General features: G+C 43.5%; 58 protein-coding genes and 1 tRNA gene (1 of these 59 running past the window's edge). 39 read left to right on the forward strand and 20 right to left on the reverse strand.

Annotated elements, in window-relative coordinates; genetic code table 11:
- Positions 1–137: 137 nt before the first annotated feature.
- A tRNA-Arg gene (locus tag ABWV45_RS11030) sits at positions 138–214 on the reverse strand.
- 215 nt (positions 215–429) lie between these two features.
- Between ABWV45_RS11030 and ABWV45_RS11035 the strand changes: the two genes are divergently transcribed.
- Together ABWV45_RS11035 and ABWV45_RS11040 are read left to right on the forward strand one after the other, a co-directional pair.
- A complete protein-coding gene (locus ABWV45_RS11035) occupies positions 430–831 on the forward strand; it encodes a c-type cytochrome (RefSeq protein WP_353351601.1) in 402 nt (133 codons plus the stop codon).
- Between the two features lie 121 nt (positions 832–952).
- Positions 953–2290 carry a hypothetical protein gene (locus tag ABWV45_RS11040; protein ID WP_353351603.1) on the forward strand — a complete coding sequence of 446 codons (1338 nt, stop codon included), beginning with the start codon at positions 953–955 and terminating at the stop codon, positions 2288–2290.
- Positions 2291–2310: 20 nt separating this feature from the next.
- On the opposite strand, the gene ABWV45_RS11045 is transcribed toward ABWV45_RS11040, so the two are convergent.
- The 4 genes from ABWV45_RS11045 to ABWV45_RS11060 form a co-directional block, all read right to left on the reverse strand.
- Entirely contained in the window at positions 2311–2985 is a 675-nt protein-coding gene (locus ABWV45_RS11045; protein WP_353351605.1) for a hypothetical protein, read from the reverse strand.
- 128 nt (positions 2986–3113) lie between these two features.
- Entirely contained in the window at positions 3114–5129 is a 2016-nt protein-coding gene (gene rep, locus ABWV45_RS11050) for a DNA helicase Rep (protein ID WP_353351607.1), read from the reverse strand.
- A 98-nt stretch (positions 5130–5227) separates the two neighbouring features.
- Complete coding sequence (locus ABWV45_RS11055) at positions 5228–6838, reverse strand: YifB family Mg chelatase-like AAA ATPase (RefSeq protein WP_353351947.1); 1611 nt, start codon at positions 6836–6838, stop codon at positions 5228–5230.
- A 16-nt stretch (positions 6839–6854) separates the two neighbouring features.
- Entirely contained in the window at positions 6855–7094 is a 240-nt protein-coding gene (locus ABWV45_RS11060) for an accessory factor UbiK family protein (RefSeq protein WP_353351609.1), read from the reverse strand.
- Between the two features lie 450 nt (positions 7095–7544).
- On the opposite strand from ABWV45_RS11060, the gene ABWV45_RS11065 reads away from it, so the two are divergent.
- The 25 genes from ABWV45_RS11065 to ABWV45_RS11185 all read left to right on the forward strand — a co-directional run bounded on the left by ABWV45_RS11065 (position 7545) and on the right by ABWV45_RS11185 (position 32295).
- Positions 7545–8183 (forward strand): TorF family putative porin, encoded by a 639-nt coding sequence (locus ABWV45_RS11065; protein ID WP_353351610.1) that lies wholly within the window; start codon positions 7545–7547, stop codon positions 8181–8183.
- 61 nt (positions 8184–8244) lie between these two features.
- Complete coding sequence (gene glnK, locus ABWV45_RS11070) at positions 8245–8583, forward strand: P-II family nitrogen regulator (RefSeq protein WP_353351612.1); 339 nt, start codon at positions 8245–8247, stop codon at positions 8581–8583.
- 85 nt (positions 8584–8668) lie between these two features.
- Complete coding sequence (locus ABWV45_RS11075) at positions 8669–9937, forward strand: ammonium transporter AmtB (RefSeq protein WP_353351614.1); 1269 nt, start codon at positions 8669–8671, stop codon at positions 9935–9937.
- Positions 9938–10415: 478 nt separating this feature from the next.
- Complete coding sequence (gene urtA, locus ABWV45_RS11080; protein WP_353351615.1) at positions 10416–11699, forward strand: urea ABC transporter substrate-binding protein; 1284 nt, start codon at positions 10416–10418, stop codon at positions 11697–11699.
- A 111-nt stretch (positions 11700–11810) separates the two neighbouring features.
- Entirely contained in the window at positions 11811–13496 is a 1686-nt protein-coding gene (urtB, locus tag ABWV45_RS11085; RefSeq protein ID WP_353351617.1) for an urea ABC transporter permease subunit UrtB, read from the forward strand.
- A 3-nt stretch (positions 13497–13499) separates the two neighbouring features.
- Positions 13500–14681, forward strand: coding sequence for an urea ABC transporter permease subunit UrtC (gene urtC / locus ABWV45_RS11090; RefSeq protein WP_353351619.1), 1182 nt, complete (start codon positions 13500–13502; stop codon positions 14679–14681).
- Positions 14682–14683: 2 nt separating this feature from the next.
- Entirely contained in the window at positions 14684–15451 is a 768-nt protein-coding gene (urtD, locus tag ABWV45_RS11095; RefSeq protein WP_353351621.1) for an urea ABC transporter ATP-binding protein UrtD, read from the forward strand.
- 151 nt (positions 15452–15602) lie between these two features.
- Complete coding sequence (urtE, locus tag ABWV45_RS11100; protein ID WP_353351948.1) at positions 15603–16301, forward strand: urea ABC transporter ATP-binding subunit UrtE; 699 nt, start codon at positions 15603–15605, stop codon at positions 16299–16301.
- Between the two features lie 18 nt (positions 16302–16319).
- The gene (locus ABWV45_RS11105) at positions 16320–17219 is read left to right on the forward strand and encodes an urease accessory protein UreD (protein WP_353351623.1); all 900 of its coding nucleotides are present in this window, start codon (positions 16320–16322) and stop codon (positions 17217–17219) included.
- Between the two features lie 34 nt (positions 17220–17253).
- Entirely contained in the window at positions 17254–17556 is a 303-nt protein-coding gene (ureA, locus tag ABWV45_RS11110; RefSeq protein ID WP_353351625.1) for an urease subunit gamma, read from the forward strand.
- Between the two features lie 249 nt (positions 17557–17805).
- A complete protein-coding gene (locus ABWV45_RS11115) occupies positions 17806–18111 on the forward strand; it encodes an urease subunit beta (RefSeq protein ID WP_353351627.1) in 306 nt (101 codons plus the stop codon).
- 206 nt (positions 18112–18317) lie between these two features.
- On the forward strand, positions 18318–20030 hold the full coding sequence (ureC, locus tag ABWV45_RS11120) for an urease subunit alpha (RefSeq protein WP_353351629.1): 1713 nt from the start codon (positions 18318–18320) through the stop codon (positions 20028–20030).
- A 350-nt stretch (positions 20031–20380) separates the two neighbouring features.
- Positions 20381–20878 carry an urease accessory protein UreE gene (ureE, locus tag ABWV45_RS11125; RefSeq protein WP_353351631.1) on the forward strand — a complete coding sequence of 166 codons (498 nt, stop codon included), beginning with the start codon at positions 20381–20383 and terminating at the stop codon, positions 20876–20878.
- Positions 20878–21555 (forward strand): urease accessory protein UreF, encoded by a 678-nt coding sequence (locus ABWV45_RS11130; protein ID WP_353351633.1) that lies wholly within the window; start codon positions 20878–20880, stop codon positions 21553–21555. The genes ureE and ABWV45_RS11130 overlap by 1 nt, the downstream gene beginning before the upstream one ends.
- A 372-nt stretch (positions 21556–21927) precedes the next feature.
- A complete protein-coding gene (gene ureG / locus ABWV45_RS11135; RefSeq protein ID WP_353351635.1) occupies positions 21928–22623 on the forward strand; it encodes an urease accessory protein UreG in 696 nt (231 codons plus the stop codon).
- Positions 22624–22639: 16 nt separating this feature from the next.
- A complete protein-coding gene (locus ABWV45_RS11140) occupies positions 22640–23182 on the forward strand; it encodes a HupE/UreJ family protein (protein WP_353351637.1) in 543 nt (180 codons plus the stop codon).
- Positions 23183–23723: 541 nt separating this feature from the next.
- Entirely contained in the window at positions 23724–24386 is a 663-nt protein-coding gene (locus ABWV45_RS11145; protein WP_353351638.1) for a TorF family putative porin, read from the forward strand.
- 73 nt (positions 24387–24459) lie between these two features.
- Positions 24460–24798: a P-II family nitrogen regulator gene (gene glnK / locus ABWV45_RS11150; protein WP_353351612.1), complete on the forward strand. Its 339-nt coding sequence runs from the start codon at positions 24460–24462 to the stop codon at positions 24796–24798.
- 85 nt (positions 24799–24883) lie between these two features.
- On the forward strand, positions 24884–26149 hold the full coding sequence (locus ABWV45_RS11155) for an ammonium transporter AmtB (RefSeq protein ID WP_353351640.1): 1266 nt from the start codon (positions 24884–24886) through the stop codon (positions 26147–26149).
- A 234-nt stretch (positions 26150–26383) separates the two neighbouring features.
- The gene (locus tag ABWV45_RS11160) at positions 26384–26998 is read left to right on the forward strand and encodes a TorF family putative porin (protein ID WP_353351642.1); all 615 of its coding nucleotides are present in this window, start codon (positions 26384–26386) and stop codon (positions 26996–26998) included.
- Positions 26999–27368: 370 nt separating this feature from the next.
- Complete coding sequence (gene speA / locus ABWV45_RS11165; RefSeq protein WP_353351643.1) at positions 27369–29255, forward strand: biosynthetic arginine decarboxylase; 1887 nt, start codon at positions 27369–27371, stop codon at positions 29253–29255.
- Positions 29256–29388: 133 nt separating this feature from the next.
- Complete coding sequence (locus ABWV45_RS11170) at positions 29389–29649, forward strand: hypothetical protein (protein WP_353351645.1); 261 nt, start codon at positions 29389–29391, stop codon at positions 29647–29649.
- A 517-nt stretch (positions 29650–30166) separates the two neighbouring features.
- Complete coding sequence (locus ABWV45_RS11175) at positions 30167–30625, forward strand: MaoC family dehydratase (RefSeq protein ID WP_353351646.1); 459 nt, start codon at positions 30167–30169, stop codon at positions 30623–30625.
- Between the two features lie 38 nt (positions 30626–30663).
- Positions 30664–31464, forward strand: a complete 801-nt coding sequence (locus tag ABWV45_RS11180; RefSeq protein WP_353351648.1) for an enoyl-CoA hydratase — start codon at positions 30664–30666, stop codon at positions 31462–31464.
- Between the two features lie 75 nt (positions 31465–31539).
- Positions 31540–32295, forward strand: coding sequence for a VOC family protein (locus tag ABWV45_RS11185; RefSeq protein ID WP_353351650.1), 756 nt, complete (start codon positions 31540–31542; stop codon positions 32293–32295).
- A gap of 153 nt (positions 32296–32448) precedes the next feature.
- On the opposite strand, the gene ABWV45_RS11190 is transcribed toward ABWV45_RS11185, so the two are convergent.
- Positions 32449–33216: an exodeoxyribonuclease III gene (locus tag ABWV45_RS11190; protein WP_353351652.1), complete on the reverse strand. Its 768-nt coding sequence runs from the start codon at positions 33214–33216 to the stop codon at positions 32449–32451.
- A gap of 315 nt (positions 33217–33531) precedes the next feature.
- On the opposite strand from ABWV45_RS11190, the gene pyrE reads away from it, so the two are divergent.
- Entirely contained in the window at positions 33532–34176 is a 645-nt protein-coding gene (gene pyrE / locus ABWV45_RS11195) for an orotate phosphoribosyltransferase (protein WP_353351654.1), read from the forward strand.
- Positions 34177–34264: 88 nt separating this feature from the next.
- On the opposite strand, the gene slmA is transcribed toward pyrE, so the two are convergent.
- The 5 genes from slmA to coaBC all read right to left on the reverse strand — a co-directional run bounded on the left by slmA (position 34265) and on the right by coaBC (position 39112).
- Positions 34265–34882, reverse strand: coding sequence for a nucleoid occlusion factor SlmA (gene slmA / locus ABWV45_RS11200; RefSeq protein ID WP_353351656.1), 618 nt, complete (start codon positions 34880–34882; stop codon positions 34265–34267).
- A gap of 141 nt (positions 34883–35023) precedes the next feature.
- Complete coding sequence (gene argB / locus ABWV45_RS11205; protein WP_353351949.1) at positions 35024–35920, reverse strand: acetylglutamate kinase; 897 nt, start codon at positions 35918–35920, stop codon at positions 35024–35026.
- Between the two features lie 112 nt (positions 35921–36032).
- Positions 36033–37424 (reverse strand): phosphomannomutase/phosphoglucomutase, encoded by a 1392-nt coding sequence (locus ABWV45_RS11210; protein ID WP_353351658.1) that lies wholly within the window; start codon positions 37422–37424, stop codon positions 36033–36035.
- A 20-nt stretch (positions 37425–37444) separates the two neighbouring features.
- A complete protein-coding gene (gene dut / locus ABWV45_RS11215) occupies positions 37445–37903 on the reverse strand; it encodes a dUTP diphosphatase (protein ID WP_353351660.1) in 459 nt (152 codons plus the stop codon).
- 12 nt (positions 37904–37915) lie between these two features.
- A complete protein-coding gene (coaBC, locus tag ABWV45_RS11220; RefSeq protein ID WP_353351662.1) occupies positions 37916–39112 on the reverse strand; it encodes a bifunctional phosphopantothenoylcysteine decarboxylase/phosphopantothenate--cysteine ligase CoaBC in 1197 nt (398 codons plus the stop codon).
- A 65-nt stretch (positions 39113–39177) separates the two neighbouring features.
- Between coaBC and radC the strand changes: the two genes are divergently transcribed.
- Both radC and ABWV45_RS11230 read left to right on the forward strand, forming a co-directional pair.
- Entirely contained in the window at positions 39178–39855 is a 678-nt protein-coding gene (radC, locus tag ABWV45_RS11225) for a RadC family protein (RefSeq protein ID WP_353351664.1), read from the forward strand.
- Positions 39856–39911: 56 nt separating this feature from the next.
- Entirely contained in the window at positions 39912–42206 is a 2295-nt protein-coding gene (locus tag ABWV45_RS11230) for a 7TM diverse intracellular signaling domain-containing protein (protein WP_353351666.1), read from the forward strand.
- 32 nt (positions 42207–42238) lie between these two features.
- Here ABWV45_RS11230 and proC read toward each other — a convergent pair whose 3' ends face one another.
- Positions 42239–43057 (reverse strand): pyrroline-5-carboxylate reductase, encoded by an 819-nt coding sequence (proC, locus tag ABWV45_RS11235; RefSeq protein WP_353351668.1) that lies wholly within the window; start codon positions 43055–43057, stop codon positions 42239–42241.
- Between the two features lie 22 nt (positions 43058–43079).
- Positions 43080–43769, reverse strand: a complete 690-nt coding sequence (locus ABWV45_RS11240) for a YggS family pyridoxal phosphate-dependent enzyme (RefSeq protein WP_353351670.1) — start codon at positions 43767–43769, stop codon at positions 43080–43082.
- A 162-nt stretch (positions 43770–43931) separates the two neighbouring features.
- On the opposite strand from ABWV45_RS11240, the gene ABWV45_RS11245 reads away from it, so the two are divergent.
- From ABWV45_RS11245 to ABWV45_RS11260, 4 genes are read left to right on the forward strand one after another with little or no spacing between them, the layout of a single operon-like run.
- Positions 43932–44966 (forward strand): type IV pilus twitching motility protein PilT, encoded by a 1035-nt coding sequence (locus ABWV45_RS11245; protein ID WP_353351672.1) that lies wholly within the window; start codon positions 43932–43934, stop codon positions 44964–44966.
- Positions 44967–45011: 45 nt separating this feature from the next.
- Positions 45012–46127, forward strand: coding sequence for a PilT/PilU family type 4a pilus ATPase (locus ABWV45_RS11250; RefSeq protein WP_353351950.1), 1116 nt, complete (start codon positions 45012–45014; stop codon positions 46125–46127).
- Between the two features lie 29 nt (positions 46128–46156).
- Positions 46157–46522 carry a hypothetical protein gene (locus ABWV45_RS11255; protein WP_353351674.1) on the forward strand — a complete coding sequence of 122 codons (366 nt, stop codon included), beginning with the start codon at positions 46157–46159 and terminating at the stop codon, positions 46520–46522.
- A 13-nt stretch (positions 46523–46535) separates the two neighbouring features.
- Positions 46536–47138 (forward strand): GNAT family N-acetyltransferase, encoded by a 603-nt coding sequence (locus tag ABWV45_RS11260; RefSeq protein WP_353351676.1) that lies wholly within the window; start codon positions 46536–46538, stop codon positions 47136–47138.
- A 102-nt stretch (positions 47139–47240) separates the two neighbouring features.
- On the opposite strand, the gene ABWV45_RS11265 is transcribed toward ABWV45_RS11260, so the two are convergent.
- The 7 genes from ABWV45_RS11265 to gshB all read right to left on the reverse strand — a co-directional run bounded on the left by ABWV45_RS11265 (position 47241) and on the right by gshB (position 53184).
- Positions 47241–48530, reverse strand: coding sequence for a dihydroorotase (locus ABWV45_RS11265; RefSeq protein ID WP_353351678.1), 1290 nt, complete (start codon positions 48528–48530; stop codon positions 47241–47243).
- Entirely contained in the window at positions 48530–49525 is a 996-nt protein-coding gene (locus ABWV45_RS11270; RefSeq protein WP_502914679.1) for an aspartate carbamoyltransferase catalytic subunit, read from the reverse strand. The genes ABWV45_RS11265 and ABWV45_RS11270 overlap by 1 nt, the downstream gene beginning before the upstream one ends.
- A gap of 26 nt (positions 49526–49551) precedes the next feature.
- Positions 49552–50043 carry a bifunctional pyr operon transcriptional regulator/uracil phosphoribosyltransferase PyrR gene (pyrR, locus tag ABWV45_RS11275; RefSeq protein WP_353351682.1) on the reverse strand — a complete coding sequence of 164 codons (492 nt, stop codon included), beginning with the start codon at positions 50041–50043 and terminating at the stop codon, positions 49552–49554.
- A gap of 78 nt (positions 50044–50121) precedes the next feature.
- The gene (ruvX, locus tag ABWV45_RS11280; protein WP_353351684.1) at positions 50122–50571 is read right to left on the reverse strand and encodes a Holliday junction resolvase RuvX; all 450 of its coding nucleotides are present in this window, start codon (positions 50569–50571) and stop codon (positions 50122–50124) included.
- A gap of 14 nt (positions 50572–50585) precedes the next feature.
- Entirely contained in the window at positions 50586–51143 is a 558-nt protein-coding gene (locus ABWV45_RS11285; RefSeq protein ID WP_353351686.1) for a YqgE/AlgH family protein, read from the reverse strand.
- 3 nt (positions 51144–51146) lie between these two features.
- Positions 51147–52022, reverse strand: a complete 876-nt coding sequence (locus ABWV45_RS11290) for an energy transducer TonB (protein WP_353351688.1) — start codon at positions 52020–52022, stop codon at positions 51147–51149.
- Between the two features lie 205 nt (positions 52023–52227).
- Entirely contained in the window at positions 52228–53184 is a 957-nt protein-coding gene (gshB, locus tag ABWV45_RS11295; RefSeq protein ID WP_353351690.1) for a glutathione synthase, read from the reverse strand.
- 193 nt (positions 53185–53377) lie between these two features.
- On the opposite strand from gshB, the gene pilG reads away from it, so the two are divergent.
- The 5 genes from pilG to ABWV45_RS11320 all read left to right on the forward strand — a co-directional run.
- Positions 53378–53758, forward strand: coding sequence for a twitching motility response regulator PilG (gene pilG, locus ABWV45_RS11300; protein WP_353351692.1), 381 nt, complete (start codon positions 53378–53380; stop codon positions 53756–53758).
- 52 nt (positions 53759–53810) lie between these two features.
- Positions 53811–54179 carry a twitching motility response regulator PilH gene (pilH, locus tag ABWV45_RS11305; protein WP_353351694.1) on the forward strand — a complete coding sequence of 123 codons (369 nt, stop codon included), beginning with the start codon at positions 53811–53813 and terminating at the stop codon, positions 54177–54179.
- A gap of 3 nt (positions 54180–54182) precedes the next feature.
- Positions 54183–54710, forward strand: coding sequence for a chemotaxis protein CheW (locus ABWV45_RS11310; protein ID WP_353351696.1), 528 nt, complete (start codon positions 54183–54185; stop codon positions 54708–54710).
- A 75-nt stretch (positions 54711–54785) separates the two neighbouring features.
- Entirely contained in the window at positions 54786–56819 is a 2034-nt protein-coding gene (locus ABWV45_RS11315; RefSeq protein WP_353351698.1) for a methyl-accepting chemotaxis protein, read from the forward strand.
- A gap of 13 nt (positions 56820–56832) precedes the next feature.
- A protein-coding gene (locus ABWV45_RS11320; RefSeq protein ID WP_353351700.1) for a CheR family methyltransferase crosses the window boundary here: on the forward strand, positions 56833–57671 show its 5' portion. 22 nt of this gene lie beyond the right edge of the window; only the first 839 of its 861 coding nucleotides appear in the window; the start codon lies at positions 56833–56835; its stop codon lies beyond the right edge, outside the window.

The following is a 57671-nucleotide window of genomic DNA, read 5'->3' on the forward strand; positions in this document are numbered from 1 at the left end:
AACCTGTGTCTAAAGTTAGTTGACCACTACACATTCCAAGTCGAACGAGAGGTTCTCATCACATCTAGGGCGATGTTTTTGCTTGAATCAAAATTGATGGTTATTCGAGAATAGTTGCACGGATGATAACTTTGAAATGGCCCGCCCTAGAGGATTCGAACCTCTGGCCTCGTCCTCCGGAGGGACGCACTCTATCCAGCTGAGCTAAGGGCGGTTAACAGATCTCATATAGCTTGTGTATATTTTGTGCAATATCAGTAGTTCAAGCTAAAGTTAGAGGGTACTGAGGGGCGCTATCATACGAATTCACATGATCTGAGTCTATGCAACTCGTTGATTTTTTACAAAATCTCAGCAATTGGTTTTTAGACTGGGGCATTTGTGAGTATAATCCAGCAAATTTTATTAATTGGCGCCTAAAGAGAGAGGATGACCGTGACTAAGTTGATGACTTCTATGTTGGTTTTAGCACTGAGTGCTATTGTTTCTACTGCTTCTGCTAGTACCATTGAAGAGCGTATTGCACCTGTAGGTGCGGTTTGTGTAGCGGGTACTGAATGTGCTGCGGCAGGTAAAGCGGCTGCTACGAAAAGCGGCCCTCGCTCTAGTTCAGATATATTTAATACCTACTGTACAGCTTGTCATGGTACTGGCGCTATGGGTGCACCTAAATCTGGTGATAAAGGTGTATGGAAAGACCGTCTAGCCAAAGGCTTTGATAAGACTCTTGCTAACGCGATTAATGGTATTAACTTAATGCCAGCTAAAGGTACTTGTAGCGATTGTTCTGATGAAGAAATCGGTAACGTTATCAAGTACATGAGCAAGTAATCATTCTTGCTTAATGAACCCGCTGCGGCGGGTTTTTTTGTGCCTGTAAAAATGTCCTATCAGCGACTGTGGTATAAAGGGGCAATATTAAAGGCTTATGCTGAAGAATAAGGATAAAAATATGAATAAAGCCCTCAGTAGAATCCTGTCTGTGTCTCTTATGCTGGTTTGTGGGCAGGTCGTGGCGTGGACTAATCACACCTTGGTGAGCCATGAATTGGTTTCTTCTATGCCTCATTTCAAAAACACCAAGCCTGTGAAGGCGGAGTCGTTGGTGTCGTTTTTAATGAGCAATGAACAGGCTATTGCGGATTTACTTGAAAAAGACGAAGTATGGATGTCCCAGAACCTTTGGCACTATAACCCCCGTCCACAGGCTCTTGCTTTTCAAGTGACCGGCAATAAAGAGGATGTCATACAGCGCTTCACACGAGCCACTCGTATGAATCCTAATACGCGCTTTGCTTTGTATATCCAAGGTATGCCCGGCTCCCAACAACATGGTGAAAAGTTATCACCAGCGCTGGTCAGTGTATTTAAAGATCATGGTCATTTGAATAGTGTGCCAATGCAAGCGCTTACTGCGGGGCAGCTTGTGTCGCCGATTGATGTGGTAGTAAGTGCTAACGATGAGCCGGATCACGGCCATGATATCGGTTTATTTACTGATAGCGGTACGGATTACGGCCTTGAGTACGGCTTCGGTAAACAACCTTTTGGTAATCCAAATTTGGAATACGGTACTCAAGCGCCGTTTCATATGGGTTTCTATCACGAGCCATCTATTTTGTATGCGCTGGGAGGTTTTCTAAAAGAGACTTATCCTCAGATGCGAGTGCATCAATTTAAACGATTAGCGGAACTGGCATTTGCAAGGGGCCATGACTATTGGGGATATCGCTTTATGGGCTGGGGATTGCATTATATTGGAGACTTTTCGAATCCGTATCATGCTACTCCGGTACCGGGGAATAGTGCTTTAAGTACAATTTGGTTAGGCATTTTAGGTGTTTTAGGGTTTGAGGCCCCACAAAAAGAGGCGGTGCAGTTGGTGAGTAACCGTCATACGGTGTTAGAGGATTTTCAAAACGCTGTAATGTCTCGTGCCTATACAGAACAAAACCATCAGCATGTTACGATTAAGTCCTTAATGGTTGATAAGCCTGTCATGGATTACAGTGAGCAATCTATGATTGATGTGTTTGCTAAAACATCCTATGAAAAAGCAGATCAGATAGATGAAGTTTTGGTGCAGAGCCTTCCCTTCGATTATGTTCAAAACCCTAATGTGGAATATTCTGAGTTAGGTGCATTACCGACCATTGAGCAAACCGTACACGATCATGCAGGCCAGCAGGGGTATAACAAGCTGGTAAGCAGTGTTAGTGATTTGTTAGGGGATTTTTCTAGTCACGGTGCTTCGTACATTAACGATATTTTAAAAGCCAAGCCCGAATGACATTAAAGAATAGGTCCTGCCTATTTCTGTGAGTTGTTTTGAAAGTCTCCCCAGCGTTGTTTTTGCATTTCATATAGCGCTGGGTCTTTCTCTTTTAATGCTTGCAGTTCACGTTGTTTTTGTTTCATGCGTTCTTCTCTGCGAGCTCTTTTCTCTGCTATTCGTTGCTCGCGACGTTCTTCATGGTTTATTTGATTCTCTGCACTTTTATCGGTGGAGTGTTTGACCTTTTCTTTCAAATGATGAAATCGAGTGGCATACGCAGGTATCGCTTTCTTGTTCATAGTTCCTTTTTTGTCATTAACGGCTTCTGTTACTGGGTCCACTGCCACAATCATCTTATTGGATTGAAATTGCCCTTTTGGCAATACCGCTAATGAGGTTAAAACATCTTCATTCCGTTTGTTTTTTTTGTATTTGGTTAAGGTGGAAAATTCTTTTTCTAAGAAACGAAAAATAGCGTCTTGAGGAACCTGTTTTCCATAGAAGCTGATAGGCTTAACAATGGATGCATCAAATTGGATCTCAATGCCGCTACTTAGGCTTAGCTTTTTAAAAAAGGCAGCAGGCTGAATATTAGTAGCATCAATGGTGTAGGTGTCTTTATCACTATGATATTGAAACCAAGTATCGTTGTTTTGAGAATGGGTAACTAAGCTAAATAAGGATAAAACAAGGAATAAAATATAATGCATGAATGCAACCTAGAGAGACAAAAGAGGAAGGCTAACCTTCCCCTTCATTATGCAAACTAAAACCAATATTCGCAATTGTTGCTTAGCTAGTCTGCACCCAACACATGTATGTATTATTATCTTTTAGGTTAGTTATTCATTAGGTTTTTAAGCCCAGCCAATGCAGATTCACCGCGGGCTTGTTTTTGTTCTTGACTGACTTCACCAAATCCTTCTTTTTGGATGTCGTCTTTTGGTAACTCGTCTAAAAATCGACTAGGTGTGGGCTCAAAACTTTCGCCATAGCTTTTGCGTTTACCGGTAAGGGTAAGGGTTAAGTTTTGTTTGGCGCGAGTAATGCCCACGTACATAAGGCGACGCTCTTCATCTATGGTGTCAGCTTCTATGCTATTGCGGTGGGGGAGGATCTCTTCTTCTAGGCCCATTATCCAAACGTAGGGAAACTCCAAACCTTTTGAGGCGTGCAGTGTCATTAGCTGTACTTGATCAAGCTCGTCTTCTTGCTCTTGTTGCTCAAGCATGTCTCGTAATATGAGCTTGGCCACAGCATCTTCAATGTCCATTTCATCGCCATTTTCTTCGGCTTTATCCAGCATGCGTTCAATGTTATCAATTAAGAACCACACGTTTTTCATCCGTGCTTCAGCCATGTTTGGGGTGTTGCTGGTTTGATGCAGCCATGCTTCGTAATCTAAGTCGTGCACCATTTCTTTGATTGATTGTACAGGGTCTTCTGTGAAGCAGCGCTTAGTGGTGTTTTGTATCCAATTGCCAAAGCGTTGTAGTTTATCCAGTGCTAGCGGGCTTAAAACTTGCTCAAGCCCTAATTCTGTGGAGGCGCTCATTAAACTTAACTGGCGCTTGCCTGCGTACTCGGTGAGTTTTTCTAAGGTGGCAGGGCCAATTTGTCTGCGTGGGATATTAATAATGCGTAAGAAGGCGGAGTCGTCTGTTGGGTTCACGATGAGTTTTAAATAACTCATTATGTCCTTTACTTCGCTTTTGGCAAAAAACGATTGGCTGCCGCTGAGTTTATACGGCACCTGATATTGCTGTAATTTCATTTCCATTAAGCGTGACTGATGGTTGCCACGGAATAAAATGGCGTAGTCACGATACTTGGCGGAATGGCGTAAACGATGCTCGATGATTTCGGTGGCAATGCGTTCGGCTTCGTTGTCTTCACTTTTGCATTTTACAATGCGTATTGGGTCACCGTAGCCTTTATCCGACCAGAGTTTTTTCACAAATTCGTGGGGGTTGTTTTCGATGACTTGGTTGGCGGCATGTAAAATCAAACCCGTGGAACGGTAGTTTTGCTCGAGCATCACCACTTTTAAACTGGGAAAGTCGGTTTTTAGTAAACTCAAATTTTCAGGTTTAGCACCACGCCATGCATAGATGGATTGGTCGTCATCCCCTACCACGGTGAATTTACCGTGATGGCCCACTAGCACTTTGACTAATTCGTACTGGCTGGTGTTGGTGTCTTGATACTCATCTACTAATAAATAGCGGGTATTTCTTTGCCATTTTTCACGTACCGCTTGGTTGTTCATGAATAACAGGGTGGGGATGCGAATGAGGTCGTCAAAGTCTACGGCGTTGTAGGCTTTCAAGCTGCGGTCGTAACTGGCATAGGTTTGGGCTACTAGCATTTCTTGTGGGGTTTGTGCCATTTGAACCGCTTGCTCGGGCTCGATTAAGTCGTTCTTAAGGGCGCCTATCTGCTGTTTGATCATGTCTACCATATCGCCATCTGCATCGTGTTCACGATGCATGATGTCTTTCAATAACGATTTAGTATCACCATCATCAAAAATCGAAAACCCTGGGCGAATACCTAGGTGTTTGTGCTCTTTACGAATGATATTCAAACCAAGGTTATGGAAGGTGGAAACCGTTAGCCCGCTGGCGGCTTTGCCTTGAACCAATTTGGCCACACGCTCTTTCATCTCTTTGGCGGCTTTATTGGTAAAGGTCAGTGCTGTGATGTTGCGTGCGGGTACGCCGCATTGTTCAATCAAGTAGGCGATCTTTGTGGTAATTACGCTGGTTTTACCCGACCCAGCCCCAGCTAATACTAATAGCGGGCCATCAATGTGTAATACAGATTCTTTTTGACGGGGGTTTAAGTGATTCACAAAGTCTTCTTGGCTGATGAGCGAGGGCGCAAGATTATCAAAAATCCTATCGTTTGATTAGGTTTTTCATTAAATCGAATGGTTATAACCTAGCACCTTTAAACTGAATTTACGGCAGGGGCGAGTCTTCGCTCCATTTGACGATAGCTTAAAGCCTCTAATAAATGGGCTTTATCTATGCTGGGGCTTTGGGCTAAGTCAGCAATTGTGCGCGCCACCTTAATGATGCGGTGGTAGGCTCTGGCGCTTAACCCCAGTTTATCTAAGGCGTCTTCGAGCATTTGGCTAAGCTGCGGACTTAAATTGCACACATAGCTCATTTGTTGTTGGCTAAGCTGAGCATTTGGGCACCCTTGGCGATCCATCTGTAAGGCGCGTGCCTGTTCAACGCGGGTTTTCACGGAGGTGCTGCTTTCTGCTTGCGCGCCACTTGAAAGTAAGCCCTTGGCCAGTGCAGGCACTTCTATTTGAATATCAATACGATCTAGCAAGGGCCCAGAGACTGCACTCTGGTATTTTACGGCCTTGGCTTCTGAACAATCTCCGCAGCGTTTATTAGGTTGCTTCAAATAACCACAAGGACATGGATTCATGGCTGCAATAAGCTGGAAACTCGCTGGATAATCCACTTGTTGGGCGGCGCGACTAATGCTGATGTGTCCGGTTTCTAAAGGTTCACGTAATACATCTAATACGTGGCGGTTAAATTCAGGGATTTCATCTAAAAATAACACGCCATGATGGGCTAATGAAATCTCTCCTGGTTTTGGGTGTGTGCCACCACCCACTAGCGCCACCCCAGAAGAAGTATGGTGGGGTTGTCTAAATGGACGCGTTGTAAAGTAGGCCCGTTTTGGTTGAGTAGACACACTGTACAAGGAGGCCACTTCAAGGGCCTCTTGCTCGTTTAACGCAGGCAATATGCCGGGTAAGCAGTGCGCAAGCATGCTCTTACCAGTACCAGGAGGGCCACTCATGAGCAAATTATGGTTGCCAGCGGCGCAAATTTCTAATGCGCGTTTAGCATGGTGCTGGCCCTTAACTTGAGCCAAGTCTGGCCCATGGTATTGCTCGATGACCATGGGTTGAACATCTAAGTGCTTAAGTGGTTGGTTCTGACTGAGGTAGGCACAGACTTCTAGTAAATGATTGCTTGTCATGTGAGAGCCACGACTAAGGCTCGCTTCCTGTGCGTTATCATCGGGCAACACAAGCGTATGGTTTGCATCGGTTGCATTTAACGCGGCAGGAATAATCCCTGATACAGGCCGAATGGCCCCCGTTAAGGCCAGTTCACCAAGAAACTCGTGCTGCTTTAATGGCTCAACGGGAATTTGCTCGCTGGCGGCTAAAATGCCAAGGGCAATGGCTAAATCAAAACGCCCACCTTCTTTGGGTAAATCCGCAGGAGCTAGATTGAGAGTGATACGGCTAGACGGAAACTCAAAGCCACTGTTTAAAATGGCGCTGCGTACGCGGTCTTTGCTTTCTTTTACTGCAGCCTCAGGCAGGCCGACAATTGAGAACGCTGGTAATCCATTTGAAAGGTGGGCCTCCACATGCACCAGCGGTGCTTCTATACCGACTTTTGCCCGAGAGTACACTACCGCTAACGACATAACAGCATCCTTGCGTGATTGAGCGTTAAAAGCATACTGGTTAGTGTAAAGGGCTTTATCTAGGTGGGAATTAGAACATAGTATGAAAATGAACCACTAAACATACTTAGTGGTTATTAAGTTTGGCTTCTAATTCGCTGACTGTTTTTTCTAGGGCCTCTAATTTGGTTCGGGTTCGTAATAATACGGCTTGCTGGGCCTCGAACTCATCACGACTCACTACATCGAGTTTATTCAACTGGCGAGCCAATACCTGTTGAATGTTGTTTTTTACGTCTTGCCCTGCTTGTTCAGGCAGAAGTGCACTGATTTGAGCCGTAATTTTTTCAAGAATGTCTGCTTTCATTGGGCTGCTCCTGTTTTTCAATAAGCATATCATAAGCCTTTGATGTGATTAGGGTATTACCGAATAGGAAGATAATTAATACAGAATGCACAGGGAAGCCATATTTTATGAATTTATCTATTAGTTTTACTTGATATTAATCTGGGATACGGCATAACTTATGTCAATGATACAAGCTGGTGCCAAGCAAAGCTGTTGTGCACTAGATTGCATCATTAATGATCTTTGTAAGTATTATTGCGTCAATATAGTGCGGTTTGAATCTGTACTTTCTGGTTATATTCACCAGAAGCCCAATAAAAATGCGTATTTGGAGGTTTTGGCCTCAACTTTGCTAAAAGTGTGCATGAGTAGTTGGTTTTTGCGCTAAATATGAGCAAATTTCAAAATTTATGGCCCTAAATTAGAGTCTATGACTCACAATAAAACAAAATTTCTTAAGGAAAACTTATGAAAACTTTATCTAAAGCGGTTGCAATGGCTTCTTTATTATCTGCAGGCGTGATGGGTGCACAAGTAGCAAACGCAGAGGTTGCATTTAATGCTGCCGTTACGACTAATTATATCTGGCGTGGCCAAACCCAAACTGATAACGGTTTCGCCATTCAGGGTGGAGCTGATTATGCTGATAAATCTGGTGTATATGCAGGTGTTTGGGGTTCAAACGTAGATTTCGGTGGTGATGATAATATTGAGTATGACCTATACGCAGGTTATGGATTAGAGAAAAATGGTCTTGATTTAGACTTTGGTTTCATCGCTTATAACTATGATGATGCTGGCAACGCATCAAATGAAATTTATGCAGGTGTATCTAAAGATGCGGTTTCTGCCAAATTATCTATCGACATTGAGAATGACAATAATATGTATTTAGAGGGTGGCTATTCTATGGCTCTACCTGAAGACCTAGGTCTTGATTTGCATGCAGGTCTTGCACTTCCTGATGAAGGTGATAACGATATTGATTTGGCTGCAACAGTTGGTAAAAGCTTAGAGATGTTTGATGTTTCAGCTACTTTGTCTTACACCGGTGCTGACGTAGAAGATGACATTCTATTCGCGCTAACAGCATCAAAAGAATTCTAATTCTTTTTCAAAGCAATCAGGCTTGCCTGATTGCTTTTTTTAATCCCATAAGGAGTTTGATATGAAATTGGTTACGGCCGTTATCAAGCCATTTAAATTAGACGACGTGCGTGAAGCGTTATCTGAAATTGGCGTTCAAGGCATTACCGTGACAGAAGTGAAAGGCTTCGGTCGCCAAAAAGGTCACACTGAACTGTACCGCGGTGCAGAATACGTAGTGGATTTTCTTCCTAAAGTAAAACTAGAAATCGCCATCGACGAGTCTCTAACTGACAAAGTCATCGAAGCTGTTTCTAAAGCCGCTAACACTGGCAAAATCGGTGATGGCAAAATCTTCGTAACACCACTTGAACAAATCGTACGTATTCGTACCGGTGAAACAGGTGCTGACGCCGTTTAATATTGATCAATATTGAACAGTGCTTAGAGTTTAAATTTTTTTCAGCGTTTTTCTAAAACGTATTGAAGCTTAATGCGGGGGCATTATGGAAAACAATGTGTTTCAACTTCAGTACGCCATGGATACCTTTTACTTCTTGGTATGTGGCGCACTAGTAATGTGGATGGCGGCAGGTTTCGCCATGCTAGAAGCGGGTTTGGTTCGTTCAAAGAACACAACCGAAATATTAACTAAGAACGTAGCGCTATTCGCTATTTCTTGCACCATGTACCTAGTATGTGGTTACGCCATCATGTATGACGGCGGATTCTTCCTTTCAGGTATCACTGAAGTGGATACAGCTGCGGTACTGGCTGACTACGCAGCTCGTGAAGACGGCTTCGAAGGCGGTTCAATCTACTCAGGTGCTTCTGACTTCTTCTTCCAAGTAGTATTCGTAGCCACGGCCATGTCTATCGTATCTGGTGCGGTTGCTGAGCGTATGAAGCTTTGGGCTTTCCTTGCTTTCGCAGTAGTGATGACGGGTGTTATCTACCCAATGGAAGGTGCTTGGACTTGGGGTGGTGCGTCTGTATTTGGCATGTACTCTCTAGGTGACCTTGGATTCTCTGACTTTGCTGGTTCTGGTATCGTACACATGGCCGGTGCAGCAGCTGCCCTTGCTGGTGTTCTACTATTAGGCCCACGTAAAGGTAAATACGGTGCTAACGGTCAAGTTAACGCAATCCCAGGTGCTAACCTACCTCTAGCAACGCTAGGTATGTTCATCCTTTGGATGGGTTGGTTCGGCTTTAACGGTGGTTCTGTACTGAAGCTTGGCGATATCGCTAACGCCAACGCCGTTGCGGTTGTATTCACGAATACCAACGCTGCTGCGGCAGGTGGTTTAATTGCGGCTCTTATCCTAGCGCGTATCTTGTTCAAGAAAGCGGATCTAACCATGGCCCTTAACGGTGCTCTTGCTGGTTTAGTTGCGATTACTGCAGAACCTTCAACACCTACACCATTTGAAGCTACCATTATTGGTGCTATCGGTGGTCTGATTGTTGTGTTCTCTATCCTGACTCTAGACAAGCTAAAAATCGACGATCCAGTGGGCGCGATCTCTGTTCACGGTGTTGTGGGTATCTTTGGTCTACTTGTTGTACCGTTCACAAACGATGGCGCCACTATCGGCGGTCAAATCGCTGGTGGCCTAACGATCTTTGTTTGGGTATTTGTAGCGAGCTTCATCGCATGGGGCATCATTAAAGCAGTGATGGGTCTACGCGTAACTGAAGAAGAAGAGTACGAAGGCTCTGACCTCGCCGAGTGTGGTATGGAAGCGTACCCAGAGTTTACCAACAATGGTTAATTAACGTTTAAGTTAACCTTGAAACCCCAGTGGCGAAAGCTCTGGGGTTTTTTATTGCCTGTGGTATTTAGTAATAGTTAAGAGGAGGTAATTCCGAAGGCTTGCCAGTAGAAATTGATATGTCGGTAGATATGGCAAGCCCTGCTAGAAATGTGCGTTTTTTTAGAAGTGACTCATAGGAATGCATGTGTACCCTTCTTTTTGTTTTTAGGCGCTTCAAACTAGAACATTACCTGAAAAAAACAACTAAATTGCGCAAGCCCTGTGCGTTTGGTGAAATTTCTACTGCAAATGCTCTATTTCCTTATACCCATTTTCGCCCTTTGATGAAGCCGTGTTTTATTGTATTGGTTTTTTATGGTGCGATTTTCATTGATGCTCTAATGATTTAACCGCTAAAACACAGGATAAACTTGATTGGCATAGCCATTGCAATTATGAATTCGACAAATCAATAACATCTAATAGGAAAATAAAAATGTTACGTAAACTGTCTAAAGTTGCAGGTGTTGCAGCACTATCTTTGGGAGCATGTATTGCCCAAGCAAGCGATACAATTAAAGTGGGTGTATTGCATTCACTTTCAGGCACCATGGCGATTTCCGAAACCACATTAAAAGACACTGTTTTAATGATGGTTGAAGATCAAAACAAAAAAGGCGGGCTATTAGGCAAAAAGCTAGAAGCAGTTGTCGTTGACCCTGCGTCTAACTGGCCTTTATTTGCTGAAAAAACCCGTGAGCTAATTTCAAAAGAAGACGTTGATGTTATTTTTGGTTGCTGGACTTCGGTATCACGTAAATCAGTATTACCTGTTATTGAAGAGTTGAACGGTTTGCTTTTCTACCCTGTGCAGTACGAAGGCGAAGAATCATCTAAAAACGTTTTCTATACCGGTGCGGCGCCAAACCAACAAGCAATTCCTGCGGTTGATTATTTAATGGATCAAGGTGTTAAACGTTGGGTGCTAGCTGGTACTGACTATGTTTACCCACGTACAACCAACAAAATTCTTGAAAGCTATCTAAAAGGTAAAGGTGTTGCCGAAAAAGACATCATGATCAACTACACGCCATTTGGTCACAGTGATTGGCAGACAATTGTTTCTGATATCAAAAAATTCGGCTCTAAAGGTCAAAAAGCTGCGGTAGTTTCAACCATTAATGGTGATGCAAACGTACCTTTTTATAAGGAGCTAGCTAACCAAGGTGTGAGTGCTGAAGACATTCCAGTGGTTGCGTTCTCAGTAGGTGAAGAAGAACTATCTGGTTTTGATACTAAGCCGCTTGTTGGTCACCTAGCTGCTTGGAACTATTTCATGAGTGCTGAAAGCGAAGCTAATGATGAGTTCATTGAAAAATGGCATGCATTTACTAAAAACGAAGAACGCGTAACTAACGATCCAATGGAAGCCACTTATATTGGCTTTAAAATGTGGGCCGCCGCTGTTGAAAAAGCCGGTAGCGTAGATGTGGATAAAGTACGTAGCAATATGTACGGTTTAGAAGTTGCGAACTTAACAGGTGGTACTGCGGTTATGAATACCAATCATCACCTATCTAAGCCTGTATTAATTGGCGAAATCCAAGAAGACGGTCAGTTCGATATCGTATGGAAAACCGACGGCGAAGTGAAAGGCGATGCATGGACAGATTTCCTACCTGAAAGTGCTAACCTAGTCTCAGACTGGAAAGGCCTAAGTTGTGGTAACTACAACACTACAACTAAAGTATGCGCCGGCTCTGAAGTTGCTGCTGAATAATAATTATAAATGCGCCCACTGATAAGTGGGCGTTTTCTGTTTTACAACCTTGTCATCTTTTATTTTGTGTTAGCTGACAATGGGTGCTCAAGAAACGTTTAAGGTGGCCCCATGAATTTATTAAAAGCATTACTTGTGTGCACAATTGCACTGGGTAGTGTGATGAGTGCAAACGCTAGTACAGGCGAATGCCAATCCCATCTCGCATCAATCGAGCAATCCAACGATTTACAATCATCTAAAAAATTAACGTTTGAACAGCTAGTATGTAAACTTGTTGACGCTAATTATGATGAAAAATCAGATCTTATTGAATCCCTAGCAAATAGCCAGCATGATCAATCACTGTCGATTATTAAATCATTACAAAGTGCAGATTTATTTTATGTAAAGAAAACTGGTGATGTGGTTTTCAAAAAAAAGTTAGAAAATGGTAGGTATCAAGCTAACTCTGTATTTACCAATGAAATATTAGGTGAATTTAAAAAGCGTAAACTTAAAAAAGTAGGCATTAACAATAATCTACGCCGAACCATTAATGGCGTGATTGCAGAATTACAAATCAGCTCATCAGATGTCAAGCAACGCGAAGCGGCTGCTCTTGAGCTATTAAAAGCAGCAGAGATTTCTGCGCTTCCCTTATTAGAAAAAGCCATCACAAAAGAACAAGACGAATACGTTGGTGAAATATTAGCAACCGCACGGGCGTTAGTGTTACTGCAAAGCGATGATTCTTTGGCTCGCATTGATGCAATTAAGTATTTAAAAGGATCTTTATACGTAGAAACTCGTAATGGGTTAAATGCTTTTTTAAATCGCGCAAAGCAGGCAGGGAATACTTATAATAAATCTGAGATTGCTGAGGCAGAAAAATCTTTAGAGGCAATAAATGAACTGGTTAGATTAAACGGACTACTGGAAAACGTTTATTTTGGTGTGGCACTAGGAGCCGTATTGTTATTAGCGGCTATTGGTTTGGCCATTACCTTTGGTGTGATGGGTGTGATTAACATGGCCCACGGCGAAATGATTATGCTAGGGGCGTACACCACGTTTGTTATTCAGCAGTTAATGCCTGATAACATTGGAATGTCATTAGTTGTGGCGGTGCCAGCTGCGTTTTTAGTGTCTGGCTTAGTGGGGGTGTTAATTGAGCGCAGCGTGATTCGCCATTTATATGGCCGACCACTTGAAACCTTGCTAGCCACTTTTGGTATCAGTTTGATTTTACAACAAGCCGTGCGCTCGATTTTTGGGCCGTTAAACCAAGACGTGCAAACACCAGAATGGATGGCCGGTACGTTTACGGTTAATGCAGGTTTAGAGCTGACCTTTAACCGTTTGTATATCATTATTTTCTCGTTATTAGTGTTGGCTGCACTCGCAGTGGTCCTAAAGAAAACCCTATTTGGTTTGCAAATGCGAGCGGTGACAATGAATCGCCCAATGGCCAGCTCCATGGGTATTAAAACCGGTTGGGTGGATGCACTGACCTTTGGTTTAGGTTCAGGTATTGCAGGTATTGCAGGGGTGGCATTAAGTCAGTTAACCAATGTTGGGCCGAATCTTGGTCAGCAATACATTATCGACAGCTTTATGGTGGTGGTGTTTGGTGGCGTGGGCAACCTATGGGGAACCTTAGTGGGGGCAATGTCGCTGGGTGTGGCTAATAAAATTTTCGAGCCAATGGCTGGTGCTGTGCTTGCAAAAATTATCGTATTGGTTGCCATTATACTATTTATTCAAAAACGTCCTCGTGGCTTATTCGCCTTAAAAGGCCGCTCGGTGGAGGATTAACTCATGAATACAATTCAAACAAATGCACAACCTAAACTAGGGCCTTTAGCTACCTTACTTGTGGGTGATAAAGGCGGACAAAGATTAATTGCGGCGTTAATTGCTATTGCGGTTATCTTTCCGTTTTGTAATTTAGTGTTTCCTGAAGATTCGATATTCCATATTTCTACTTACACCTTAACCTTAACCGGAAAGTACCTGTGCTTTGCTTTATTAGCATTAGCAGTGGATTTAATCTGGGGCTATTGCGGTATTTTAAGTTTAGGTCATGGTGCATTTTTCGCGTTAGGCGGTTATGCCATGGGCATGTACCTCATGCGTCAAATAGGCGATAGAGGTGTATACGGTAATCCTGAGTTGCCTGACTTCATGGTATTTTTGAACTGGAGCGAGTTGCCTTGGTATTGGTTTGGCTTTGATCAGTTTTGGTTTGCCATGTTAATGGTATTGCTAGTTCCGGGTACATTAGCCTTTGTGTTTGGTTGGTTGGCGTTCCGCTCTCGTGTGACGGGGGTTTATCTTTCTATTATTACTCAAGCACTAACCTACGCACTTATGCTGGCGTTTTTCAGAAACGATATGGGGTTTGGTGGTAATAATGGCTTAACCGACTTTAAGGATATATTAGGGTTTGATTTGCAAAGCAGCGGCACGCGTAACGTGTTGTTTATAGCATCGGCGCTGGCGTTGGTGTTGGGTTATTTGATCAGCCGTTTTATTACACGCTCTAAGCTTGGCCGCGTACTGGTGAGTATTCGAGATGCAGAAAGCCGTACACGCTTTTTAGGATATCGCGTTGAACACTATAAACTGTTTGTTTTTGTGGTATCCGCCATGCTGGCAGGTATTGCAGGTGCGTTATATGTGCCGCAAGTGGGGATCATTAACCCCGGTGAGTTTACGCCTATTAATTCCATTGAAATTATTATTTGGGTTGCAGTCGGAGGCCGAGGCAGTTTGTTTGGTGCTGTAATTGGTGCAGTGGCAGTGAATTACGCGAAAACATACTTTACTGGCGCGTTTGCCGAATTGTGGTTGTTCATGTTGGGCGGCTTATTTGTTATATCCACGTTGTATTTACCAAAAGGCATTGTGGGGTTAGTTAAGCAAATCCAAGAAGGTGACGGCAAGGCAGCACAGTGGTTGTCACTACTTACCAACAAATTTACACGTAAGGGGGCGTAACCATGAGTGATTTACGACCTAAGCACATCGAACAAGAATATAGCTTATATATGGACGGTGTCAGTGTCAGCTTTGATGGTTTTAAAGCGCTTAATAACTTATCGCTTTATATTAAGCCCGGTGAAATGCGTGCCATCATTGGCCCTAATGGTGCTGGTAAAACTACCATGATGGATGTGATAACAGGCAAAACCAAACCTGATACGGGCACTGTTTTATTTAATAACTCAGTTAATTTGATTGAACACGATGAAGCCTCTGTTGCTAACATTGGTGTTGGACGCAAGTTTCAAAAACCCAGCGTAATTGAAAGCTTAACGGTATTTGAAAACTTAGAACTTGCGCAAAAAGGCGGCCGAGGTATTTGGCAAGCATTGCTGCATAGCCTAAGCAATGAGCGTGCTGCCAAAATTGATGAAACGTTAGAGTTAATCGCCTTAAGTGATAAAAAGTATGAAATGGCGGCGAATTTATCCCATGGCCAAAAACAGTGGTTAGAAATTGGCATGCTTATTTCGCAAGAGCCAGAGTTATTGCTAATAGATGAACCTGCTGCAGGCATGACAGATGAAGAAACCATGAAAACCGCTGAGTTATTTAAAAAGCTAGCCAAAAAGCATTCGTTGGTTGTTGTTGAGCACGATATGGATTTCATCGCCGCGTTAGACTGTAAAGTGACGGTACTCCATGAAGGAAGTGTGTTGGCAGAAGGCTCATTAGAAAGCGTTCAGAATAACCAAGAAGTAATAGAAGTATATTTGGGCAGGTAACTACTTGAGTTGCTAAGGCGGTGTTATCAAAAAGATTTTGCCTTAGCGGCCTCAGTCACGTCCCCTATGAATAATGAAAGAATATTAAAAGGAGGGCATGGGATATATAAGTAAACATTTTTAATGAAATCGCTTATAAACCATGAACACTATGCTCGAAGTTAAAAATTTAGATGTCTCATACGGCGCTAGCCAAGCCCTTTATGATGTTTCAGTGAATGCAGAAATTGGCAAGGTGACCTGTGTGTTGGGCCGTAACGGTGTGGGTAAAACCACATTGATGAAAGCGCTTTCTGGGCATTTAACCCCTAAATCCGGTGATGTGGTTTGGTTGGGAGATTCTATTGTCAGCCAAGCACCATTTGATCGGGCGAAAAACGGGATTGCTTATGTGCCACAAGGCCGCGATATTTTTTCCCAATTGACCGTGGAAGAAAACTTAAAAACAGCGTTTTCTAGTTTACCTAAAAAGCTCAGATACATAGACGAAGAAGTATTTGAACTGTTTCCTGTATTGAAAAAAATGCTGCATCGTCGCGGAGGCGATTTAAGTGGTGGCCAGCAGCAACAATTGGCCATCGCCCGTGCTTTATTGCTGCGTCCAAAAATGCTGATACTGGATGAACCCACTGAAGGCATCCAACCCTCTATTATTAAAGATATTCAAAAAGTCATCGAACTCTTGCGTGAGCGTGGCACTATGGCCATAGTACTGGTTGAACAGTACCTTGATTTTGCCACCGCCCTTGCGGATGAATATATTATTCTTGAGCGCGGTCGCGTTGTGTCATCAGGTGATCAGCAGCAACTCAAAACATCAGATGATGTTCAGCGTTTGCTAGCAATTTAAGCGTTAAATCGGTTTATTATGAATATGTTAACCACGCCACCCATGGCAGGTGCGCCTGATAGTGTAGATAAACACTGGCGCGCATTGTTTAGTGGAGCGTTTTTCTCAAGACAATTACCCAATGGTCAACGCCATACTTGCATGGGTAAAACCATGCACTATGGTCCATTGCGGGTTCAGCGCCCGTTCTATCCAGAGGGAAATGATCTACTGCACCTTTACCTATTGCACCCACCGGGTGGGTTAGTAGGTGGAGATGAATTATCGATTAATGTAAAGACAAGCGAAGGGGCAAAGGTTTTAGTGACAACCCCTTCTGCGGGCAAGTTGTATCGCAATGAAACCCAGATGCAACAGGGTCAGCATGTGCACATTATTATTGAACCCGATAGTGCCGTAGAGTACTTACCTCAAGAAAATATTATATTTAATGGTGCAAAAGGTACGTTAAATACTCTAGTTGAGCTAAAAGGTGATGGTCTTTTTATTGGTTGGGAAATAACATGCTTAGGTAGGCCAGAAGGCGAAGCATTGTTTAATGAAGGCTGTGTGAAACAAAGTTTAATGATTAAACAAGATGGCAAACCCTTATTTACCGATAGGCTTATTCTTAATGCAAATGATGGCATGATGGCAAGCCAAGTGGGTTTGCAAGGCAAAACAACCTTTGGCACCTTTGTGATTAATCGAAATATCGACAGCCAGACGTTAGAAAAACTGGTTGAGTTGCAAGGTACATTAAACGCTCAATCAAAACAGGCGTATGTGGCCGCAACACAAAAGCCCGGTGTGTTAATTATTCGAGGCTTAGGCGAACGTGCTGAACCCATCCGAATTATGTTTGAAAAAATTTGGCAGCTCTTACGACCTTGTGTACACGGCCGTGAAATGTGCGTACCTAGAATTTGGAATACATAACGAAAAGCCAATAGGCAAACGTTAGGAGATTTATATGGAACTCTCTCCTCGTGAGAAAGATAAACTGCTGTTATTTGTAGCAGGTGAAGTGGCGCAAAAGCGTAAAGACCGAGGCGTCAAACTGAATTACCCAGAAGCCATTGCATTAATTAGCTGTTTTATTATGGAAGGGGCGCGAGATGGTTTGACCGTGGCCCAGTTAATGAATGACGGACGTCAGGTATTAAGCCGCGACGATGTCATGGATGGCATTGCGGAAATGGTGCATGAGGTGCAGGTTGAGGCGACGTTTCCGGATGGGACTAAGTTGGTTACTGTCCATAACCCCATCGCATAGGATAAGAGCTACTTGCGTTGTGGATGCGGCGTTGGCTAAATTTTTTCTCTCGTTACATAGGCAAGCTATGCGCCTCGTGAAAAAATTGATTCGCCTTGTCTCCACTACCTCAGTAACGCTCTTAGGAGCATTAGAAATAAGCGAGTTGTACTAACGGCTTCGCCAACGCTCCTGAGAAGATTTAGTAAAAAGTTAAATTCAATTGCGTCTTCCGTTTTCCGTCAGGCGTAAAGCAAAAAAGGAATAATCATGATTCCAGGTGAAATGATTTGCGCAGAAGGTGATATTGAACTGAACGTGGGTTTAAATACACTGACGGTCACAGTGGCCAATACAGGTGATCGTCCTATCCAAGTGGGCAGTCATTATCATTTTTTTGAAACAAACCCAGCTTTGACATTTGAGCGTGATAGCACCAAAGGGTTTCGCTTAAACATTGCAGCCGGTACGGCCGTGCGATTTGAGCCCGGGCAAACTCGTACTGTTGAGTTGGTTGAGTATGCAGGGAAAAAAGAAATATATGGGTTTCGTGGCGAAGTAATGGGAAGTTTGTAGGAGTCGCGCTTGTGCGCGATAAGAGTGAAGTAGATTAGATAGCTGAGTCTTAATGGCGAGCAATCTAATTAGAATATTCACTAACGAAACTCCTAGATATAAAACAGAATGTTGGTTTCGCGCACAAGTGCGACTCCTACAAGTTGAAATTTTTAATTTATTTCAACGCAGAGATGACAACGCAAGTCGCTCCAAAAGGTTAAGTTATGAAGATTACAAGAAAAGCCTATACCGACATGTACGGCGCCACAGTGGGAGATAAAGTCCGACTGGGCGATACTGCATTATTCATTACCCCAGAAAAAGACTTCACGATATACGGCGACGAAGTGAAATTCGGTGGCGGTAAAGTGATTCGTGATGGCATGGGTCAAAGCCAAGCCATGAGTGCGGATATTGCTGATACGGTGATTACTAATGCCTTAATTTTAGATTACTGGGGCATTGTAAAAGCAGATGTGGGCATTAAGGCTGGCCGTATTATGGCCATCGGTAAGGCCGGTAATCCAGACACCCAACAAGGGGTGACCATTGAAGTGGGCCCAGGTACGGAAGTGATTGCAGGTGAAGGCCAAATTCTAACCCCGGGCGGCATAGACGCGCACATTCATTTTATTTGCCCGCAACAAATTGAAGAAGCATTAATGAGTGGTGTCACCACCATGCTTGGTGGTGGTACTGGCCCAGCTACGGGCACCAATGCCACCACGTGTACACCGGGACCTTGGCACATTGGCAAAATGCTGCAAGCCGTTGACGACTTACCCATGAACATTGGCTTTTTAGGAAAAGGCAACGCAAGCTTGCCAGACCCTTTACGCGAGCAAATTGAAGCCGGCGCCATGGGATTAAAACTGCACGAAGATTGGGGCACCACACCCGCCTCTATTGATAACTGTTTAACCGTAGCCGATGAGCACGATGTGCAAGTGGCCATTCACACTGACACATTAAACGAATCGGGGTTTGTAGAAGACACCTTAGCCGCATTTAAAGGCCGTGTGATTCACACTTATCACACCGAAGGGGCAGGCGGCGGTCACGCCCCCGATATTATAAAGGCAGCGGGCGAGGCAAATGTTTTACCGTCTTCTACGAACCCAACGCGCCCTTACACAGTGAATACAGTGGACGAGCATTTGGATATGTTAATGGTGTGTCACCATTTAGACCCGAACATTCCAGAAGATGTGGCCTTTGCCGATTCACGGATTCGCCGTGAAACCATTGCTGCAGAAGATATTCTGCATGACCTTGGAGCGTTTTCTATGATCTCGTCTGACTCCCAAGCCATGGGTCGCGTAGGCGAAGTCATTACACGTACGTGGCAAACCGCCCACAAAATGAAAGTGCAGCGTGGAGCCTTGGCCGAAGACAGTAATGCAGAGGTTACCGACACCGATAACTTTCGTTGTAAGCGCTACATTGCTAAATACGCCATTAACCCAGCCATCACCATGGGCATCGCCCACGAAGTGGGTTCCATTGAAGTGGGCAAGTTGGCCGACTTAGTATTATGGAAACCTATGTTCTTCGGTACTAAACCATCTCTCATTTTAAAAGGTGGCATGATTGCCGGTGCGCCCATGGGCGACCCGAACGCGTCGATTCCTACACCACAACCTGTGCATTATCGCCCAATGTTTGGTGCCATGGGTAAAGCAGTGCAGCAGACAAGTATCAGTTTTGTATCTAAAGCTTCCTTAGAGAAAAATACGTTAGATGGTTTAGGGTTACAAAAACAATTGAGTGCGGTACAAGACACTCGCACCATTTCAAAAGCGGATATGAAGTTAAACGATTATCAGCCTGTGTTAGAGGTGGACCCAGAGACCTATGTGGTGACGTGTGATGGGGTGGAGATTACGTGTGAGCCGGCGAGTGAGCTTCCCCTCGCCCAACGCTACTACCTGTTTTAGAGTGCTAAGCTAGCTGCGTGATTAATGCGGCGTTAAATATTCTTTTTTAATCGTTACATACCAACAACGTATGCGCCTAATAAAAAAGAATATTTGCCTAGCCTTAATTGCCTCGCTGACGCTTATCACAGTAAGAGGTTTTTACTTCGGTAAACACTTCAAACAGAAAGATTTTGGCTTCGATAGATAATTTATCTAGTTGGATACCAAGAGTCAAAATAATCATTTGATGACAAGATGGTGAATAATCTAATTAAGATATTCATAAAAAATTTTAAGAATTAGGAAAGAGGTGACTAGAAGACAAGATGTAAACATCTCACGTCTCTTATCTAACATCTCCAACAAAAATGAAAATATTTACAAACATACTAGAAACCGATTTACCAAACGGTGCACAAAGCGAAACCATTAGTTTGAGCTTTGACGAGCGCAAACGGGGCCGCTTAAAAATCACCACAGATAACGGTAACGATGTCGGTATTCAAATTGAGCGTGGACAAGTGCTTCGCCACGGTACGGTTTTAACCAATAGCGATGGCGAGTATCTAACCATATTGGCGTCTAACGAAAGCGTTTCAACCGCTAAAGTAGAAAATGCTACCTTGTTCGCTCGTGGTTGTTACCACTTAGGCAATCGCCATGTGCCATTGCAAATTGGTGAAGGTTTTTTACGCTTTCAAGAAGATTACGTACTAGAAGACATGCTCCATGGTTTAGGGATTCATGTGCAACATGAACAAGCGCCGTTTGAACCAGAAAACGGCGCCTATGCACCGGGAACAGGGCATCACCATGGGCACTCCCATGATCACGATGATGACCACCACCACGGGCATCATCATTAATGAGCGCAGCCAATCACAGTCTTTTAGCATTATTGCATTTATCCAGCCCTGCGTTACCGGTAGGGGCGTTTGCCTATAGCCAAGGGCTAGAGTACGCATTAGATAGTGGTATGTGCAAAAATGCACAACAGGTTGAAAGCTGGATTAAAGATAACTTACGTTTTGGCTTTGGGCAATTAGATTTGCCCATGTACATTCGTATGTATCAAGCTTGGGAAGAGAAAGAGTTTGAAAAGCTCAAAGAATTAAATGCAAGCTTACTTAGTTTTCGCGAAAGCAAAGAGCTGTATTTAGAAGATATTCAAGTGGGCAGCGCTTACGTGCAATGGCATTTAGGGCAAGATGCAAACCGCGAAACCATGCTGTCAAAAATTGAAACTCCCACCGTGGTTTCCATGAATGCATTAGCTGCGGTGCTGACACATATTGATTTATCAACTGCGCTAATGGGGTTTGCATGGAGCTGGTGTGAAAACCAAGTAACCTGTGCCAGTAAAGCTTTACCCCTTGGACAAACCCAAGCGCAACAGGTATTACAAAGTTTAATTACGGATATTGCCCAAGTGTGCGAGCATGCAATGAATATGAAAGACGATGAAATCGGCACAGGTTTAATGGGGTTGGCCATGGCATCATCGTTACATGAGCAGCAGTATTCGAGATTGTTTAGGTCGTGATTGTGTGAGATGGGAGACTTTAGATGCACTCGTTTCCAATACATCAATCGTAAAGTTAAAGATTAATGGTAGGAACGCAATCCTACTGAAAACATATAAGTCAAAAGCGTTAGCGAGGCAGGTAATACAAGGCAAAGTAATATTTTTAACGAGGCGTATAGCTAGCCTATGTAACGAGATAAAAATATTGATTAACGCAGTAGTACCAATGTAGCTAGCTTATACAGAATCAACAACGGAGAAAGGAGCGTCAGCGAAGCCATTAATACAAGGCAAAGGAAAAATTTTAACGAGGCGCATAGTGGGCCTATGTAACGAGCTAAAAATTTTTCTTAACGCAGTATTAATAATGCAGCTAGCTCCGAATTAGATATGAAACAAGTACTAAGAGTGGGCGTCGGCGGCCCAGTAGGTTCCGGCAAAACCGCTTTATTAAAAATGCTATGCCAAACCATGCGCGATCACTATAACATTGCTGTGGTTACCAACGACATTTATACCAAAGAAGATGCGCAATTTTTAATGCGCAACAAAGCACTAGATGAAGATCGCATTATGGGCGTGGAAACCGGAGGGTGTCCGCATACTGCCATTCGTGAAGATGCGTCAATGAACTTAGCTGCCGTAAAAGAGCTGCAAGATAAACACGAAGGGCTAGAAATGGTACTGGTTGAAAGTGGTGGTGATAATCTCTCTGCTACCTTTAGCCCTGAGCTGTCTGATTTAACCCTGTATGTGATTGACGTATGCGCTGGGGATAAAATACCCCGTAAAGGTGGCCCGGGTATTACTAAGTCAGATATGTTGATTATTAACAAAGTGGATATCGCTCAGCATGTGGGGGCCTCGCTAGAGGTGATGCACCGCGATGCGAATTTGATGCGTAATGGCCGTCCGTTTGTTCTTGCTAACGTGGAAACCAGTAAAGGTGTTGCCGAGATTATTCGCTTTATTATCGATCAAGGTATGTTAGAAAAACGTGCGGGTATCGAGCCACTATTGAACGATATGCTAGCGGGTCATCAAGTGGATGAAGCCGCCGAGATTCATTCAACACGATCTATTTAAGACAAAGGACAAAATAATGAAAAAATTATTACTTGCCAGTTTATCCTTTATGCCGGCACTTGCATTGGCTCATGCTGGGCATGAGAGTGTATCCGCTAACCAAGGGTTCATAGCGGGCATGTTGCACCCTATTATGGGGTTAGATCATTTATTTGCCATAGCGGCCCTTGGCTTACTGCTTTATAAAGCCAGCGCAAAGCAATCAATATTAATAGGTATTGGTTTTATTAGCCTGATGGCATTAGGGTTTTATAGTACCCAAAGCGGATTATTTAATTTAGCCGTTGAAACAGTAGAAGGCTTGATACTCTTGTCTGTTGGGTTGTCGGCTGCCTTTCTTGTGTTTAATCGATTCATTAATATTCATGCAGGGTTAATCGCATTATTGGGGTTTGCGGTATTTCATGGCATGGCCCACGGGGCGGAAGTGTCCTCGGCTGTCAGTGCCCATAGTTTTGCCCTCGGGTTTGTGCTGACATGTGCAATGATTATGGGTTTGATGCGTTTCATCCCTCGCTCTGTCTTTGTATTGTCTGCAAAACGCACTGCTCGCGTATAACCAATGTTCATCACCACAGGCGAATCTCAAGGCTTGTGGTGATTAACTATAAAGTATGAGCCCTTGTATTCTTGTGCTCTATAAGTGCAATATCCACTTATATGCACTTATTTGGAGGGCATCAAAACTTCCGAATCTCCTTCTATTTAAATCAAATCACTCCATTTAAGCTTGTTTCACCCCCTTTTATAACGGGCCTGTTTCATAAAGGTGCTAAATAGAGATGCTGCCAATTTACTCGCACTCCAAAGGTTCAATGGTTTGATTTGTGCTCTTATTTGGTGCTTAGTATGCCGTGAATCAGTAAAAAAACCTCGGCAAAGCCCATAAATACTGGGCTTTTAAAAGTTGGCACCACGCTTGCTATAGCTAGGTATACGGATAACACAATAAAAGATAAAAAAGCGCACGATTTAAAAGGGATAGCTCTTAAAATCACATAGAACAAACAGGTTCTAAGCGTAAATGTAAAACCGGATGTTTTACTTTTTTATACATTAATAAAACAAAATATTTCGATACATAACGAAGGAAATAAAATATGAAATCTCTATCTAAAGCGGTTGCAATGGCTTCTCTACTATCTGCAGGCGTAATGGGCGCTCAGGTAGCCAATGCAGAAGTGTCGGCCTCTGTAGGTATCGCGAGTGCGTACTTATGGCGTGGTCAGGATCTTAGTGCATCATCTGATGGTGTTGAATCAAACGGTGCAGTTCCAGCTTTCTCTGGTAGCTTAGATTACTCAAATGAATCTGGTCTTTATGCTGGTATTTGGACGTCTTCTGGCGATTTTGGCTCAGGTACTGAAACTGATTTATATGTGGGTTTTGCTGGCGAAGCCGGTTCAATCGGTTACGACATTTCTTATGCAACTTATCTTTATACTGGTGAAGATGACATTGATGATGTTGCAGAAGTAATTGTAGGTGTGTCTACTGATGCTTTTGGTGCAAAAGTTTATATCCCAACAGATTCTGATGCTGATTACACTTACATCACTCTAGGTGCTGGTATGGGTGATTACTCTTTCACTCTAGGTGCAAATACAGGTACAGATGCTGGCGATTATACTCACGCGGATGTGAGCTATGCATACAATGAAAAGTTATCTTTCACCTATAGCCAAGTGTTATCTGAAGATACTGAAGATGCTATAGACTCAGGCGGTATCTTCGTTGTTTCTTACAGCCTACCAATCGAATAATTTTTCGATCGTTAAGATTTGACACCGAGCCGGATTTTAAATCCGGCTTTGTCTTCCACAGAAGGAGTTTGATATGAAATTGGTTACGGCCGTTATCAAGCCATTTAAATTAGACGACGTGCGTGAAGCGTTATCTGAAATTGGCGTTCAAGGCATTACCGTGACAGAAGTGAAAGGCTTCGGTCGCCAAAAAGGTCACACTGAACTGTACCGCGGTGCAGAATACGTTGTGGATTTTCTTCCTAAAGTAAAACTAGAAATCGCCATCGACGAGTCTCTAACTGACAAAGTCATCGAAGCTGTTTCTAAAGCCGCTAACACTGGCAAAATCGGTGATGGCAAAATCTTCGTAACACCACTTGAACAAATCGTACGTATTCGTACCGGTGAAACAGGTGCTGACGCCGTTTAATATTGATTAATATTGAACAGTGCTTAGAGTTTAAATTTTTTTCAGCGTTTTTCTAAAACGTATTGAAGCTTAATGCGGGGGCATTATGGAAAACAATGTGTTTCAACTTCAGTACGCCATGGATACCTTTTACTTCTTGGTATGTGGCGCACTAGTAATGTGGATGGCGGCAGGTTTCGCCATGCTAGAAGCGGGTTTGGTTCGTTCAAAGAACACAACCGAAATATTAACTAAGAACGTAGCGTTATTCGCTATTTCTTGCACCATGTACCTAGTATGTGGTTACGCCATCATGTATGACGGCGGATTCTTCCTTTCAGGTATCACTGAAGTGGATACAGCTGCGGTACTGGCTGACTACGCAGCTCGTGAAGACGGCTTCGAAGGCGGTTCAATCTATTCAGGTGCTTCTGACTTCTTCTTCCAAGTGGTATTCGTAGCCACGGCCATGTCTATCGTATCTGGTGCGGTTGCTGAGCGTATGAAGCTTTGGGCTTTCCTTGCTTTCGCAGTAGTGATGACGGGTGTTATCTACCCAATGGAAGGTGCTTGGACTTGGGGCGGTGCGTCTGTATTTGGCATGTACTCTCTAGGAGACCTTGGATTCTCTGACTTTGCTGGTTCTGGTATCGTACACATGGCCGGTGCAGCAGCTGCCCTTGCTGGTGTTCTACTATTAGGCCCACGTAAAGGTAAATACGGTGCTAACGGTCAAGTTAACGCAATCCCAGGTGCTAACCTACCTCTAGCAACGCTAGGTATGTTCATCCTTTGGATGGGTTGGTTCGGCTTTAACGGTGGTTCTGTACTGAAGCTTGGCGATATTGCTAACGCCAACGCCGTTGCGGTTGTATTCACTAACACCAACGCTGCTGCGGCAGGTGGTTTAATTGCGGCTCTTATCCTAGCGCGTATCTTGTTCAAGAAAGCGGATCTAACCATGGCCCTTAACGGTGCTCTTGCTGGTCTAGTTGCGATTACTGCAGAACCTTCAACACCTACACCATTTGAAGCTACCATCATTGGTGCTATCGGTGGTCTGATTGTTGTGTTCTCTATCTTGACTCTAGACAAGCTAAAAATCGACGATCCAGTGGGCGCGATCTCTGTTCACGGTGTTGTGGGTATCTTTGGTCTACTTGTTGTACCGTTCACAAACGATGGTGCCACTATCGGCGGTCAAATCGCTGGTGGCCTAACGATCTTTGTTTGGGTATTTGTAGCGAGCTTCATCGCATGGGGCATCATTAAAGCAGTGATGGGCCTACGTATCTCTGAAGAAGGAGAGTACGAAGGTGCTGACCTTGCCGAGTGTGGTATGGAAGCGTACCCAGAGTTCACTTCTAAGTAATAGTTTAGCTAACGCTAAATGGTAGACGAAAGACACTTTTAAAGTGGTCGTTGGTCTACAAAGAAAGCCTCAATGTGAAAACATTGGGGCTTTTTTGATTTATGCATATCGGGAGGCGGGAGAGCGTCCAGCGAGTTGGAACCTTTTTAAATTACCCTTATCCAATGCACACGATTCCATGGCTGGCTAAGTCTTGCTATAGTGCGCTCATTCATTTTCTAAGAATAAAGATACATGTCTAAATATATTGTTGTGTTGGCGGCCTTATGCATGGCGGCTCCTAGTTTTGCTGAATTAACCACAAACCTTGGTACCTCTAATAAATACATGTTCCGTGGTGTTAAACAAAGTGATGCGGATATTGTGGTTAATGGTGGTATTGATTACCAAGGGCCGTTTGGTTTTTACACAGGTGCTTGGGCTTATACTGGCAGCATTGAAGATTTAAAAACTTCCGAGATTAATGCCTATGCGGGTTTTGCTTACGCAATTGGTCCGGTGGCACTAGGCTTAGGCGCTATTACTTATGAGCGTGGAGGCGATGCTGTTGACGATTCAGAGTACAACGCCAATATTGCATGGGATGCGTATCGTTATAGCTATTATGTCGAATCAGAAGAGGCCCACGTGTATCAAGAAGTAGCAGCCAATTATGACTTTTGGGATAACGCAGGTATGAGCTTCACCGCGGGATTGCATACCCCTGAAGACGCTAAAGAGCGTTGGGATTGGTCCATGTCTATTTTGATGGGGTTACCATCAAAGTCCGATTTTGAAATCATTTTGAATAATCATCAGCGTAAAGGCTACTCCCTTTCTTTAAGTTTTACGCGTCAGTTCGACTGGTAATTAAGAACCTTGTAAATAAAGGGAGCTTCGGCTCCCTTTTTTTATTTTTCAAGAATAGATGTTTTGTTCATGATTTTTTAACAATCTATAGTCTGAATGACGTGTGCTATTAATTATTTGAAGGTAACAGGGATAATTTTCTTGATGTGCAGGTAACTATGAATACAATGCGCGCCCAGCATGGCTAAACTGTGATCAGGAGGCAAAGCTAGATTGTATCAATCTAGCTCTGTCACCTAATGCGGGGGATATCTACCTTACTCAATTTTGGTGTTTGAGAAAAGAGTGTTTGCTGTAAATAAGGGCAAATAATTAATGATTGCATTATTATGGTGCAATATTGGTTTATTAAATTAAGAGACGTTAATTAATGGATGCTCAGCAAGCCAGAGACGTATACAACATAGAGCATTGGAGCGAAGGCTTCTTTGATGTTAATCCTGCAGGGGATGTGGTGATTAGCCCGTTTCCTGATGTGCAGGTGAGTTTTAAAGAGTTAGCTGAAAAGGTTAAAGAAAAAGATCTAACACTGCCATTACTGATGCGTTTTCCCAGTATTCTTCACAATCGTGTGCACTCTTTGAATCAAGCATTTAAAAATGCCAGTCAGCTTCATGAATACACAGGGCGATATACCAGTGTGTATCCGATCAAGGTGAATCAACAACGCCGCGTGGTAGAAGAGCTCATCAATGGGCAAGTTCAAGAGGGTTTATCCATTGGCTTAGAAGCTGGTAGCAAACCAGAGTTAATGGCTGTACTAGCGATGGCGGGTAAAACCAATGCCACTATCGTATGTAATGGCTATAAGGACCGTCACTACATTCGTTTGGCCTTGTTGGGAGAAAAGCTTGGTCATAAGGTTTACCTAGTGGTTGAGAAACTATCAGAGTTAGCACTCATTCTGGAAGAAGCTGAAATTTTAGGGGTTAAACCAAGATTAGGTATCCGCGCTCGGTTAGCGTCTATAGGTCGGGGTAATTGGCAAAACACAGGGGGCGATAAATCGAAATTTGGTTTATCGGCTAATCAAATTCTACAGGTATTTGAAGCCTTACAAGCACAAGGGAACTTGAGCTATCTGCAGTTACTGCATTTTCACTTAGGCAGCCAAATTGCCAATATTCGAGACATTCAAGGTGGCCTTAGAGAGTGTGGTCGTATCTTTACTGAACTGTCTATTTTAGGGGCCAAAATTGATGTGGTGGACGTGGGCGGCGGTTTGGGGGTGGACTATGAAGGTACGCGCTCACGCAGTTTTTGCTCAATGAACTACAGCATGGATGAATACGCCAACAATGTGGTGTATGCCTTCAAAGAGGCGGCGGCTCAAGCGGATTTACCGCACCCTAATATCATAACTGAATCTGGTCGTGCATTAACCGCGCATCATGCAGTACTGTTGACGAACGTAATAGATTGGGAGCAACCCATGACAGACGCGGTATGTGAGCCAGAAGAAACCGATGCACCCATTGTCCATCGCTTATGGGGCTTGTATCAATGGGTCATGAATCCGAGTAAACGCTCATTATTGGAAATTTATCATGACGTGCAACATGATCTGACTGACAGCCAAAGCGCATTTTTACAAGGAACACTAACACTGCAAGAGCGCGCAAAAGTAGAAACCTATGCCAATGTGATCAATCAAACTCTTGGGCAAAAGTTATCTCCAAATGCTAAAGGACAAGCACAGGTATTGGATCGCTTGAAAGAGACACAGGCAGACAAGTTGTTTTTGAACTTTTCCTTGTTTCAGTCCATTCCTGATACTTGGGGGATTGATCAAATATTTCCGATTTTACCGTTAACTGGCTTAAATCGTCCTGCTGATCGTCGGGCGGTGATCCAAGATATTACCTGCGATAGCGATGGCAGAGTGAACCAATATATTGAAGGGGACAGCATAGAAAACACATTGCCTATGCCTACTTATGCGGATCATGAGGACATCTTAATGGGCTTTTTCATGGTGGGGGCGTATCAAGAAATCTTGGGAGATTTGCACAACCTATTTGGGGACACAGATTCAGTGGATGTGTATCTGGATGAAACCGGCGCCATAGCGTTTGAATCGAGTCAGAAGGGCGATACAGTGGCTAAGGTGTTGCAGTATGTGAATTTTGACATAGATAAGCTTAAGCAAGCATACAGCGCGATCCTAGGGGACTCGGATTTATCCGTAAGTGAACAAAAATCTTTCCTTGGGGAATTAGAAAAAGCACTGGCGTCTTCGACCTATCTTCAAAGCTGATATTTCCAATTGAAAGGGTTTGGTTGTTTTTAATAGGAATTAGGTATAACTAAAAATCTGACAGATTTGCTTGGCTGAGCTATAAATTTTACTCAGCCTTTATTGCTCAGGGATCTTAAGGAAAAGGAGAGTTATGATGCCTAAACCTAAAAAAGCAAAAAAAGTAGACAGTGATAGTGCAGAATCAGCCAATCAGCCCGATATGGCATTTATCGGAAGTACAGAAGAAGGCGTGTTGCGATCCATTGCTTCAAGGCAAAAACTTCGCACTCAGGTAGAAAGTGAAATTGATCTGTTTCTCAAAGCCGGTGGCTCTATTAATGAAATCGAACCTAACGTGATGGCTGATCCGCCACGTAAACCAACATCTAATTACGGTTCCAGACCAATTTAAACCAATAAAAACCCAGCTTTTGCTGGGTTTTTACGTTATAGATAATGTACCTATAATCGTTTTGAGATGACGGGGTATAAAACGGTAAATACTTGTTTGCTGTTCCTGTGGCGAGCCATTGTTTTTAGAACAACTTTCTGTGGAAACTTAAGAAGCTAGTTTCACTTACAACTCATGTCTTAATGATACAATCTAGGATTCCCCTGATGCCCATGCAGACATGTCATAAGGGGTTATTGTGCATGTGGTTTCGCTTTAATACCGTTCATCTTACCTACCACCCTACATAATATTTTTTTGGCTATTAATTTTATTGATAGTTGATTTGCCGTGTTATTTATAAAGCTTACCTGTATTTATGGTTTGCTTTTGCTAGTGGATATAAAATCCTCTTTTATGACCCTTAGTGTCATGTTATCGCCGAAAAATTACTCATAGTATGAGCCAATCAGTAAATGTATGACGGACGAATAATGTGCGCATAATGCGCATTTAAAACAATAATAGGAGCCAATACGTGAGTTTAACCATAATAGAAAAGCCAGAAGACTTAATGGGAAAAGAAGGCCTTAAAGTTGGGCCGTCTGAGTGGATGGAAATGACACAAGAGCGTGTCAATACATTCGCCGATGCCACAGGTGATCATCAGTGGATTCACATAGATGAAGAGAAAGCAAAAAAAGGCCCTTATGGTGCGACCATTGCGCATGGATATCTAACATTGTCGCTTGCAGCAAAACTGATGCCGGAAGTGCTAGAAATTAAGGGCACATCTATGGCTATAAACTATGGCACAGACAAAGTGAGATTTTTAAATCCGGTTAAAGTTGGCTCTCGTATCCGTGGCCATGGTGAGTTTTTGGAAAACAAAGAAGTACCCGGTGGTTATCAATCGACATTGCGATTCACCATTGAAATTGAAGGTGAAGACAAGCCAGCTTGCGTGATCGATTCAATAAGCCGTTATTACATCTGAACTGACATATAAATAAAAATAAAAATAAGTAGGAAATTATGGAAACAGGTACAGATCATTTACTAGCAGATTTAAGCAAGGGTGTACTTACCCTGACCCTTAATCGACCAGAGGCTCGTAATGCCATGTCGGGGCCAATGGTAGACGCATTGTCCAACATGTTAAGTGAAGCTGAGCTGAACAGAGAAGTACGCTGCGTCATACTGACTGGTGCGGGAAAAGGGTTCTGTGCTGGCGGCGATATAAAAGGGATGGCACCTAGTAAGGATGATAGTGTTGATGACATTATCGCCAGGCAGCGTCATGAACACCACATTACAGCCCAAAAATTATACAATTTAGCAAAGCCAACTATAGCGGCTTTACCCGGTGCAGCAGCGGGTGCCGGAATGTCATGGGCTTTAGCGTGTGATATGAGAATTATGGCGAATACAGCCATGATGACCACAGCGTTTGCCAATGTGGGATTCTCTGGTGATCACGGTGGGACGTATTTTTTGAGCCAGCTTGTAGGTGCCGCTAAAGCGCGTGAGCTTTATTATTTTTCCAACCGCGTAGGTGCAGAAGAAGCATTAAAATTAGGCTTGACCAATTGGGTATGTGGGCCTGAAGAGTTAATGAATAAGACGCGCGAAATGGCAGAGCAGCTTGCGGCTGGTCCTGCGGTGGCTTATCGATACATGAAAGAAAACTTTAACCGCGCCTTGGCTTCAGGGGACTTGAAAGATTGCCTTGATATCGAAGCGACTCACCATATTCATTGCAGCCAAACTGAAGACCACCGCGAAGCGATACAAGCATTTGTGGAGAAGCGAACTCCTGTTTTTAAAGGACGCTAATAGAAGGTAAGAAGGTATAGGTTATTTAAATGGAACAGTTATCTGCGTTCCATTTTTTAAATGAGAGAATTGAATATGTTAAAAGTTCGTCAAATAGCGCTAGCGGCTCGCAATTTAGAAAGCGCCAGAACCGATGTTTTTGAATTGTTAGGGATTGAATCGGCGTACATCGACCTAGAAGTGGGTGTATTTGGGTTACACAATTCGCTGATGGTAATAGGTAACAGCTTTTTAGAGATAGTATCCCCAACCGTAGAAGGCACGACCACTGGACGATTACTTGAGCGTCGCGGTGGAGATGGCGGTTATATGGTAATTACTCAAGTGGGTGATCTCGACACAGTAATGGAGCGGGTCAATGGGTTGGGTATTCGTAATATTTGGGAATCTGACTTCCCCGGGGAGGCCCGTGCGGTTCATTTGCACCCGAAAGATGTACCGGGGGCAATTTGTAGCTTTGATGAGATGATGCCGCCAGAGTCTTGGAAATGGGCTGGGCCTAACTGGGAGGATCGTCGAGCCAAATATGTATCCGACATAGTGGGTGTAGAATTACAGTCTGAAGACCCTGCCAGCATGGCCGAAATATGGTCAAAAGTGTTTGATCGACCACTTGATGTGCAAGGTGAAGCGATTGTGATGCCAGTTGATGATGGTGAAATTCGATTCGTCAAAGCCACTGATGGCCGAGGTGAGGGATTAGGTGGCGTGACACTATCAACCAAGCATTGGAATGAAATTGCGGCCATAGCTGAAAAACGCGAACTAACAGTTACTAATCGAATGATTATGATTTGTGGAACTCGATTCACATTTAAAGATTGTGAGTAAACCGTATATTAGCTTATATCCTCGCCAATAATGGTGGCGTTTAGCAATAGGTCATGACGTTGATGACACCGGCCGATGGTGATCACTACTCTAGGCCTTAAATACGAAAAAGCCCACTGTATTAAGTGGGCTTTTTCGTCAATGAACAGAAGGTTAGTCTATTTCGTACTCAATGATAGTGGCCCCATGTTGGCCCCATATTTTGTCACGAATGACTTTTGCCTCAACCACAAACTGGCGTAGTTCTGAGGTGCAAATTTGGTAGTCTAAACGCCAGCCTTTTAAGTTACGACGGGCGGATTCTTCGTCAGGCCACCAAGTGAACTGGTTTTCACCAAAATTAGCCTCACGAAACGCATCAACGAACTCTAAAGGACCAGTGATTTGATCCATGAAAGCTTGTTCTTCTGGTAAAAAGCCCGGTGTATTTTGCGCAGCTTTCCAGTCGGCAATATCCACAGATTTATGGGCCACCCCGTAAAAACCTGCAAAAATAAATTCACGACGTTTACGCTTTGTTTTCTTTAAGTGCTCAATAAACGCATTTTGAAAAGCCAGCTTGTCGTCTAAGGTGTTGTGCTCGTCCTCAATTGGAAATAAAACCGAGCCAATAGACACTTGATCGAAATCCGCTTGAATATAGCGCCCATAGCGGTCACAAGCTTCAAATGCTAAGCCTGTCATAATGGCTTTAGGCATGCCTTTGGTCAAAATAGCCACGCCGCCATAGTTATCTGGTTCAGCGTCGAAAAAATACGCATTGAAGTTATCAGGGTATAATACTGCGTCGCTTAATTGGTATTCTTTTGCTTTGAGGTTTTGTACACAGACAACATCCGCATCATGCTCACTTAGCCAATCATAAAAACCATTGGCCACTGCGGATTCTAGTCCGTCAACTTGTACGTTTATAACCTTCATAAAGGCTCCCAATATTACGAGGCGGCTATGATACTCAGTTTTTATTAGGCTAACATCTCTAATCAGGCATTTTTTTGCCATTTAAGGATGCTTTGCACAGTATCACTGTGTGCATCAATCAGGATGAATTATAAATGTAGCGAGATCTAGGCCGTCAGACGGTTATTCTGGTTATTTTTTCACTCTTTGATAGGAATTATAGTATTAGCCGTTAAAATACCCGAATTTGTTCAGTCTAATTAGCACAGAAAGACCAATATTGGCACTCTTGAGCTAAGCTAGGCTTTATTCACTTCTAAGCAAAATGGTTTTAGCATGCAAGATTATCAAAAGGCGTTTATTGAATTTGCCATCGAACAAGGGGTTCTTAAATTTGGTGAGTTTGAATTAAAGTCTGGCCGCATTAGCCCGTATTTCTTCAATGCAGGGTTGTTCAACACAGGTAAAGCCATGTCGACTTTAGCAAAAAGCTATGCCAGTGCTATCGTGGATTCAGGAGTGAGCATGGATGTGTTATTTGGCCCAGCTTATAAAGGTATTCCACTGGCCGCCACGACAGCCATGAGTCTTGCTGAAAACTTTAACCGTGAAACCCCATACGGTTTTAACCGTAAAGAGAAAAAGGCCCACGGCGAAGGTGGCACTTTGGTGGGGGCAGCCCTTGAGGGTAATGTACTCATCATTGATGACGTGATTACCGCAGGTACGGCCATTCGTGAAGTGATGGCGTTATTAGAAGAACAGCCAAATGCCAAACCTGCTGGCGTGGTGATTGCCCTTGATCGTCAAGAAAAAGGCAAAGGGGAGCTTTCAGCTATTCAAGAAGTAGAACGTGACTATGGCATTCCAGTGATCAGCATTGTTAAGCTGGAACAGGTTATGCAATATGTTGAACAAAAAGAAGAATTCAAACAATACTTCCCAGCGATCAAAGCCTATCGTGATCAGTATGGGGTTTAAATTATCTAACGTACTAAATTCATACGGTTAAACGCAAAAAGCCAGATTTAAGTCTGGCTTTTTTGTTGGCGACGATTAGATTGTGAATTTAAACAGGGGCGGTTTGGCGCTGATCCACCAACAAGCTGGCAGATAAAAATTCCCACTGGCTTTGCCAGTTAGTCAAAGGCTGGGTATTAAACTCAGTACGCACGTATTGACGAATGCGCCCTTCAATAAATGCCAGTAGCATGTTGGCGCAGGCACCGTCTTCAATGCGGGCTTGTTTGTTATCACGAATTTCACTTTCACGTAAAATCTGTTTGAACTGGGTTTCTAGGCGTTCAAAAAATTGTGCGATGCGAGCATGTAAGCGTTCGGTTTCACCAGACAGTGCATCGCCGGTTAAAATGCGGCACATACCGGGATTTTTTTCTGCGAACGTTAAAATTAATGTCATTGCATGTTCAAGGCGCGAAAGCGTGCCTTCGTGTTCGGTACGAATGCGATTAATGCGGGTAAATATTGTGGCTTCAATAAATTCAATGAGGCCTTCAAACATTTTGGCTTTGCTTGGAAAGTGACGATAAAGGGCGGCTTCGCTTACACCGACTTCTTTTGCAAGATTAGCAGTGGTGATACGCGCACCCGGATTCACTTCAAGCATGTGAGCCAATGCCTGCAATATTTGCTGCTTACGGGATGGTTTTTGTGCCGTTTCGGTCATACTTGTGCTTTGCTTGAATCACAAAAGAGGCTTCATCCTAATGGCTGATTTCTCAACTCGCAATGATTAAAGTCAGTTTTCGTGATCTGGTTGTAATTAAGAAGAAAACCCACTGTATTTAATGGGTTTTCAGCGATTTTACTATTCGTTAGTAATTAACGTGCCCACACCTTCATCGGTGAAGATTTCCAGCATAGTTGAGTGGCTAACTCGGCCATCAATGATGTGGGAGCTTGTGACGCCACCTTTTACCGCATCCAATGCACATTGAATTTTAGGCAGCATGCCACCATAAATGGTGCCGTCTTCAATCAATCCGTCAACTTGCTCTGTGGTTAAGCCTGTTAGGATGTTGCCTTCTTTATCCATTAGTCCAGCAATGTTAGTCAGCAGTAATAGTTTTTCGGCTTTTACCGCTTCGGCTACTTTACCTGCCACTAGGTCGGCGTTGATATTGTAGGACTGACCATCTTCACCCACACCAATTGGTGCAATCACAGGGATGATATCTGAGTTAGCCAACATTTCTAGCACCTTGGTATTGATGTGGGCAACTTCTCCCACATGACCGATGTCGATGATTTCAGGCTGTTGCATTTCCGGTGTTTTTTGGGTGACTTTTAGCTTTGTGGCTTTAATCAGTTGACCATCTTTACCGGTTAAACCAATGGCTTGGCCGCCATTTTGGTTGATTAGATTAACGATGTCTTTGTTTACCAATCCACCTAGTACCATCTCTACCACGTCCATAGCTTGGCTTGTGGTAACACGCATACCGTTTACAAAGTGGCTTTCTATATTCAGTTTATCAAGTAGGTCACCGATTTGAGGTCCACCACCGTGAACCACAATTGGATTGATGCCGATGAGTTTTAACATGACCATGTCGCGTGCGAAACTGTTTTTAAGTTGATCTTCGGTCATGGCGTTACCGCCGTATTTTACCACGATGGTTTTACCAACAAAGCGCTGAATATACGGTAAGGCTTCACTTAATACTTTAGCAATATTAAAGGCGTCATCACGGGTTAATGGCATGGCAAGTCGCATTTGGATATAGGTGGATGGAAGATGAGAGCTTTGCATTATACCTTGTGAAAGCAGAATGCATAGCAATTCTCATCGGGTTATGGGTTTAAAGGGGTGTTTGTTAACACAACTTTTTAAGCTTTGATAAATCTAGGCTAGGAACCTGACTGTGTAGTTCGGCTAGAGTGGATAACACGATGGATGTCAGAGTCGCTTGGTTTTGCGCCTCAAAGCGCACAGTTAAGCAAGGAGTGGTATTGCTTGCTCGAACCAATACCCAGCCATTGACAAATTTGGCCCTAATACCGTCAATCCTGATTATAGCTTGTTGCTTAAAGCAGTTTTTTTGCAAGATATGCATGATGGAGAATTTTTCATCTTCCAGTACCGGAATTTGAATTTCTTCGGTGGAAACTGGATCAGGGAATTGCTTTAATCGTTGATTCAAACTGGTTTGTTGTTGGCTAATTAAGTTGCACAATCTTAAGCCTGCGTAGATTCCATCATCGACACCAATGCCGTGACTGTCATTAAATAAAATATGGCCACTAAGTTCGGTTGCGAATGCGGCTTGGGTTTCTTTGATGGCGCGCTTCATGCTGGTATGCCCGGTGGCAATCATCTTAGGTTCGCCGCCCCATTGTTGAGTTAGGGTGGTGAGAAGCTCGGTGCACTTTACATCAAATAAAATGGTTTGCTTGCCTTGGTTTTGCAAAATATCCTCTATGAATAGAAGGCTTAACCGATCCGGTAAAACGGCCTTTCCAAGGTGATCAACCACACCAATACGATCAGCATCACCGTCAAGAGCGATACCCAAGTCAGCTTGGTGTTCGATCACGCCTTCACTTAACCATTTAAGGTTTTTTGTTTTTGCTGGATCTGGGTGGTGTAAAGGGAAATTACCATCCACCTCGCAGGCAATGGGAATGACATTAGCCCCAATGGCTTTAAGTGCCTTGAGAGCGATTGGTCCACCAATGCCGTTGCCAGCATCTAATACAACGGTTAAAGGGCGTTGAAGTTTTAATTGTGCAATTAAAGCGGCTTCATAAGCAGGGATTAAATGGCTGGCATCATGCTGTTGCCCTTCTCCTTTTTTAAACAGCCCGAGTTTGATTCGTGAAAATAAAACTTGAATGTCTTCGCCACTTCTAGGGCTACCGGCAACGGCGATTTTAATGCCGTTATCTTGTTTGGGGTTGTGGCTACCAGTGATCATGGCGCAGCTTTGGCCATTTTGTTTGATGGTCCAAAAGGTAACAGCGGTGGGACAGGCACCAATTATATGAACATCACATCCGGTTGAACAAATGCCACTTACCAGAGAGTCTCTTAGTGAAGGGCTAGAAAGTCGGCCATCCCAAGCTAGGTAGCAGGTGTTTTGTCCTGCTTGTAAAATTTCGCTGCCCAAGGCTTTTCCAATTAAATGAGTCACGTCCTCATTTAATTTTTCTGGGTAGGTGCCGCGAATGTCGTATTCGCGGAATATTTCTTGGGCAACTTGAGTCATGGTAGTCCTACTGCTTAATGTTATTTCGTACCAGTAGAGCCAAAGCCCCCTTCGCCGCGATCGGTGGCGTCGAATTCGCTAACCAAGTTAAATTCAGCTTGTACAACCGGTACGATAACTAGCTGGGCAATACGCTCGCCCACTTCCATGGTGAAAGGCTCGCTGCCACGGTTCCAGCAGCTCACCATTAACTCTCCTTGGTAGTCGCTGTCAATTAGTCCCACAAGGTTGCCAAGTACAATACCATGTTTGTGGCCTAAACCGCTGCGCGGTAAGATCATGGCGGCTAAACCGTTGTCTTCAATAAAAATAGACATACCCGTTGGAATGAGTTTGGTTTCACCCGGGTTTAGCACTAAGGTGTCTTCTAAACATGCACGTAAATCTAAGCCAGCACTGCCTTGTGTGCCGTAATGAGGAAGCGGAATGTCATTGCCTAAACGTTTATCAAGAATTTTGACTTGGAAAGATTTTTTCATGGGGAATCCTAGTTAAGAGAGTTTTTTGGCAATGTGTTCAATAATTTTTTGCGACAGCACATATTTACTGGCTTGACCGTATTCGGTGGTGCTTTCATGGTCAATAATAATGATGGCGTTATCGTCAGTGTTAAAACCAATATGCTGTGAGCTGACATCGTTGGCAATCACCATATTCAGTTTTTTCTTTTCCAGCTTGCCTTTGGCGTAACTTATTACGTCTTGAGTTTCAGCGGCAAACCCGACACAAAACGGGGGATTATCTTGTGCAGCCACTGTGGCGATGATATCAGGGTTTTTAACCAAGCGAATTTGCATTTCGTCTTGGTTTTTCTTGATCTTTTGATCACATACGTCTGCTGGGCGATAGTCAGCAACTGCAGCGGCCCCAATAAAAATGTCGGTTTGTGGTAGTAACGTCAGCACGGTATCAAGCATATCCTGCGCGCTTTCAATGTTCGTGCGATGTACACGTTCTGGGGTTGGAATATGCACAGGCCCAGCCACTAAATTTACTTTGGCACCAGCTTCTTGTGCGGCTTTGGCTAAGGCAAAGCCCATCTTTCCGCTACTGTGGTTAGAAATATAACGCACAGGGTCGATGGCTTCACGGGTAGGGCCTGCGGTAATCGTGATGGTTTTACCCGATAAAATGTTACGTTCGAATTGCTCGGATAAGCGTCTAGCCAGCTCAGTGGGTTCTAACATTCGTCCTGGGCCAACATCGCCGCAGGCTTGCTGTCCTTGGTCTGGCCCCCAGATCTGGATAGGTTTTAAATCTTGTAGGGTTTGCAGGTTATGTTGAGTACTGGCATCGGCCCACATGGCTTGATTCATGGCTGGCGCAATGGCAAGCGGAGCGATACTGGCCAAACACAGGGTCGTTAATAGATCATTGCCCATGCCACTGGTTAGGCGTGCTATAAAATTCGCACTGGCTGGGGCGATTAAAATAAAGTCGGCCCACTTTGCCAGTTCAATATGGCCCATACCTGCTTCGGCCTCTGGGTCGAGCAAACTGTGATGTACTGGGTTGCCAGATAAGGCTTGCAGTGTCAGTGGGGTAATGAACTCTTTTGCCCCGTCAGTCATGACTACACGCACGTCAGCGCCGTTAGTAACTAAGGCTCGAACCAATTCAGCGGTTTTATATGCCGCAATACCGCCGGTTATGCCTAATAAAATACGTTTGTTGGTTAGCCTTTGCATACTTGCTCCTTGAACCTTGGCGCAGTATAACAACAAACTGATTCATGGATGAATAGGGATACGTTATGGCGATCACAGATTGGCCAGTGGATGAGCGTCCACGAGAGAAATTATTAAACAAAGGCCCAAGTTCGTTAAGCGATGCTGAGTTGTTGGCTATTTTCTTAAGGACTGGCATAAGTGGCATGTCTGCGGTGGACCTTGCTAGGCATTTGCTCACTCGATTTAATGGCTTGCGTCCTTTGCTTGAAGCCTCACAGGAGGAGTTCTGTGAGCACCTAGGCTTGGGGCCAGCTAAGTATGCCCAATTACAAGCGGTGCTGGAGATGGGGCAGCGCCACTTGCAGCAAACTCTGGCTAAACCTGATGCATTTACCGAGCCTAATCACGTACGTCATTTCCTTACTAGTCGCTTAAGACATTTGCCCCATGAGGTTTTTGCATGCTTATTTTTAGACAATCAACATCGACTGATTACCTATGAGGAGCTGTTTCGTGGCACAATAGACGGTGCTAGCGTATATCCAAGAGAAGTGGTGAAGAAGGTATTGAGTCATAATGCTGCGGCTGTGATTTTAGCCCATAACCATCCTTCAGGTGTTACAGACCCTTCACCTAGTGATGAGCGTATTACTGCCAAGCTCCAGCAGGCATTACAGCTAGTAGATGTTCGAGTACTTGATCACTTTATTGTGGGGGATAATGACGTATTCTCCATGGCTGAACATGGACTGATTAATTAGCCAATTATGTTAGATGTTGCCTTTCAATATAAAAGGCACAAGGATGTTGTTGAATTATGTTACTTAGATTGCTTTGTATGTTCAGTTGGATGTGTCTGTCCTTCTATACACAGGCATCAGCCAATGCAGTAAAGACAGATTATGCCTTTGCGTATTTTGAATCCGTTCAAACCATCAGTCAGGTTCAGTCATTAGATCGTACTGCATGGGAAGTAGTTGATGCATTTCCTAATCATGGTTTTAAGTTAGGAGAGCACTGGTTAAGGGTGGGTTTAACCAATACATCTTCCAATCCTCAAGATTTAATTTATCGCTTCGCTTATCCATTACATGATGAGGTAGACTTTTATGAGGTTGACTCAAGTGGGCGGGTAGTCAAAATTTGGCTGCAAGGGGATATGCGTGACCAAACCCAGCACGATGTTATGGATAAACATGCGGCGATACGTATTGCTCTGGGGTCCAATCAAGCTAAGCATTTTTATATACGGGTAAAAAGTAAAAATGCAGCGGTTTTAACAACGGATATTCTTTCAACATTTGAACACGCAAAAAACGTTCATTTCGAGGCTATTTTTTCAAGCTTAATTTATGGCGTGCTTTTGGTTATGGTGTTATATAACTTAGGTTTAGCCATAGCTTTAAAAGACAAAGTATATTTTAGCTATGTGTTTTATGTGATGTCATTTACTGCGTTTGTTCTAACGTTAAGCGGTGATGGATACTATTATCTTTGGAATAAATCTCCGTTATTGAATCAGTATTTACTTCCAATTCTTTCAGGTTTATTGATTATTCCTTCTTTGTTGTTTCCATATTGTTTGCTCAATATGAAGTACCACGTACCTGCTATAGCAAAACTCTATAAAGGGTTTATGTTGGTTGCATTATTATTTGTATTAAGCATACCTATTATTGGCGTGGCTAAGGCGGTTGTGTTTGTTAATTCATTAAGTGCTGTACTATCAATAATTATGTTGCTTATTGGCATTTATATGACCTATAAAAAAATCCCATTTGCAGGTTTGTATACTTTTGCTTGGGTGATTTTACTAATAGGTTTATCGGTTTTATCTGTTTCATCTTTAGGTCTTATTGAAAGCAATATTATGACGCGCAATGCAGGTCTACTGGGTGGTGTTATCGAGGCAATTATTCTTTCGTTGGCGCTAGCAAAACGCATTTCTGAAGAGCGAAAAGAAAAGCTGCTGGCGGTTGAGGATGCCATGCAAAATCGGAAACTATTTCAAGAGTTATTTGACCAAGCGCCGATTGGTATTCTTCGTTATAACTTATCAGGAGAGTTAGTTACGATTAACCCAGTGTTAGTTAAAATGTTGGAATACAACTCACAAGAGCAAGCACTTCAAGAATTAAAAATTCTAGATAAGTTATTAACTGACTATCGGCAGATTAACCTTGATCTTATTGAACATGGACAGGTACTGGATAAAGAGATAACCATTAAAACCGCCAATGACAATGAACTTTATTGCTCGGTAAGTTTGCACTTGAATCAAGATACAGACGAGCAATACATTGAAGCGTATCTTACAGATATTAGCGAGCGGGTTGAGTCTCAACGGGTTAAAGCCTTTATGGAGCAAGAACGCCTTACATCCATGGAGCACTTGATTACTGGCGTTGCTCATGAAATCAATACGCCGCTGGGTGTGAATATTACATCTGCTAGCCATATTAAAGAAATCTTGTCAGAGGTGAATGATGAGATGACAAATAAAACCTTAACTCGTCAGAAATTTATGGGTTTTATTTCAGATACTCAGCAATTATTAGATATTGTTACTCATAACTTAAATAAAATGTCGAATTTGGTTCGACGCTTTAAAATGGTCTCTATGGGTAAAACGGATAAAGTCAGCTTGAATTTCAAAAAGCAATTAGAGCAAAGCTTGTATAGTCATCATTTAATTGAAGAAGATGTGGCGATAACAGTCAATTGCAATGCAGATATGAATATTGAAAGTTATCCGATAGTTTGGAGTATTATTGTTGAGCAGTTGGTTGAAAACTCTATCGTACATGGTTTTTCGAAAGAGCAAATTAGAAAATCAATTACAATAAATGTCACTCAGGCTGACAATGGGTTTTGGCACTTTGATTATTTGGATAATGGCCGAGGATTAGATTCAACTGTATTACAAAAAGCATTTAATCCATTTGTCACCACAAAGCGAAGCAGTATTGATCACGCGGGCCTTGGTTTGTATCGTATTTACAATTTGGTGCAGCGCGTATTAAAAGCGGAAGTGGAGTTAATCCAAGGTGACGGCTTCCATTTGGCTATTACCTTTCAAGCGGATGAATTGAAATTAGTCAAATCAGCATAGCCACCAAGATTTATTGATGGCTATGCACTTAACTACTTGCCTAGCTCTTCACTCAGTTCGATGCTGCGATTAAATGCGGCTTGCATCGCCTTGCTGACAGTGTCTTCTAGTTTTAAATTCTGAAAGGTCAGAATGGCTTGCTCTGTAGTGCCATTGGGTGATGTGACGTTTTTACGTAATTGAGCTGGCTCGTCTGCACTTTTGGCAGCCATGGTCGCCGCCCCCAGAGCTGTTTGCAAGGCTAATAACTTAGCTGTTTCTGCCTCAAGCCCTAGTTTTTCACCTGCATTGATCATCGCTTCAATGAATAAAAAGAAATAAGCTGGACCGCTGCCTGAAAGGGCAGTAACCGCATCTAAATCCTGTTCGCTGTTAACCCAAACACTTAAACCAACAGCTTTTAAAATGTCATCAGTAAGTTGTTTTTGTGTTGCGCTCACATTGCTGTTTGCGAGTAATCCACTAGCACCTTTTTGTACTAGTGCAGGTGTATTGGGCATGCAACGAACGATGGCTAAAGAAGGGTCTGTCCATTTACTTAGGCTTTCTAGGCTAATGCCTGCTGCAATTGAAATAATTAACGGCTTTTTGTTTTTAAACGTAGTGGCCAAAGGTGCAATGACTTGCTGCATAACTTGTGGTTTGACAGCAAGCATGATGATATCCGCTTGCTCAGCAGCCGCTTGATTGTCATTAAAGGTTTGTACTTTAAATTGATCTTTGAGTTGTACGAGTTTTTCTTGGCTAGAATCGCTGACTAAAATATTTTGGCTATTATAACCATTCTCAATTAAACCACCTAAAATAGCAGTGGCCATGTTACCGCCGCCAATAAATGCAATTTTACTCATGTGAACTCCTTAAATGATTAAATTAATTTCGTTGGCCAAATATGGCCGTGCCAATACGTACCATGGTGCTTGCACATTCAATGGCTAGAGCTAAATCTGATGACATTCCCATAGATAACGTATCAATGTTGGCGTTGTTAGTGCGCAGACTTTCATAGGCTTGCTTCATAGCTAAGAAGTCAGCTCTTAAGTGATTTTCATCAGATGGTGCAGGTATGCACATTAAACCGCGAAGGGTGAGGTGAGGCATGTCTATAATGGCTTTTGCCAGTTCTGACACCTCACTAATATGAATGCCAGACTTGGAATCTTGCTGGCTAATATTTACCTGAATAAGAACATTCAAGTTAGCTAAGTGACATGGGCGCTGATCATTGAGACGCTGAGCGATCTTTTCTCTATCAATTGTATGTACCCAGTCAAAATGCTCAGCCACTTGGCGGCTCTTATTGGACTGAATTGGACCTATGAAATGCCATTCGATATCTAAATGACGTAAAGCTTGGGCTTTTTCCACCCCTTCTTGCACATAGTTTTCACCAAAGCAGCGTTGGCCTTGTTGGTAGATTTGTTCAATGCTTTCAATGGGGTGCTTTTTTGAAACCGCCAAAAGCGTGACCGGTGATGCATAATCAGTACATAGCTGATTTACCTCATTACAGACCCCTTGGTAACGTTCAATTAAATTGTTGTTAGATTGCAAATCTGTCATGGTTTTATTTTCAGGTCTGGTTACAATGTTGGCCATTACATTTAAAAATAATAATAGCTGCCAGTAGGATTTAGGCACTATACGCGCATTATCGCATGTACCGGTTTAAGGATGAACTAAACTCATTAGGTCTTGCGAATATAATCCGGAGTACCGATACAAATGGACATCACTGAATTACTGGCGTTCTCTGCAAAACAGGGCGCATCAGACTTACACTTATCCGCAGGATTACCTCCAATGATACGTGTGGACGGTGAGGTTCGCCGAATTAATTTACCATCATTGAGCCACAAAGAAGTGCATGCGTTAGTTTATGACATTATGAATGACAAACAACGTAAAGACTTTGAAGAATTCTTAGAGACCGATTACTCATTTGAAGTCCCCGGTGTGGCTCGTTTCCGTGTGAATGCATTTAATCATAATCGAGGCGCAGGTGCGGTTTTTCGTACCATCCCATCAAGAGTATTGACGTGTGATGATCTTGGAATGGGGCAAATATTCAAAGACCTAGCAGTTAAACCCCGTGGTTTAGTATTAGTAACTGGGCCAACAGGTTCAGGTAAGTCAACTACCTTAGCTGCCATGTTAGATTATTTAAACGATAACTATTATAAGCACATACTAACGGTTGAAGACCCTATCGAATTTGTACACCTAAGCAAAAAATCTTTGATTAACCAGCGTGAAGTACACCGCGATACATTAGGCTTTAATGAGGCACTGCGTTCAGCATTACGTGAAGACCCTGATGTTATTTTAGTGGGGGAAATGCGAGATTTAGAAACCATCCGTTTGGCACTCACCGCCGCAGAAACAGGTCACTGTGTATTTGGAACCCTCCACACCACCAGTGCAGCTAAAACCATTGACCGTATTGTGGATGTATTCCCAGCGGAAGAGAAATCCATGGTGCGCTCTATGCTCTCTGAATCCCTTCAAGGAGTTATTTCTCAGTGTCTACTGAAGAAAAAAGGCGGTGGCCGAGTGGCGGCACATGAGATCATGGTAGGTACACCAGCTATTCGAAACTTAATTCGTGAAGATAAAGTGGCTCAAATGTATTCAGCCATTCAAACCGGCAGTGCATTGGGTATGACAACTATGGATCAAAGCCTGAAAGCATTAGTACAAAAAGGCATTGTGACACCCGAATCGGCAAGGGAAAAAGCCAAATCGCCTGATCAATTTTAATAATAACTATAGGCTTGCCGTGTAGTAAGGCGAGAAGGTATGACAATGGAAATTGATAAGCTATTACGCTTGATGGTTGAAAAAAGCGCGTCTGACTTATTCATTACCGCAGGTATGCCACCAAGCATGAAAGTGCATGGGCGTATACATGCGGTTACCAAATCCCCATTGAGCCCTGAGCAAACCAAAGAAGTGATCTACGGCATGATGAGCCCAGATCAAATTAAAGAATTCGAAGAACATAAAGAACTGAACTACGCGGTAAGCGCCAGTGGGATTGGTCGTTTTCGTGCCAGTGCATTTTTTCAACGCAATTTAGCGGGTGTTGTATTGCGTCGTATTGAAACGCGCATTCCAGAAATTGATCAATTGGGCTTGCCTGAGGTGATAAAAGAGATCGCCATGAGTAAGCGTGGATTGGTGCTGTTTGTGGGTGCCACAGGTGCGGGTAAGTCTACCTCTTTGGCCTCGATGATAGGTTATCGTAACCAAAACAGTCGTGGCCACATCATATCTATAGAAGACCCAATCGAATACATGCATCAACACAAAGGCTGCATTGTCACTCAGCGCGAAGTTGGCTTGGACACAGACAGTTTTGAAATTGCACTGAAAAACACCCTGCGACAAGCACCAGATGTCATTATGATAGGTGAGGTACGAACCGCACAAACTATGAATCATGCAATCACCTTTGCTGAGACAGGCCACCTTTGTTTAGCCACGCTACATGCGAACAATGCGAACCAAGCATTAGATCGTGTGATTCACTTTTTCCCATCGGACTTACACACACAAGTCTGGATGGATTTATCTCTTAACCTTAGAGCGATTGTGGCGCAGCAATTGATTCCTACGCCAGATGGTAAAGGTCGACGTGCGGTTGTAGAGGTACTATTAAACTCGCCATTAGTGGCGGACTTAATTCGTAAAGGTGAGGTGCATGAATTAAAACCACTCATGACAAAATCTACCGAGCTTGGCATGCAAACTTTCGATCAAGGTTTATTTAATTTGTATCAAGCAGGTGAGATCACCTATGAAGATGCTTTGAACCATGCAGATAGTGCGAATGACTTACGCCTCATGATTAAACTGGCCTCAGAAGATCCAGACCAATTAAACACGGCAACCAAAGGCCTAACCTTGCAAAAAGATTAATCTGCAAGGTGAAAACTAAGACGGAATATATGAAAAAAATTGTAGCATTTTTGATGTTGCTGGCGCTTGTTGGTTTGGCTTATATTTTTTATCAGTATCAACAGATTGCTGCTGAAGCGGATATTCAAGTAGAGGCAGATATTCAATTACTGGAAAAAAGTTATCGTGATCAAACCAGTAAGGCGCTTACTGGTTTACATGAAGGTGAAAAATACGTGCAAACACAGCTGGCGTCACAACACATTAATGACGAGCAAAAATTTGTGCGGGTATACCATAGTTTATTTATTAAAAATGGTGTTCGTAATTGCCTGCAAAGTCATTTAACGTATCAACAAAAGCAGCCAAATGTACAAAAACAAATCTGGCTAAAACCAGATCAGTATTGCCTTTAACAGATAATAACGTATGGAAATTGAAATTCGAAAAGCCCGTGTCGAAGACACCGGCCCAATGGCCCAACTCATGTACAGTTCGGGCACCGACGTGTATGACTACCTCTACCAAGAACACGCCATCGCCTATTTACAGCACGAATTTGAAACAGGCAAAAGTTTTGCCGGATTCAACAACGTCACCGTTGCGGTAATAGAAGGCGAAGTCGTCGCCACCGGCTGCTTTTATGATGGCAAAGCCTTCCTTCAACTATTGGCCGAAGGCGCTGAAAACAAACAAACCTTTTTCAAAGAACAAACCTTACAGCACCTCTATGCGCGGGCCAAACACATGGGCAGCATCATGTGTGCTCCACGTGAAGACGAATTGTATTTGTCTAACTTTGGCGTCACCCCACATTTGCGCGGCAAAGGCATTGGCCGTTACATGCTAGAGCATCAAATAAAAAAAGCCCGGCAAGATGGTTACGCCATTTTTAGTTTGGATGTCTCATCAAACAACCCAAAAGGCCAAGCTTTGTATGAACGCATGGGGTTAAGCGTAATCGAAGAAAAAACCTTTAGTGACCCAGAGGCAGGCATTAATCCTGCCCGTAAAATGGAACTGGTATTGTAGGGGTTTGCACCTGCGGCAAAACGCTAGATGGGAAACGGAAGACGGGAGACGCGTCTCCCGTTCAGTATCTAGCACCTCAAACCGTTTGACACCTGACTTGTGCTAAGCCTGAAAAACAATGTGTCCAGCGTTAATAGTATGGGTCACCTTGCCTTTGAAGGTTTGGCCTAGCCAAGGGTTGTTGGCACCTTTGGATTCAACGTTTTCAGTACTTACAAATGTTGAGGTCTCAGTATCCACTATGCATAAATCCGCTTTACGTTCGATGACAATGCTACCCAGTTTCTTGTTCAAAATACTAGCTGGTAATTGTGTCACCGCTTTAATGGCACTGTGTAAGTTTAATTCGCCTTTTTCAACCAAGCTTAATAATACTTGGGTGAAGTTATCTAGGCTGGCAATGCCCGTTTCGCTGGCAGCAAACGGCGCCATTTTGGCGGCATGTCCTTGGGGGACATGGTTAGAGCAAATGGCGATATGACCATCGTTTACGGCGTTTAATAACGCTTGGCGATCCGTCTCGCTTCGATAAACTGGTGATACATGCATCAAGCTGTTATAGCCACGGCAGTTTTCATCGGTAAACACTAAGTTACCAATGGCCACATCTGCGGTCACAGGCAATCCTTGCTGCTGAGCATCTAATACCATTGCAAGAGCGCGTGCACTGCTTAAACGGCTAACGTGGAGCTTTACACCGGTTTCTTCACATAAAATTAAATGCTGAGCCAATGCAGATGTTTCTGCGCTGATAGGTACACCCGCTAGCCCCATTTGTGTGCTGGCTGGGCCTTCGTGCATACAGCCTCCGTGGGCCAGTGCTTGATCAATGGGTGTAACCCATGCACTGATATTAAAACCCGCTGCATAGTGATAGCACTGTTTCACAACGTGACCGTTTTTAAATGGTAATTCCATTTGGCTTAATGCCACGCAACCTGCTTCTTTTAAACCAGACATGTTACTCAGTTGCTCGCCTTCCAAATTGGCGGTTAATGCGCCAATAGTCAGTACGTTACAGAACCCCGCTTTGTGGGCTTTTTCTTGAATTAACGCGGCAACCGCTGAACTATCAATAATGGGTTTAGTATTTGGACTACAGCAAATAGTGGTGAAGCCCGATTGTGCGGCGGCGTGGGTTTCAGTGGCGATACTGCCTCTTTGGGTGAAACCCGGTTCGGCTAAGAAGCTGTGCAGATCGATTAACCCCGGGAATATTTTTTTGCCGCTGGCATCAATGGTGGATTCTGCTTGAAACCCAACAGGGGCATGACCAATGGCAACGATGCTGTCGTTTTCAATAAAAATGTCCATCACCCCGTCAAGGTTGCTGGCAGGGTCGATTACATGGCCGTTTTGAATGTGTAGCGTGTGTTGAGGCTGAAGCTGCATTATTTCGCCTCCTCTTGTTCGGATAGGGTTTGTTCTTGGTTTTGTCCACCCATGGCCATTGCCATGACGGCCATGCGCATTGGGATGCCATTGCTGACTTGTTTTAAAATCACGCTTTGCGGGCCATCGGCCACGGCACTTTCAATCTCTACGCCGCGATTGATTGGCCCCGGATGCATGACAATGGCATCGGGCTCGGCATAGGCCAAACTTTCTGTGGTTAAGCCATATAAGCGGTAATACTCAGATTCACTCGGGAGTAACGCTGTTTGCATGCGTTCTTTTTGTAAGCGTAACATGATCACGACGTTGACACCTTTTAAGCCCTGTTTCATGTTGTTAAATGCGCGTACCCCTAGGCTTTCGATGTCTTTAGGAATGAGGGTGTTTGGTCCAATTACGCGCACATCGTTACAGCCTAGGGTTTTAAGAGCATATATTTGCGAGCGTGCTACGCGACTGTGCAGAATATCACCCACAATGGCGACGCTGATGTTTTCAAAGCTGCCTTTTTCACGGTGTATGGTGAGCATGTCCAGCATGGCTTGTGTAGGGTGAGCATGACGGCCATCCCCTGCATTAATTACGGCCACGTTTGGAGTGATATGTTGGGCTATAAAATGCGCTGCACCAGAGTCTGCATGTCGAACCACAAACATATCGGAATACATGGACTCAAGGTTCCATAATGTATCCATTAAGGTTTCACCCTTACTGGTGGCACTGCGGGCAATATCTAAATTTAGGATGTTAGCACTTAAGCGTTTGGCGGCTAATTCAAATGTGGATCGAGTACGTGTAGAGTTTTCGAAAAATAAATTCACCACGGTTTTACCGCGCAAAATAGGCACGGTTTTCACGCTGCGTTCTTGAGTGCTAATGAAGCTGTTAGCGGTTTCAATAATCTCTGTGAGTATTTCTTTACTTAAACCTTCTGTGGTTAAGAAGTGTTTTAAGCGACCCTCTTGGTTTAGTTGAATCTGATTTGGATCCATTGGTTGCATATGTATAAACCTTATTTTTACAGGGTCACAATAGAAAGAGTTAAATCATCTGGTCCGCTGAGTTTGATGCGTTGCGAGAGCGGGCAGTCTAACTTTTTCCCCACTACATCCGCTTGAATGGGCAGCTCTCGATGCCCTACATCCAGCAGGCAGGCTAAAATAATTTTTTCAGGGCGGCCGTAATCAAACAATTCATTCATGGCGGCGCGAATGGTGCGCCCTGACATAATGACATCGTCTACCAAAATAACGGTCTTGTTTTCGATGTTAGGTAGTTGAGAGTCTTTTACGCTTGGGTGTAGGCCGTTTTGGCTGAAATCATCACGGTAGAAGCTGATGTCTAATAGACCGAGTTCATTTTCAATCTTCATTTGTTGGTGCAGTTGCTGTGCAATCCAAGCGCCACCTGTGTGAATACCTACCATGACAATATCTGGGTTATCTTGAGTGTGCACGGCAAGGTCTTCAACCATGCTGGCAATGAGTTGTTTCGGTTGTGGCAAAGACATGTGGTCTCCTAATTCCTTGAAGGCAGTTCAAGGAGTACTTGAGAGTATCTAGTTGCGATGCAAACGCGAAGCATAATTTTAAGATGCATCTAACGGGTTTTCACTGAACCAAGATTCTAAAATATATTGGGCGGCAAGGGCATCCACAGGGTCTGATTTATAATGACCTTTATGTCCTTGTGACTTGGCTTCTTCTTTGGCTGCAAAGGTACTCAAGCGTTCGTCAATAGTAAAGCTTGGAATACGATATCGCGCGTTTAATCGGTTACTGAATTTATTTGCTCGGCGTGACATTTCACTGGCTGTGCCGTCCATGTTGATGGGTAAACCTACCACAAAGGCATCCGGTTGCCATTCTTCCACCAGTTTATCTAATTGTTCCCAGTTAGGGATGCCGTCGCGGGCACTAATGCAACCAATGCCATTGGCGGTTTGAGTAATACGCTGACCCATAGCAATACCTGTGCGTTTGGTGCCAAAATCAAACCCCATTATGGATGTGTATTTGTTATTAACTTGCGTGGACATACTAGCCTTGATGTTTATGCGTGACCAGATTGCCCGCTCAGAGATGATAAATGGATGCCCAGTTTACTGGCGGCTTTTTCGGCTATTTCATTACTGGCGGTGTCAAAAATCAGTTCTTCGTCAGCGGGAATGGTTAGCCAGCTATTATTGGCAATTTCGGCTTCCAGTTGACCTGCATCCCAGCCTGCGTATCCCAAGCAGATGATGGCGCTCTCTGGGCCTTGGCCTTTTGCCATGTTGCTTAAAATATCTTTAGAGGTGGTTAAGCGGATTGGGTCTTGCACAATCATGTTTTGAACGTCTTGGTTGTCTCCGCGATACAGCACAAATCCTTGTTCTGGTGATACAGGGCCCCCTTGCATGATGTCATGGTGTTGTTGATTGGCCGAGGTGATATCCAGTTCGCTTAAAATATCGTTCAGTTCAATGTTCATGGGTTTGTTGAGAATGAGCCCCATGGCACCTTGCTCATCATGCTCGCAAATATAACAAACACAGTTTTTAAACAGCTCATCTGTCAAAAGAGGCATGGCCAGTAAAAGGTGGTTTTTTAAATCAATTGTTTGTGTCATTGATCAACTATTGGTCGAAAATTGAGTTTGTTCAAACTGCCAAGTACGAATGATTTCTAAGATGTCTGTGTTGTTGCGCATCTCTTCAGAAAAAGGGGCGAAAGGGGCGGCTAGGCGGACAATATGCTTGGCCGCGTCATCTAATACCTTGTGCCCAGAGCTTTCCATGATTTTCAGTTCGTGAATGGTGCCATCGGCTCGTACGGCTACTAATAAGCGTAGACTGCCACTGATGTTTTGTCGTTTGGCCTCTGCGGGGTAATTCAAATTACCAATGGATTCAATTTTATGTAGCCATTGGCTCATATATAGAGCATCACTGCTTTGACGAGTGGCTGTAGCGGTCAAACGGCGTGTACGAGGTGCCTTGGTTAGGGTTTGGCGTTGTCGATCAAGCTTGGCTTCTAAGCTCGCGATTTCTAGGCTGCGCTCTAATAGGCTTTTGGTAGAGTCTTCGGGTAGCTGAAGCGCTTTTAGCTCTTGCTCTAGAATATGGCTTTGAATGTCAAAGTCAGCCATGGTGGTGGTGATGCTTTGGTAATTTTGATCGGCGGGTTTTGGGGCGCTGGCGGTTTGTTGAAGGCGCTGTGTTTCACGAATTTCTTCTGCTGCGTAATCAGCTAATTCTGTGGTGGTCATTTCCGCTCGTTCAGATAACGTACCACTGCCTTGCTGATTAGCTTGCGCTAAAAAGTCTGCTTGTTCTGGTGCTTGGGTGTCTGCATTTTGCGCTAACGTAATATCAAGGGTAGTGGCGCTGTTTTGTTTTTCCGGTAATGAAAAGCCAATGCCAAAAATGATCAATAAATGCACCAGCAATGCCATGAATACAGCAAAACTAAAGCGATCATAATCATTAACTGCGGCGGTTTGGCTCATGATATTCCGTTAAAGTGTAGGTTTGTGCTATTTTGCCTGATGCAAGCGTTAGACGCTAGACGGCAAGTTAGTTAGATTGCCGAATAGCCCATAAAGTGCATATTATTGGATGTCAGATGTGATTATAATTGACAAAAAATACGATAATTATCCTGTCTAACGTCTAACGTCTAACGTCTAACGTCTAACGTCTAACGTCTAACGTCTAACGTCTAACGTCTAACCTTTTCTCAATGGCGTCCATTAGCATCATAGCCACATCTTGCCCACTATCGCGGCTAATCTCACGCACGCAGGTTGGGCTGGTGACATTGATCTCGGTTAGGTAATCCCCAATTACGTCTAAACCTACAAAGATTAAGCCTTTTTCCTTTAGTGTTGGGCCAATTTGATTGGCAATCCATAGGTCTCGTTCGCTAAGGGTTTGGGTTATACCGGTTCCGCCGGCGGCGATATTGCCACGGGTTTCGCCTTTTGCTGGTACACGGGCCAAGCAATGAGATACGGGTTCACCATCTATCATGAGTATGCGTTTATCCCCTTGTTTGATCTCTGGGATGTATTTTTGCGCCATAATGCTGCTATTGCCGTGATCAGTCAGGGTTTCAATGATGACACTGACATTAGGATCGTCGGCTTTTAGGCGAAAAATAGAGGAGCCGCCCATACCATCTAGGGGTTTAAAAATTACATCGCCGTGTTGTTGATGAAATGCCCTTAGTCTTTCAGCGCTTTGGGTGACTAATACCTCAGGGCAGCATTGTGGAAACGCAGTAGCAAATACTTTCTCGTTGCAGTCACGAAGGCTTTGGGGTTTGTTTACTATTAAAGTGCCTTGTTCTTCTGCTCGCTCTAATATGTAGGTGTTGTAAATATATTCGTTATCAAATGGGGGATCCTTGCGCATTAAGATCACATCAAGGTCTGCTAGGGGTTGCCAGCTGGCGGGTTGTCGTTCAAACCAGTTTTCAGGGTCCATTTTGACGGTTAATGGGGCCATATTTCCAACTGCGACCCCATTTTCCAAAGCGAGATCTTTATCTTCTAAGTAAAATAGTTCCCAGCCCTTACCCTGTGCGGCATTCAATAATGCAATGGATGTGTCCTTTTTAAAGGTGATTGACTCAATTGGGTCCATCACAATGCCGACTTTAATGCTCATGTTTGTCTTGCCTAAATGGTTGAATTTTCCCCATTGTACATTGAAAATAAACACAAATGCTCTAGCAAGAAATTCGCATTAGGACCAAGTGCCTATAGAATGCCATGCATGAGTGTGGTACAAAGTGTTGCTATTGTGACTATCAGGCTCGTCACAGACAATAAGAATACAAATACCTGCAGTAGGCTGATTTATGGCGGACAATTTCGAAAATATTAAAGTGATGGTGATTGATGATAGTAAAACCATCCGCCGCACTGCCGAAACCTTGCTGAAAAAAGTGGGCTGTAACGTGATTACGGCAACTGATGGTTTCGATGCATTGGCAAAAATCGCAGATAACCACCCCAACATCATCTTCGTTGATATTATGATGCCTCGTTTGGATGGTTATCAAACCTGTGCCTTGATTAAAAATAATTCCAATTTTAAAGACACACCTGTTGTAATGCTTTCAAGCAAAGATGGTCTGTTTGATAAAGCAAAGGGGAGAATAGTTGGGTCGGACCAGTATTTGACTAAACCCTTTAGTAAAGATGAATTATTAAGTGCTATTCGTAATCACGTTAAGTAGTGCGAAGCATTTGATGTAAATAATTAGAGTTAGACAAGATATTGAGGTTCTTATGGCGCGCGTATTGATAGTTGATGATTCGCCAACTGAAACATTTACTTTAAAGTCCATGCTTGAGGCAAAAGGTTTTGAAGTATTGACGGCAGAAAATGGTGCTGATGGTGTTGCACTAGCGCGTGAAGAATTGCCTGATGTGGTATTAATGGATATCGTTATGCCGGGTTTGAATGGTTTTCAGGCTACTCGCCAGTTAACTAAGGATGACAAAACTGCCCATATACCTGTAATCATTGTCACCACGAAAGACCAAGAAACCGATAAGGTTTGGGGGCAGCGTCAAGGTGCTAAAGGTTACTTGGTTAAACCAGTAACAGAAGACGTACTGGCACAAACCATACAAAGTGTTATGAGTGAGACTTAATCCATGACGCCATTTGCACTACTTCAAGATATCGCCAATCGTTGCCGTTCCCATGCAGCGGACTTGCCTTCTCGTGTTGAAGCGGTTGAAAGCTGGCGTGGAGTAGGTTTTATATTGGCAGGGCGCCGCTATGTAGCCCCTATGTCAGATGTGAGTGAAATATTAACTCCCCCTAAATTGACACAAGTTCCGGGTGTAAAACACTGGGTGCAAGGGGTGGCGAATGTTCGCGGTAGGTTAGTACCTATAATGGATTTAGCTGCTTATTTAGGTGGGCGTTCAACTGTTGGTCGAAATAAACGGGCATTAATCATTGAAAAAGGCGACTTATTCAATGGTTTGATCGTTGATGCCGTTCTGGGCATGCAATATTTCCCAATAGAAAACAAGCAAGATGCGACTGATTTGGATTTACCAGATCAGGCAAAGGCCTACGTTTCAGAGGTTTTCCTCAGAGATGGAGAGTCTTGGCCAGTATTCAGTTTTGATCAGCTTATTAATGATCAAAATTATATGGATATTGCTGTATAGTAAGTACCAACTACATGTTAATGTAGTATTAATAATTAGAATAAATAGCTAAAAGCGATTGCGGAGAATACCAATATGAAAGCGAGTTCAGGCAGTGCAATCCTGTCGACTTTACTGAATAACACTGCTCGATTAGGCTTAAGTATAGTCTTCGTAGTATCACTATTAGTGTTCTTTGTTATCACTGCTTATGTTCAGTACAAGTCGGGTCAAGACCAACAATATATCGCACACTCCGGTGAGCTGAGGGTACTTTCGCAGCAGATTGCGAAAAACGCCGTTGAAGCCGCGGCAGGTAAAGAGGAAGCCTTTACTTTGCTTACATCGGCTCGTACTAACTTTGAAACTCGCTGGGGCTATATTTCAAAAGGTAACCCTGAAACAGGTTTACCTTCTAGCTCTATTGACGGTATGAATGACATGCAGATGTTATGGGAAGATGCCCGTGACTCTGCTGACCGAATTATCGAAACTCGCGACACAGTACTTTCTTTACATGAAGTTGCTGCAACCCTTTCTGAAACCATTCCGCAGCTACAGGTGGAATACGATGAAGTTGTAGAAATCTTACTGGAAAATGAAGCACCAGCTGAACAGGTTGCGGTAGCACAGCGTCAGTCATGGTTAGCGGAACGTATCGTACGTTCGGTTAACAAAGTACTATCTGGTGGTGATGACGCCGTAATGGCAGCAGATAGCTTCGGTCGAGATGCTAACTTATTTGGTCGTGTACTTAATGGCATGATCGAAGGTAATGTGGCTATGAATATCGAGCCCGTTAAAGACGAAGAAGCCATCGATTCATTGGCAGAAATCTCAGAACTGTTTGAGTTCGTAGCGGGTTCGGTTGACGAAATTCTTGAAACCTCTCCAGAATTATTCCAAGTACGTGAGTCTGCAAACAATATCTTTAGCTTGTCGCAAGATCTATTGGGTAAGTCTACTGAGTTAACCACCAAACACGGTGAAAGTGCTTCGACTCTAAATTACTTGCAGTATGGTGGTTATGGTTTTGCCATTATCGCACTTTTGATTCTAGGTATTTTGGTATTCATTACTTACCAAAGCACGCAGAGCACTCTTAAAGAAGAAGAAACAAAAAATGAAGCCAACCAGATGGCTATCCTACGTCTACTTGATGAACTGGCCGACCTTGCAGATGGTGACTTAACCACACAGGCAACGGTAACCGAGGACTTCACAGGTGCGATTGCTGACTCTATTAACTTCGCGATCGACCAAATGCGTGCGCTGGTAACAGCGATCAACGAGACAGCGGTACAGGTTGCATCGGCAGCCCAAGAAACACAGTCTACAGCGATGCATCTTGCAGATGCAGCAGAACACCAAGCACAAGAAATTGCTGGGGCTTCTGCCGCGATTAACGAGATGGCGGTGTCCATCGACCAAGTATCTTCAAACGCATCTGAGTCCACCTCGGTGGCAGAGCGATCTGTAACGATCGCCAATAAGGGTGCTGAAGTGGTACAAGCAACCATTAACGGCATGGATAACATCCGTGAGCAGATTCAAGAAACATCAAAACGTATCAAGCGTCTGGGTGAATCTTCACAAGAGATCGGGGATATCATCTCCTTGATCAACGACATTGCCGACCAGACAAACATTCTATCGCTTAACGCTGCAATCCAAGCATCCATGGCCGGTGACGCTGGTCGAGGCTTCGCCGTGGTTGCGGATGAGGTACAGCGCCTAGCAGAACGTTCAGCAGCTGCAACCAAGCAGATTGAAGCACTGGTTAAAACTATCCAGAACGATACAAACGAAGCGGTTATTTCCATGGAGCACACCACTGCGGAGGTGGTACGCGGTGCTCGCTTAGCACAGGATGCGGGTGTGGCACTTGAAGAAATCGAAACCGTATCGAAAAACCTTGCAGACTTGATCCAAAACATCTCCAACGCTGCCCGTCAGCAGGCATCATCTGCGGGCCACATTTCAAATACGATGAACGTAATCCAAGAGATCACATCGCAAACCTCAGCAGGTACAACCGCAACGGCGAAATCCATCGGTAACCTTGCAGAAATGGCGACGAAATTACGTGAATCTGTAGCGGGCTTTAAGCTACCTGAATCTAACGTGTAATTAGGTGGTAGCCATGTCACAGACAGGGTGGACGTTAAAGACCCTGCCGGAAATGACTGACCAACAATTCTCACTTTGGCGAGAATTGTTGGAAACCCGAACCGGTATTTACGTCACAGAGCAACGCAAATCATATTTGCAGTCAAGCTTAACGCAAAGAATGCGCGAAGTGGCTTGTGACGATTTTCAAGAATATTACGAAAGTATTGTCCGTGACCCTATGGGAAATATCGAGTGGGCAAGATTGGTTGATCGATTAACCGTTCAAGAAACTCGATTCTATCGTGATCCGGAAGCACTTGCGTATGTGAGTAAATTTATTAGTACTCACAAAAATAAATATAATAAAAAAAATCCTCTGGATATTTGGAGTGTTGGTTGCTCCAGTGGCGAAGAAGTTTACAGCTTAGCCATGGTTGCCAACGAAGTGCTTGCCAGTGAAGACGTGCAGGGTGAATATTTAGTAACGGGTACAGACATTAGTTTGCCGGTATTGAATAAAGCGCGTGAAGGCAAGTTTGCTAAAAGGCGACTCATTAATTTACCAGAGCATTATCTAAAAACATATTTCACTCAGGAAGACGAGCAAACGTTTGGTGTTGTTCCTGAAATAAAGAAACACACGGGTTTTGCCCAAGTGAATGTTTTGCAATTAAATCAAGTGTCGAAAAGCATGAGGCACATCATTTATTGTCAAAACGTATTGATTTATTTTCGGCATTGGAGACGTCAAGAAATTCTCGACCAACTGGTAGAGAGATTGGCGCCTGGTGGTTTACTTTTGATTGGGATGGGTGAAATGCTCGATTGGCAGCACCCAGACTTAACCCCAGTCAAAGGTGAGCAAATTAC

It is taken from the genome of Oceaniserpentilla sp. 4NH20-0058 (assembly GCF_040371755.1).
GTDB lineage: Bacteria > Pseudomonadota > Gammaproteobacteria > Pseudomonadales > Oceanobacteraceae > Bermanella.

Coding starts and splice junctions, on each gene's coding strand:
- ABWV45_RS11035 (WP_353351601.1), top strand. CDS start 430: ATGACCGTGACTAAGTTGATGACTTCTATGTTGGTTTTAGCACTGAGT.
- ABWV45_RS11040 (WP_353351603.1), top strand. CDS start 953: ATGAATAAAGCCCTCAGTAGAATCCTGTCTGTGTCTCTTATGCTGGTT.
- ABWV45_RS11045 (WP_353351605.1), bottom strand. CDS start 2,985: ATGCATTATATTTTATTCCTTGTTTTATCCTTATTTAGCTTAGTTACC.
- ABWV45_RS11060 (WP_353351609.1), bottom strand. CDS start 7,094: ATGAAAGCAGACATTCTTGAAAAAATTACGGCTCAAATCAGTGCACTT.
- ABWV45_RS11065 (WP_353351610.1), top strand. CDS start 7,545: ATGAAAACTTTATCTAAAGCGGTTGCAATGGCTTCTTTATTATCTGCA.
- glnK (WP_353351612.1), top strand. CDS start 8,245: ATGAAATTGGTTACGGCCGTTATCAAGCCATTTAAATTAGACGACGTG.
- ABWV45_RS11075 (WP_353351614.1), top strand. CDS start 8,669: ATGGAAAACAATGTGTTTCAACTTCAGTACGCCATGGATACCTTTTAC.
- urtA (WP_353351615.1), top strand. CDS start 10,416: ATGTTACGTAAACTGTCTAAAGTTGCAGGTGTTGCAGCACTATCTTTG.
- urtB (WP_353351617.1), top strand. CDS start 11,811: ATGAATTTATTAAAAGCATTACTTGTGTGCACAATTGCACTGGGTAGT.
- urtC (WP_353351619.1), top strand. CDS start 13,500: ATGAATACAATTCAAACAAATGCACAACCTAAACTAGGGCCTTTAGCT.
- urtD (WP_353351621.1), top strand. CDS start 14,684: ATGAGTGATTTACGACCTAAGCACATCGAACAAGAATATAGCTTATAT.
- urtE (WP_353351948.1), top strand. CDS start 15,603: ATGCTCGAAGTTAAAAATTTAGATGTCTCATACGGCGCTAGCCAAGCC.
- ABWV45_RS11105 (WP_353351623.1), top strand. CDS start 16,320: ATGAATATGTTAACCACGCCACCCATGGCAGGTGCGCCTGATAGTGTA.
- ureA (WP_353351625.1), top strand. CDS start 17,254: ATGGAACTCTCTCCTCGTGAGAAAGATAAACTGCTGTTATTTGTAGCA.
- ABWV45_RS11115 (WP_353351627.1), top strand. CDS start 17,806: ATGATTCCAGGTGAAATGATTTGCGCAGAAGGTGATATTGAACTGAAC.
- ureC (WP_353351629.1), top strand. CDS start 18,318: ATGAAGATTACAAGAAAAGCCTATACCGACATGTACGGCGCCACAGTG.
- ureE (WP_353351631.1), top strand. CDS start 20,381: ATGAAAATATTTACAAACATACTAGAAACCGATTTACCAAACGGTGCA.
- ABWV45_RS11130 (WP_353351633.1), top strand. CDS start 20,878: ATGAGCGCAGCCAATCACAGTCTTTTAGCATTATTGCATTTATCCAGC.
- ureG (WP_353351635.1), top strand. CDS start 21,928: ATGAAACAAGTACTAAGAGTGGGCGTCGGCGGCCCAGTAGGTTCCGGC.
- ABWV45_RS11140 (WP_353351637.1), top strand. CDS start 22,640: ATGAAAAAATTATTACTTGCCAGTTTATCCTTTATGCCGGCACTTGCA.
- ABWV45_RS11145 (WP_353351638.1), top strand. CDS start 23,724: ATGAAATCTCTATCTAAAGCGGTTGCAATGGCTTCTCTACTATCTGCA.
- glnK (WP_353351612.1), top strand. CDS start 24,460: ATGAAATTGGTTACGGCCGTTATCAAGCCATTTAAATTAGACGACGTG.
- ABWV45_RS11155 (WP_353351640.1), top strand. CDS start 24,884: ATGGAAAACAATGTGTTTCAACTTCAGTACGCCATGGATACCTTTTAC.
- ABWV45_RS11160 (WP_353351642.1), top strand. CDS start 26,384: ATGTCTAAATATATTGTTGTGTTGGCGGCCTTATGCATGGCGGCTCCT.
- speA (WP_353351643.1), top strand. CDS start 27,369: ATGGATGCTCAGCAAGCCAGAGACGTATACAACATAGAGCATTGGAGC.
- ABWV45_RS11170 (WP_353351645.1), top strand. CDS start 29,389: ATGATGCCTAAACCTAAAAAAGCAAAAAAAGTAGACAGTGATAGTGCA.
- ABWV45_RS11180 (WP_353351648.1), top strand. CDS start 30,664: ATGGAAACAGGTACAGATCATTTACTAGCAGATTTAAGCAAGGGTGTA.
- ABWV45_RS11185 (WP_353351650.1), top strand. CDS start 31,540: ATGTTAAAAGTTCGTCAAATAGCGCTAGCGGCTCGCAATTTAGAAAGC.
- ABWV45_RS11190 (WP_353351652.1), bottom strand. CDS start 33,216: ATGAAGGTTATAAACGTACAAGTTGACGGACTAGAATCCGCAGTGGCC.
- pyrE (WP_353351654.1), top strand. CDS start 33,532: ATGCAAGATTATCAAAAGGCGTTTATTGAATTTGCCATCGAACAAGGG.
- slmA (WP_353351656.1), bottom strand. CDS start 34,882: ATGACCGAAACGGCACAAAAACCATCCCGTAAGCAGCAAATATTGCAG.
- argB (WP_353351949.1), bottom strand. CDS start 35,920: ATGCCATTAACCCGTGATGACGCCTTTAATATTGCTAAAGTATTAAGT.
- ABWV45_RS11210 (WP_353351658.1), bottom strand. CDS start 37,424: ATGACTCAAGTTGCCCAAGAAATATTCCGCGAATACGACATTCGCGGC.
- dut (WP_353351660.1), bottom strand. CDS start 37,903: ATGAAAAAATCTTTCCAAGTCAAAATTCTTGATAAACGTTTAGGCAAT.
- coaBC (WP_353351662.1), bottom strand. CDS start 39,112: ATGCAAAGGCTAACCAACAAACGTATTTTATTAGGCATAACCGGCGGT.
- radC (WP_353351664.1), top strand. CDS start 39,178: ATGGCGATCACAGATTGGCCAGTGGATGAGCGTCCACGAGAGAAATTA.
- ABWV45_RS11230 (WP_353351666.1), top strand. CDS start 39,912: ATGTTACTTAGATTGCTTTGTATGTTCAGTTGGATGTGTCTGTCCTTC.
- proC (WP_353351668.1), bottom strand. CDS start 43,057: ATGAGTAAAATTGCATTTATTGGCGGCGGTAACATGGCCACTGCTATT.
- ABWV45_RS11240 (WP_353351670.1), bottom strand. CDS start 43,769: ATGACAGATTTGCAATCTAACAACAATTTAATTGAACGTTACCAAGGG.
- ABWV45_RS11245 (WP_353351672.1), top strand. CDS start 43,932: ATGGACATCACTGAATTACTGGCGTTCTCTGCAAAACAGGGCGCATCA.
- ABWV45_RS11250 (WP_353351950.1), top strand. CDS start 45,012: ATGGAAATTGATAAGCTATTACGCTTGATGGTTGAAAAAAGCGCGTCT.
- ABWV45_RS11255 (WP_353351674.1), top strand. CDS start 46,157: ATGAAAAAAATTGTAGCATTTTTGATGTTGCTGGCGCTTGTTGGTTTG.
- ABWV45_RS11260 (WP_353351676.1), top strand. CDS start 46,536: ATGGAAATTGAAATTCGAAAAGCCCGTGTCGAAGACACCGGCCCAATG.
- ABWV45_RS11265 (WP_353351678.1), bottom strand. CDS start 48,530: ATGCAGCTTCAGCCTCAACACACGCTACACATTCAAAACGGCCATGTA.
- ABWV45_RS11270 (WP_502914679.1), bottom strand. CDS start 49,525: ATGGATCCAAATCAGATTCAACTAAACCAAGAGGGTCGCTTAAAACAC.
- pyrR (WP_353351682.1), bottom strand. CDS start 50,043: ATGTCTTTGCCACAACCGAAACAACTCATTGCCAGCATGGTTGAAGAC.
- ruvX (WP_353351684.1), bottom strand. CDS start 50,571: ATGTCCACGCAAGTTAATAACAAATACACATCCATAATGGGGTTTGAT.
- ABWV45_RS11285 (WP_353351686.1), bottom strand. CDS start 51,143: ATGACACAAACAATTGATTTAAAAAACCACCTTTTACTGGCCATGCCT.
- ABWV45_RS11290 (WP_353351688.1), bottom strand. CDS start 52,022: ATGAGCCAAACCGCCGCAGTTAATGATTATGATCGCTTTAGTTTTGCT.
- gshB (WP_353351690.1), bottom strand. CDS start 53,184: ATGAGCATTAAAGTCGGCATTGTGATGGACCCAATTGAGTCAATCACC.
- pilG (WP_353351692.1), top strand. CDS start 53,378: ATGGCGGACAATTTCGAAAATATTAAAGTGATGGTGATTGATGATAGT.
- pilH (WP_353351694.1), top strand. CDS start 53,811: ATGGCGCGCGTATTGATAGTTGATGATTCGCCAACTGAAACATTTACT.
- ABWV45_RS11310 (WP_353351696.1), top strand. CDS start 54,183: ATGACGCCATTTGCACTACTTCAAGATATCGCCAATCGTTGCCGTTCC.
- ABWV45_RS11315 (WP_353351698.1), top strand. CDS start 54,786: ATGAAAGCGAGTTCAGGCAGTGCAATCCTGTCGACTTTACTGAATAAC.